Source organism: Streptococcus sp. HMSC071H03 (assembly GCF_001813035.1).
Lineage (GTDB): Bacteria > Bacillota > Bacilli > Lactobacillales > Streptococcaceae > Streptococcus > Streptococcus anginosus.
The window spans coordinates 6114-63784 of sequence record NZ_KV811176.1; the positions used below are offsets into that span (position 1 = coordinate 6114).

Annotated in this window: 49 protein-coding genes, 5 pseudogenes and 1 riboswitch (1 of these 55 only partly in view); of the genes and pseudogenes, 51 read left to right on the forward strand and 3 right to left on the reverse strand. The window is 40.2% G+C overall.

What is annotated here, in order from left to right; all coding sequences use genetic code 11:
• The first annotated feature begins 106 nt into the window (after positions 1–106).
• From dapD to HMPREF2887_RS09645, 4 genes are read left to right on the forward strand one after another with little or no spacing between them, the layout of a single operon-like run.
• Positions 107–805 (forward strand): 2,3,4,5-tetrahydropyridine-2,6-dicarboxylate N-acetyltransferase, encoded by a 699-nt coding sequence (gene dapD / locus HMPREF2887_RS09630; RefSeq protein ID WP_021001222.1) that lies wholly within the window; start codon positions 107–109, stop codon positions 803–805.
• 12 nt (positions 806–817) lie between these two features.
• Positions 818–1948: an N-acetyldiaminopimelate deacetylase gene (locus HMPREF2887_RS09635; protein ID WP_021001223.1), complete on the forward strand. Its 1131-nt coding sequence runs from the start codon at positions 818–820 to the stop codon at positions 1946–1948.
• 44 nt (positions 1949–1992) lie between these two features.
• Positions 1993–2520, forward strand: a complete 528-nt coding sequence (locus HMPREF2887_RS09640) for a 5-formyltetrahydrofolate cyclo-ligase (protein ID WP_003027033.1) — start codon at positions 1993–1995, stop codon at positions 2518–2520.
• Complete coding sequence (locus HMPREF2887_RS09645; protein ID WP_057489557.1) at positions 2513–3193, forward strand: rhomboid family intramembrane serine protease; 681 nt, start codon at positions 2513–2515, stop codon at positions 3191–3193. Before HMPREF2887_RS09640 ends, HMPREF2887_RS09645 begins: the two co-directional genes overlap by 8 nt.
• A gap of 57 nt (positions 3194–3250) precedes the next feature.
• On the opposite strand, the gene HMPREF2887_RS09650 is transcribed toward HMPREF2887_RS09645, so the two are convergent.
• Positions 3251–4087, reverse strand: coding sequence for a putative RNA methyltransferase (locus HMPREF2887_RS09650; protein WP_021001225.1), 837 nt, complete (start codon positions 4085–4087; stop codon positions 3251–3253).
• A 244-nt stretch (positions 4088–4331) separates the two neighbouring features.
• Positions 4332–5588: a tyrosine--tRNA ligase gene (gene tyrS / locus HMPREF2887_RS09655; protein WP_021001226.1), complete on the reverse strand. Its 1257-nt coding sequence runs from the start codon at positions 5586–5588 to the stop codon at positions 4332–4334.
• A 181-nt stretch (positions 5589–5769) separates the two neighbouring features.
• Here tyrS and pbp1b point away from each other — a divergent pair, with 181 nt between their 5' ends.
• The 30 genes and pseudogenes from pbp1b to HMPREF2887_RS09805 all read left to right on the forward strand — a co-directional run bounded on the left by pbp1b (position 5770) and on the right by HMPREF2887_RS09805 (position 43223).
• Complete coding sequence (gene pbp1b / locus HMPREF2887_RS09660; RefSeq protein ID WP_057489558.1) at positions 5770–8109, forward strand: penicillin-binding protein PBP1B; 2340 nt, start codon at positions 5770–5772, stop codon at positions 8107–8109.
• Positions 8110–8397: 288 nt separating this feature from the next.
• Positions 8398–11963 (forward strand): annotated as a pseudogene (gene rpoB, locus HMPREF2887_RS09665) (DNA-directed RNA polymerase subunit beta).
• A 38-nt stretch (positions 11964–12001) separates the two neighbouring features.
• Positions 12002–15640, forward strand: a complete 3639-nt coding sequence (gene rpoC / locus HMPREF2887_RS09670; RefSeq protein ID WP_021001229.1) for a DNA-directed RNA polymerase subunit beta' — start codon at positions 12002–12004, stop codon at positions 15638–15640.
• 147 nt (positions 15641–15787) lie between these two features.
• Positions 15788–16987 carry a phosphoglycerate kinase gene (locus tag HMPREF2887_RS09675; protein WP_057489559.1) on the forward strand — a complete coding sequence of 400 codons (1200 nt, stop codon included), beginning with the start codon at positions 15788–15790 and terminating at the stop codon, positions 16985–16987.
• Positions 16988–17501: 514 nt separating this feature from the next.
• On the forward strand, positions 17502–18032 hold the full coding sequence (locus tag HMPREF2887_RS09680) for an FUSC family protein (RefSeq protein ID WP_003032280.1): 531 nt from the start codon (positions 17502–17504) through the stop codon (positions 18030–18032).
• Positions 18033–18108: 76 nt separating this feature from the next.
• Positions 18109–18468: a MerR family transcriptional regulator gene (locus HMPREF2887_RS09685; protein ID WP_003028467.1), complete on the forward strand. Its 360-nt coding sequence runs from the start codon at positions 18109–18111 to the stop codon at positions 18466–18468.
• Between the two features lie 38 nt (positions 18469–18506).
• On the forward strand, positions 18507–19853 hold the full coding sequence (glnA, locus tag HMPREF2887_RS09690) for a type I glutamate--ammonia ligase (RefSeq protein ID WP_003027006.1): 1347 nt from the start codon (positions 18507–18509) through the stop codon (positions 19851–19853).
• 188 nt (positions 19854–20041) lie between these two features.
• Positions 20042–20407, forward strand: coding sequence for a DUF1033 family protein (locus tag HMPREF2887_RS09695; protein ID WP_003027003.1), 366 nt, complete (start codon positions 20042–20044; stop codon positions 20405–20407).
• Between the two features lie 69 nt (positions 20408–20476).
• Positions 20477–21418, forward strand: coding sequence for a competence type IV pilus ATPase ComGA (gene comGA / locus HMPREF2887_RS09700; RefSeq protein ID WP_003027001.1), 942 nt, complete (start codon positions 20477–20479; stop codon positions 21416–21418).
• Positions 21360–22381, forward strand: a pseudogene (gene comGB / locus HMPREF2887_RS09705) (competence type IV pilus assembly protein ComGB). Before comGA ends, comGB begins: the two are co-directional and overlap by 59 nt.
• Positions 22378–22695, forward strand: a complete 318-nt coding sequence (gene comGC, locus HMPREF2887_RS09710) for a competence type IV pilus major pilin ComGC (protein ID WP_003028473.1) — start codon at positions 22378–22380, stop codon at positions 22693–22695. The pseudogene comGB and the gene comGC overlap by 4 nt, the downstream one beginning before the upstream one ends.
• Entirely contained in the window at positions 22655–23083 is a 429-nt protein-coding gene (gene comGD, locus HMPREF2887_RS09715) for a competence type IV pilus minor pilin ComGD (protein WP_021001232.1), read from the forward strand. The genes comGC and comGD overlap by 41 nt, the downstream gene beginning before the upstream one ends.
• The gene (comGE, locus tag HMPREF2887_RS09720; RefSeq protein ID WP_021001233.1) at positions 23055–23348 is read left to right on the forward strand and encodes a competence type IV pilus minor pilin ComGE; all 294 of its coding nucleotides are present in this window, start codon (positions 23055–23057) and stop codon (positions 23346–23348) included. Before comGD ends, comGE begins: the two co-directional genes overlap by 29 nt.
• Positions 23332–23769, forward strand: coding sequence for a competence type IV pilus minor pilin ComGF (gene comGF / locus HMPREF2887_RS09725; RefSeq protein ID WP_041783987.1), 438 nt, complete (start codon positions 23332–23334; stop codon positions 23767–23769). Before comGE ends, comGF begins: the two co-directional genes overlap by 17 nt.
• Positions 23750–24076, forward strand: coding sequence for a competence type IV pilus minor pilin ComGG (gene comGG, locus HMPREF2887_RS09730; protein ID WP_021001234.1), 327 nt, complete (start codon positions 23750–23752; stop codon positions 24074–24076). Before comGF ends, comGG begins: the two co-directional genes overlap by 20 nt.
• Before the next feature lie 71 nt (positions 24077–24147).
• A complete protein-coding gene (locus tag HMPREF2887_RS09735; protein ID WP_021001235.1) occupies positions 24148–25101 on the forward strand; it encodes a class I SAM-dependent methyltransferase in 954 nt (317 codons plus the stop codon).
• A gap of 46 nt (positions 25102–25147) precedes the next feature.
• Positions 25148–26347 (forward strand): acetate kinase, encoded by a 1200-nt coding sequence (locus tag HMPREF2887_RS09740; protein WP_021001236.1) that lies wholly within the window; start codon positions 25148–25150, stop codon positions 26345–26347.
• Positions 26348–26698: 351 nt separating this feature from the next.
• Positions 26699–28513: a glutamine--fructose-6-phosphate transaminase (isomerizing) gene (gene glmS, locus HMPREF2887_RS09745; RefSeq protein WP_003026983.1), complete on the forward strand. Its 1815-nt coding sequence runs from the start codon at positions 26699–26701 to the stop codon at positions 28511–28513.
• A gap of 343 nt (positions 28514–28856) precedes the next feature.
• A pseudogene (locus tag HMPREF2887_RS09750) lies at positions 28857–30990 on the forward strand (ATP-dependent Clp protease ATP-binding subunit).
• 40 nt (positions 30991–31030) lie between these two features.
• Positions 31031–31585 (forward strand): annotated as a pseudogene (gene ulaG / locus HMPREF2887_RS09755) (L-ascorbate 6-phosphate lactonase); the annotation flags it as partial.
• A 110-nt stretch (positions 31586–31695) separates the two neighbouring features.
• Entirely contained in the window at positions 31696–33672 is a 1977-nt protein-coding gene (gene tkt / locus HMPREF2887_RS09760; RefSeq protein ID WP_021001237.1) for a transketolase, read from the forward strand.
• A 95-nt stretch (positions 33673–33767) separates the two neighbouring features.
• Complete coding sequence (locus tag HMPREF2887_RS09765) at positions 33768–34256, forward strand: prolyl-tRNA synthetase associated domain-containing protein (RefSeq protein ID WP_003026974.1); 489 nt, start codon at positions 33768–33770, stop codon at positions 34254–34256.
• Between the two features lie 102 nt (positions 34257–34358).
• Positions 34359–34697 (forward strand): preprotein translocase subunit YajC, encoded by a 339-nt coding sequence (gene yajC, locus HMPREF2887_RS09770; protein WP_003026971.1) that lies wholly within the window; start codon positions 34359–34361, stop codon positions 34695–34697.
• A gap of 343 nt (positions 34698–35040) precedes the next feature.
• Positions 35041–35790, forward strand: a complete 750-nt coding sequence (locus HMPREF2887_RS09775) for an isoprenyl transferase (protein WP_021001238.1) — start codon at positions 35041–35043, stop codon at positions 35788–35790.
• A gap of 8 nt (positions 35791–35798) precedes the next feature.
• Positions 35799–36602, forward strand: a complete 804-nt coding sequence (locus tag HMPREF2887_RS09780) for a phosphatidate cytidylyltransferase (protein ID WP_003026966.1) — start codon at positions 35799–35801, stop codon at positions 36600–36602.
• A 439-nt stretch (positions 36603–37041) separates the two neighbouring features.
• The gene (locus HMPREF2887_RS09785) at positions 37042–38313 is read left to right on the forward strand and encodes a M50 family metallopeptidase (RefSeq protein WP_021001239.1); all 1272 of its coding nucleotides are present in this window, start codon (positions 37042–37044) and stop codon (positions 38311–38313) included.
• Between the two features lie 37 nt (positions 38314–38350).
• Positions 38351–40210 carry a proline--tRNA ligase gene (locus tag HMPREF2887_RS09790; protein WP_021001240.1) on the forward strand — a complete coding sequence of 620 codons (1860 nt, stop codon included), beginning with the start codon at positions 38351–38353 and terminating at the stop codon, positions 40208–40210.
• Between the two features lie 265 nt (positions 40211–40475).
• Positions 40476–41114, forward strand: a complete 639-nt coding sequence (locus HMPREF2887_RS09795; RefSeq protein ID WP_003026958.1) for a hypothetical protein — start codon at positions 40476–40478, stop codon at positions 41112–41114.
• 66 nt (positions 41115–41180) lie between these two features.
• Complete coding sequence (locus HMPREF2887_RS09800) at positions 41181–42485, forward strand: bifunctional folylpolyglutamate synthase/dihydrofolate synthase (RefSeq protein WP_003026955.1); 1305 nt, start codon at positions 41181–41183, stop codon at positions 42483–42485.
• Between the two features lie 54 nt (positions 42486–42539).
• Positions 42540–42629, forward strand: a riboswitch (THF riboswitch).
• 33 nt (positions 42630–42662) lie between these two features.
• Positions 42663–43223, forward strand: coding sequence for a folate family ECF transporter S component (locus HMPREF2887_RS09805; RefSeq protein WP_021001242.1), 561 nt, complete (start codon positions 42663–42665; stop codon positions 43221–43223).
• Between the two features lie 62 nt (positions 43224–43285).
• On the opposite strand, the gene pepA is transcribed toward HMPREF2887_RS09805, so the two are convergent.
• Positions 43286–44350, reverse strand: a complete 1065-nt coding sequence (gene pepA, locus HMPREF2887_RS09810) for a glutamyl aminopeptidase (protein WP_021001243.1) — start codon at positions 44348–44350, stop codon at positions 43286–43288.
• 119 nt (positions 44351–44469) lie between these two features.
• On the opposite strand from pepA, the gene HMPREF2887_RS09815 reads away from it, so the two are divergent.
• The 17 genes and pseudogenes from HMPREF2887_RS09815 to HMPREF2887_RS09900 form a co-directional block, all read left to right on the forward strand.
• Entirely contained in the window at positions 44470–44757 is a 288-nt protein-coding gene (locus HMPREF2887_RS09815) for a DUF4651 domain-containing protein (RefSeq protein WP_003026945.1), read from the forward strand.
• The gene (locus tag HMPREF2887_RS09820; RefSeq protein ID WP_003026942.1) at positions 44754–45071 is read left to right on the forward strand and encodes a thioredoxin family protein; all 318 of its coding nucleotides are present in this window, start codon (positions 44754–44756) and stop codon (positions 45069–45071) included. Before HMPREF2887_RS09815 ends, HMPREF2887_RS09820 begins: the two co-directional genes overlap by 4 nt.
• A 16-nt stretch (positions 45072–45087) precedes the next feature.
• Complete coding sequence (gene ytpR, locus HMPREF2887_RS09825) at positions 45088–45714, forward strand: YtpR family tRNA-binding protein (protein ID WP_003026939.1); 627 nt, start codon at positions 45088–45090, stop codon at positions 45712–45714.
• A 79-nt stretch (positions 45715–45793) separates the two neighbouring features.
• Positions 45794–46189, forward strand: a complete 396-nt coding sequence (locus HMPREF2887_RS09830) for a single-stranded DNA-binding protein (protein WP_003026935.1) — start codon at positions 45794–45796, stop codon at positions 46187–46189.
• A gap of 297 nt (positions 46190–46486) precedes the next feature.
• Positions 46487–47473 (forward strand): sugar ABC transporter substrate-binding protein, encoded by a 987-nt coding sequence (locus HMPREF2887_RS09835; protein WP_003026932.1) that lies wholly within the window; start codon positions 46487–46489, stop codon positions 47471–47473.
• Positions 47473–48786: a sensor histidine kinase gene (locus HMPREF2887_RS09840; protein WP_084741158.1), complete on the forward strand. Its 1314-nt coding sequence runs from the start codon at positions 47473–47475 to the stop codon at positions 48784–48786. Before HMPREF2887_RS09835 ends, HMPREF2887_RS09840 begins: the two co-directional genes overlap by 1 nt.
• Positions 48779–49462, forward strand: coding sequence for a response regulator transcription factor (locus tag HMPREF2887_RS09845; RefSeq protein ID WP_003030916.1), 684 nt, complete (start codon positions 48779–48781; stop codon positions 49460–49462). The genes HMPREF2887_RS09840 and HMPREF2887_RS09845 overlap by 8 nt, the downstream gene beginning before the upstream one ends.
• Positions 49459–50744, forward strand: a pseudogene (locus HMPREF2887_RS09850) (ABC transporter substrate-binding protein). Before HMPREF2887_RS09845 ends, HMPREF2887_RS09850 begins: the two are co-directional and overlap by 4 nt.
• Positions 50745–50940: 196 nt before the next feature.
• Complete coding sequence (locus HMPREF2887_RS09855; RefSeq protein ID WP_021001246.1) at positions 50941–51375, forward strand: PTS sugar transporter subunit IIA; 435 nt, start codon at positions 50941–50943, stop codon at positions 51373–51375.
• Between the two features lie 24 nt (positions 51376–51399).
• Positions 51400–51894 (forward strand): PTS sugar transporter subunit IIB, encoded by a 495-nt coding sequence (locus HMPREF2887_RS09860; RefSeq protein ID WP_021001247.1) that lies wholly within the window; start codon positions 51400–51402, stop codon positions 51892–51894.
• A 32-nt stretch (positions 51895–51926) separates the two neighbouring features.
• On the forward strand, positions 51927–52778 hold the full coding sequence (locus HMPREF2887_RS09865; RefSeq protein ID WP_021001248.1) for a PTS mannose/fructose/sorbose/N-acetylgalactosamine transporter subunit IIC: 852 nt from the start codon (positions 51927–51929) through the stop codon (positions 52776–52778).
• 1 nt (position 52779) lies between these two features.
• Positions 52780–53610 (forward strand): PTS system mannose/fructose/sorbose family transporter subunit IID, encoded by an 831-nt coding sequence (locus HMPREF2887_RS09870; RefSeq protein ID WP_021001249.1) that lies wholly within the window; start codon positions 52780–52782, stop codon positions 53608–53610.
• 15 nt (positions 53611–53625) lie between these two features.
• The gene (locus HMPREF2887_RS09875) at positions 53626–53916 is read left to right on the forward strand and encodes a PTS fructose transporter subunit IA (protein ID WP_003026912.1); all 291 of its coding nucleotides are present in this window, start codon (positions 53626–53628) and stop codon (positions 53914–53916) included.
• Between the two features lie 144 nt (positions 53917–54060).
• Positions 54061–54342, forward strand: coding sequence for a co-chaperone GroES (groES, locus tag HMPREF2887_RS09880; protein ID WP_003026909.1), 282 nt, complete (start codon positions 54061–54063; stop codon positions 54340–54342).
• Positions 54343–54373: 31 nt separating this feature from the next.
• Positions 54374–55996 carry a chaperonin GroEL gene (gene groL / locus HMPREF2887_RS09885; protein ID WP_021001250.1) on the forward strand — a complete coding sequence of 541 codons (1623 nt, stop codon included), beginning with the start codon at positions 54374–54376 and terminating at the stop codon, positions 55994–55996.
• Between the two features lie 380 nt (positions 55997–56376).
• The gene (locus HMPREF2887_RS09895) at positions 56377–57144 is read left to right on the forward strand and encodes an epoxyqueuosine reductase QueH (RefSeq protein ID WP_021001251.1); all 768 of its coding nucleotides are present in this window, start codon (positions 56377–56379) and stop codon (positions 57142–57144) included.
• A 186-nt stretch (positions 57145–57330) separates the two neighbouring features.
• Positions 57331–57671, forward strand: the 5' portion of a protein-coding gene (locus tag HMPREF2887_RS09900) for a deoxynucleoside kinase (protein WP_021001252.1). It continues 298 nt past the right edge of the window; the window shows 341 of its 639 coding nt (coding positions 1–341); its start codon is at positions 57331–57333; the stop codon falls past the right edge of the window.

Below are 57671 nucleotides of genomic sequence, written 5' to 3' on the forward strand. Positions count from 1 at the left end.
TACGAAACTACTGATTTCTGTCCCACTCTCTTTTGCTTTCATATGATGAAATGCTTGATTTTATGTTATAATAACCCTTAATACTAAATCAAAGCGAGGGATGTCTATGACAGCGACTAAAATGACTGCTCAGGAAATTATTCAGTTTATAGCGGATGCTAAGAAAAAGACAAATGTAAAAGTGACTTTTGAAGGAAAACTAGCGGGCGAAGTGCCGAATTCAGTTGTCAAATTGGGCAATGTTCTCTTTGGTGACTGGGAGGAAATTAAACCTCTTTTGGTTAACCTAGAAGAGAATAAAACCTATGTGGTGGAGCAGGATGCTCGAAATTCTGCCGTACCGCTGTTAGACAAGCGTGAGGTCAATGCTCGGATTGAGCCAGGAGCTATTATCCGCGACCAGGTGGAAATCGGTGATAATGCTGTGATTATGATGGGAGCTGTTATCAATATCGGAGCTGAAATTGGTGCTGGAACGATGATTGATATGGGAGCCGTTTTGGGTGGTCGAGCTATTGTTGGAAAAAACAGCCACGTGGGTGCTGGGACTGTTCTTGCCGGTGTCATTGAGCCTGCCAGCGCAGATCCTGTCCGAGTGGGGGACAATGTCTTGATAGGGGCCAATGCTGTCGTTATTGAAGGAGTGCAGATTGGCAATGGTTCTGTCGTCGCTGCAGGGGCTATTGTGACGAAAGATGTGCCAGAAAATGTTGTTGTAGCCGGTGTGCCTGCGCGTGTGATTAAGAAAATTGATGAACAAACCCAGCAGAAAACAGCATTGGAAGACGCTCTTCGGACACTTTAAAGAGGGAAATGTATGATTGATTATCAAAAAATTCGCCGAGACTTGCATCAAATTCCGGAAATTGGACTGGAAGAGTATAAGACTCATGCCTATCTGATGAGAATAATTGATGAGTTGACTGCTGGCTTGGATTTCGTTGAGATTCGGACCTGGCGTACGGGAATTTTAGTCTTTATCAAAGGCAGTACACCTACTAAGACGATTGGCTGGCGGACAGATATTGACGGTTTGCCGATTGTTGAGGAGACAGGGCTTGCCTTTGCTAGTCAACATGAGGGACGTATGCATGCCTGTGGGCATGATATGCACATGACAATCGCTCTGGGTTTGTTGGAGAAATTAACTACTGAGCAGCCTAAGAATAATCTACTTTTTCTTTTCCAACCAGCTGAGGAAAATGAAGCTGGGGGCATGCTGATGTATGAAGATGGAGCCTTTGGCGATTGGTTGCCAGATGAATTTTATGGGCTTCATGTGCGACCTGACCTCAAGGTAGGAGATATTGCTACGAATACTAGTACACTTTTTGCAGGGACTTGTGAAGTTAAATTAACTTTTAAGGGCAAGGGTGGTCATGCTGCATTTCCGCATAATGCTAATGACGCTTTGGTAGCAGCTAGCTATTTTATCACTCAGGTTCAGACCATTGTGAGTCGCAATGTAGATCCGATTGAAGGAGCTGTCGTCACCTTTGGTGAATTCCATGCTGGAACAACGAATAACGTGATTGCTGAAACTGCTTTTTTGCATGGAACCATTCGAACGTTGACGCAGGAGATGAATTTGCTCACTCAAAAACGCCTGCGGGAAATCGCTGAAGGAGTAGCGCAGTCTTTTGGTGTAGAGCTTGAGTTGGAGCTGAAACAAGGCGGTTATCTTCCTGTGGAAAATCATCCAGAATTAGCTGCTCAATGCATGAATTTTTTCCAAAAAGAGAACGGTGTGCACATGATTGATATTTTACCTGCAATGACCGGTGAGGACTTTGGCTATCTGCTCAGTAAAGTCAAGGGTGTGATGTTCTGGCTGGGAATTGATAGTCCTTACGCACTTCATCATCCTAAAATGGCGCCAGATGAAGCAGCGCTGCCTTTTGCTATTGAAAAATTTGGGAAGTTTTTAAGTGCAAAAGTTAATGAATAATGGGCTGGGAATGTTGATAATATTTCTGATCGAGGAGAAGATAAATGAAGGCAGATTTGCGCAAAACTATAGTCAGGAAAATGAAAGAGCAGGAATTGATAGTAAAACAGCAGAGAGATGCTTTGCTCACTCAGTACTTGCTGGAATCTTCTGCTTATCAACAAGCTAGAACAGTTGCTACTTATTTATCTTTGCCACACGAGTTTGATACAAGGATTTTCATCAGGCAGGCTCAAGCAGATGGCAAGCGGGTTTTGGTCCCTAAGACTTATCCCGAAGGGCGCATGACTTTTGTAGATTATAATCCAAATGACTTGGAATTGACTGTTTTTGGTATCTGGGAACCAAGAAGTGAACGAACGGTGGAAAAATCTCATATTGATTTGATTCATGTTCCAGGTGTTGCTTTTAACAAAAAAGGCTATCGTATTGGCTATGGAGGTGGCTATTATGACCGCTATTTGGCTGATTTTAAAGGGATGACAGTAAGTACAATTTATCCTTACCAGTTAGTTGATTTTCAACCAGATGATTGTGATATTCCCGTTCAGGAGGTATTGATTTGTGAATAAAATTTATGATAAACGTTATCCAGTAACGAGCTTATTGTTGCTTATCACGACAGGAGTTTTCCTAGCAATGTTTCTGTTGCGTGGCTTTAATTATGCTAGTACCCAAACGATTTATGAATTTGGGGCAATGAATGGTCGAACGATTCAATATTTTCCAAGTCAGATTTGGCGCTTGGTATCGGCGATTTTTGTTCATATCGGCTTGGAGCATTTTGTGATGAATATGATTACGCTGTATTTTATCGGACGACAAGCTGAGCATATTTTTGGCTCGTGGAATTTTCTGTTTCTTTATCTGATGTCTGGTATTTTAGGAAATGTCTTTGTCTTCTTTTTCACTCCAAGTGCTGTGGCTGCAGGTGCCTCTACATCTTTGTTTGGGATTTTTGGTGCTATTATTACTTTGCGCTACGCGGTGCGAAATCCTTACATTCAGCAACTCGGCCAGTCATACTTAGTTCTTCTAGTTATGAATTTGGTATTGAGTTTGACACCGGGAATTAGTCTGGCAGGTCACTTAGGTGGTGCAGTCGGAGGCGCTCTCTGTGCTGTTATTTTCCCAGTCCGCGGGGAAAGAAGAGCTTATCAAGTGGGACAACGGTTATTGGCGTTGATTGCTTATATTGTTTTAGCTTTGGGAATGATTTGGTTAGCTTTTAATCGAGGCGTATAAAAAGAGGTTGAATAGACTGCTGTATCTCGCAGCAATCTGTTTTCACCTCTTTTTGCTTTATATTTGTTGACCAACTAAAATCTTTGCAGCAATCGTGATGTCAGTTAATGGTGACCAATCTATTTTATCAATGTCAATATTAAAAAGAAGCGGTGTCATATGAAGAAGTGCCGCTTTTTCGTTTTCTCTCAAGTTGAAAGTAGCTGCAACGTCATAAGAATTTGTAATGGTAAAGGCTTCTTCAAAATGCTCAATGATTTTGTGATTGGAATAATTTGTGTTTGTTAATTGCTCGGCAACGATACTACGAATTTCTTGCAAGTGTTGGCTGCTAGGAATAACCTTAATGAGCAAGCCGTTTTTCTGCAAGACGCGCTGAAATTCTTGGTAATTGGCAGGAGAGAAGATGTCTAAAATCATATCCATGCTAGCATCTTGAATAGGGATGTGCGCCAGATCTCCAACAAACCAATTTACCGTCAGGCTGTGGTCACTTTTGGTTGCTAGTTGAATAGACTCTTTTGACAAATCGAATGCATAGATATGTTTATCTGGTAATTGTGCTTGCAAATTTCGAGCATAATAGCCTTCTCCGCAACCAATGTCCAGCAGATTACCATGTTGTGGTAAAGATGATAAAATTTCTAGTAATTTCTTCAAAATTGGCTGGTAAAATCCTGCTTCGAGAATCAATTGTCGATTTTGAAAGTTGGATTTATCGTAGTCTTTTGATTGCTTCACCTGTGGAGCCAAGTTGACATAGCCAAACTTTGCCAAGTCGAAGGAATGCTTATTTTTGCATTTGAGACTATTTTCTGATAAAAACAAGGCTTGCTGACAAAAAGGGCAAGAAAAAAGCTTAGCCGTTTCAAAGCGTTTAAGTTTGGGTTTCATGCGTTTTCTCTTTCATAAATTTCTCTGACTAGTGTAACATGTGAGAAATGCTTTGACAAGTAGATAAAGAAAGGGAATTTTAAAATGAACCACACTTTTAAAGCGGTTGGAGCTAAAACAAGCACTATGACAATATGCTTTTTGCTAAGTGAGAATGAAAAGAAGCTGGAGCGAAAAGTCTCCAGCTTCAAAGTATATAGCGCAATAAACCAACGATGTAGTAGTTGATTGCTCTTTTTCCTATTTAGTAAGTCAAAACAAAATATTTTTTCTTACCACGACGGATAACGGTGAGTTCGTTTTCCAATTTGTCAGCGTCCGTTAATGTATAGTCAAGGTCTTGAATGCGATCGCCATTGACATAAATAGCACCGTTTTGGACATCTTCACGCGCTTGGCGTTTAGAATTGACAACGCTAGCCGTTACCAAAAGTTCTACGATATTGAGATTGTCATCTGCTTTCACTTGATAATTTGGGACGCCGCGAAGCCCTTGTTTCAGCTCTTTGACAGAAAGATTTTTGATATTTCCGGCAAAAAGCTGCTCGGTGATATTGAGTGCTTCTTTGTAGGCTTTTTCGCCATGCACGAGTGTAACGACTTCTCGCGCCAAGATTTTTTGTGCCAAACGTTCATGTGGAGCTGCTTCAAATTGTTTCCCGATTTCTTCGATTTCATCAAGCGGAAGAAGAGTGAAAATTTTAAGGAAACGAACGGCATCAGCGTCCATGACATTCATCCAGAATTGGTACATTTCGTAAGGACTGGTCTTATCAGCATTGAGCCATACAGCGTTGCCTTCTGACTTACCAAATTTCTTACCGGTTGCGTCTGTGATAAGGGGCACTGTAATAACGTGAGCTGTTTTGTCTGCCTTCCGACGAAGCAATTCAGTACCAGCAGTCATATTGCCCCATTGGTCAGAACCACCGATTTGTAAAGTGACACCGTATTGGCGATTTAGCTCAAAAAAGTCATAGCCTTGCATGATTTGGTAAGCAAACTCGGTATAAGAAATCCCTGTTTCAATTCGTTTTTTTACGGATTCTTTACTCATCATGTAGTTGACGGTGAAATATTTTCCGACATCGCGCAGAAAGTCAATAAAACTAATATCAGAGAACCAGTCGTAGTTGTTGACCATTTCAGCCTTGTTGTCACCATTTTCAAAGTCAAGAAAACGAGATACTTGCGCTTGAATGCTCCGTACCCAGCCCTCAACTGTGTCTTTTGTTTGTAAACTCCGCTCGGTATCTTTAAATGATGGATCGCCAATTAAGCCAGTTGCACCGCCGACGAGAGCGTAGGGTTTGTGACCTGCCAACTGTAAATGTTTCATGACAAGGATTGGTACAAGATGACCGAGGTGCAGGCTGTCAGCTGTTGGATCATAGCCAGAATAAAAACTAACATTTCCTTCCGCTAAGGCTTTGCGCAACGCTTCTTCGTCAGTTGTTTGAAAAACCAGACCACGTTCTTTTAGCTCATCAAAAATGTGCATATCTGTCTCTCCTTTATAAAATTTCTAGTTATTGTAACATTGTATCACAAACAAGCACTAGAATATAGTAAAATCGCAAAAATAATGAAAAAAACAATGATTTCAGCCAAGGCTTGCCTTTCTTGTTGTCAGAAGTTTCATAAATTTGCTATAATAGGCACAGAAAGCCCAAGGAGAAAGAATGTTTAAACAAGTTTTAGAAAAAATACAACAATTGTTTGAGAAACTTTTTCAAACAGATCGTCCTAGCAAAAATAAAAAGGAAAACTGGACAATTTTGAGTATTGGTGGAACTGTCCTTCGTACTCTGAAATTATTATCAAATGTCTTTTTTGTGCTTGTTTTTTTAGGGTGCTTGTTTGGTGGAGGTATTGCATTGGGTTATGGTGCAAGAATCTTCGATAAGGTTGAAACTCCTAAAAAAGAAGAGCTCATCAAAAAAATCCAAGACATCTCGGCTATTTCTGAATTAAAATATGCTGATGGTAGTTCAATTTCAGCAATTGATAGTGATTTACTAAGAATATCAGTAGCTAGCAAATCTATTTCTGCTAATGTAAAAAAAGCAGTCATTGCTACGGAAGACGAAAATTTCCACAAGCATCATGGGGTTGTTACGAAAGCTGTTTTGCGGGCAACACTAGGCTCTGTTGTAGGGATTGGTTCCTCAAGTGGTGGTTCTACCTTAACACAACAGTTAATCAAGCAACAAGTTGTCGGCGATGCTCCAACCTTTAGTCGTAAAGCATCAGAAATCATTGATGCGCTGGCTTTAGAACGCTACATGAGCAAAGACGATATTTTAACGACTTATTTGAATGTGGCACCGTTTGGGAGAAATAACAAAGGGCAAAATATTGCTGGTGTGGAAGAAGCTGCACAAGGAATTTTTGGAGTTCCTGCCAGCAAATTGACAATTCCTCAAGCAGCTTTTATTGCCGGTTTACCACAAAGTCCGATTGTTTACTCTCCTTATGCAGCTGACGGTAGCCTGAAAAGTGCTAAAGATATGACTTTTGGTCTCAATCGTGCGAAAAATGTTATTTACAATATGTACCGGACAGGTGCGATTAGTAAAGACGAGTACCAATTGTATAAAGATTATGATTTAAAACGAGACTTTTTACCAAGTGATACGACTTCAGCAAGAACACATGACTATCTATATTACGTTGCGATGAAAGAAGCTCAAAAAGCAATGTATGATTACTTAATCAAACGTGACAATGTTTCACAGCAAGAGTTGAAAAATGATGCAACAGTGAAAGCTTACAGAGAACTAGCTGCGAAAGAGTTGAGTGAAGGCGGCTACACTGTCACCACAACTATTAATAAGAATGTGCATAATGCAATGCAAAATGCAGTAGCTAATTTTGGTAGTGTCTTAGATGATGGAACAGGTGTAGTCGAAGCTGGAAATGTCCTCATGGATAATCGTACAGGAGCTATTTTGGGGTTTGTTGGAGGACGTGATTATGCTTCTAACCAGAACAACCATGCATTTGATACAGAGCGCTCACCAGGCTCAACCATTAAGCCGATTTTAGCCTATGGTATTGCCATAGACCAAGGGCTTATGGGAAGTGCCAGCATGCTGTCTAACTACCCTGCAAATTTCTCTAGCGGTGAGCCAATTATGCACGTAGATAGCCGTGGTACAGCCATGATGGATTTGCAGGAAGCTTTGAATACTTCTTGGAACATTCCAGCTTATTGGACCTATAAATTGCTTCGTGACAAAGGAGTTAATGTTCAAGGGTACATGGAGAAAATGGGCTATCAAATTGAAAATTATGATATTGAAAGTCTGCCAATGGGAGGAGGTATTGAAGTATCTGTCGCCCAACACACCAATGGTTTCCAAACTTTAGCCAATAATGGGGCATACCAAGAGCGCTATATGATTGAAAAGATTACGACAAAAAACGGGAAAGTTGTCTATGAACATAAAGCAAAACCTGTTCAGGTTTACTCTAAGGCAACGGCGACGATTATGCAAAGTCTTATGCGTGGGGTATTGAGTTCGGGTGCTACGACGACCTTCAAATCTCGTTTAACGCAGATTAATAGCGGTTTAGCTAGTGCTGATTGGATTGGAAAAACGGGTACGACCAACAGCAATGGTGACATGTGGCTCATGGTATCCACTCCTAAATTAACGTTAGGTGGTTGGATCGGTCATGACAATAATGCTTCAATGGCAGCTTTGACGGGTTACAATAATAATGCGCAGTATATGGCTCAACTAGTAAATGCAATTTATCAAGCCGACCCAAATATTTGGGGAGTTGGTGATAAGTTCAACCTAGACTCTAGTGTCATTAAGTCTAATGTTCTTAAAGCGACGGGTGAACGAGCTGGCACAGTAACAGTCAATGGTCGCAGTATGAACCTGACCGGACAGACAGTTACTAGTTACTGGGCGAAAAACGGTGCTCCGATGACCACCTATAAATTTGGAATCGGTGGTACAGATAGTGATTATCAAAAAGCTTGGGCAGCACTTTTAGGTGGACGCTAAATAAAAACACTTTCAGTAAGTAAAAAACTTGAAAAGCAGAGTTAAATAAGGTATAATATTACTAATAATTTGTCGTCTGCTTTATTTGAAATATTGTCCATATAAAGCTTACAGCAGTTAAATCATACTTTTAAAGTCAGATTTAGCTGCTCTTTTTGTGTCTGTTTTTGGGATTTTTGTCGTTTGTCATCAAAACTTAAAGATTCTGAAAATTACTCAAAAAGGACAAATGAAAATTGCTACTCTATCATGTAATAGAGAATGTAGAAAGAAGAAGGAGTAAAAAACTTGGCAGGACATGAAGTTCAATACGGGAAACACCGTACTCGTCGTAGTTTTTCAAGAATCAAGGAAGTTCTTGATTTACCAAATTTGATTGAAATCCAGACAGATTCGTTCAAAGATTTTCTTGACCATGGTTTGAAAGAAGTATTTGAAGATGTACTTCCTATCTCAAACTTTACAGATACAATGGAGCTAGAGTTTGTTGGTTATGAAATTAAAGAATCTAAATACACTTTAGAAGAAGCACGTATCCATGATGCCAGCTATTCTGCACCTATTTTTGTGACTTTCCGTTTAATCAATAAAGAAACCGGCGAAATCAAGACGCAAGAGGTCTTCTTTGGCGATTTCCAATCATGACAGAAATGGGAACATTTATCATCAACGGTGGTGAGCGGATTATCGTATCACAGCTCGTTCGTTCTCCAGGTGTTTACTTCAATGATAAAGTAGACAAAAATGGGAAGGTTGGGTATGGTTCCACCGTCATTCCAAACCGTGGAGCTTGGTTAGAGTTGGAAACGGACTCAAAAGATATTGCCTACACTCGGATTGACCGTACCCGTAAGATTCCGTTTACGACACTTGTTCGTGCACTTGGTTTCTCTGGTGATGATGAAATCTTTGATATTTTCGGTGATAGCGATCTCGTTCGCAACACGATTGAAAAAGATATCCACAAAAATCCAATGGATTCACGTACAGATGAAGCGCTGAAAGAAATCTATGAACGTCTTCGTCCAGGTGAGCCTAAAACAGCTGATAGCTCACGTAGTCTATTGGTCGCTCGTTTCTTTGATCCACATCGTTATGACTTGGCGGCAGTTGGTCGTTATAAAATCAATAAAAAATTAAACATTAAAACACGTTTGTTAAATCAAACGATTGCAGAGCCTTTGGTAGATCCAGAAACAGGTGAAATCTTGGTTGAAGCTGGAACGGTTATGACGCGTAATGTCATTGATAGTATTGCAGAATACTTGGACGGTGATTTGAATAAAATCACTTATATTCCAAATGATGCAGCCGTGTTGACAGATCCAGTCGTTCTTCAAAAATTCAAAGTAGTGGCGCCAACTGATCCAGATCGCGTGGTGACTATTATTGGTAATGCTAACCCAGGTGATCGAGTTCATACGATTACGCCAGCAGATATTTTGGCTGAGATGAATTACTTCTTGAACCTCGCTGAAGGGCTGGGTCGTGTGGATGATATTGACCACTTGGGAAATCGTCGGATTCGTGCCGTTGGTGAATTGCTTGCTAACCAAGTACGTCTTGGATTGTCTCGTATGGAGCGTAATGTTCGCGAGCGCATGAGTGTGCAAGATAATGAAGTGTTGACACCGCAACAAATCATTAACATCCGCCCAGTCACAGCGGCGATTAAAGAATTCTTTGGTTCCTCTCAATTGTCTCAATTTATGGATCAACATAACCCACTGTCTGAATTGTCTCACAAACGTCGTTTGTCAGCCTTGGGACCTGGTGGTTTGACTCGTGACCGTGCTGGATATGAAGTGCGTGACGTGCACTACACCCACTATGGACGTATGTGTCCGATTGAAACACCTGAAGGACCAAACATTGGTTTGATCAATAACTTGTCTTCTTATGGTCATTTGAATAAATATGGTTTTATCCAAACGCCTTACCGTAAAGTGAATCGTGAAACAGGTCTGGTCACTAATGAAATCGTTTGGTTGACAGCGGATGAAGAAGATGAATTTATCGTAGCGCAAGCAAATTCTAAATTAACAGAAGATGGTCGTTTTGCAGAAGCGATTGTCATGGGACGTCACCAAGGGAACAACCAAGAATTTCCTTCAGATCAAGTAGACTTCATGGATGTATCGCCTAAGCAGGTAGTTGCGGTTGCGACGGCTTGTATTCCTTTCCTTGAAAATGACGACTCAAACCGTGCTCTCATGGGTGCCAACATGCAACGTCAAGCAGTACCGTTGATTGATCCGCATGCACCATATGTTGGTACTGGTATGGAATACCAAGCAGCTCACGACTCTGGTGCGGCGATTATTGCCCAACACGACGGTAAAGTTGTATATTCTGATGCAGCCAAAGTTGAAGTTCGTCGTGAAGATGGCTCACTTGATGTCTATCATATTACGAAATTCCGCCGTTCAAACTCTGGTACTTCTTACAACCAACGTACGCTGGTAAAAGTTGGCGATACAGTTGAAAAAGGTGACTTTATCGCAGACGGACCTTCTATGGAAAAAGGTGAAATGGCACTTGGACAAAATCCAATCGTTGCTTATATGACATGGGAAGGTTACAACTTTGAAGATGCCGTTATCATGAGTGAGCGTTTAGTGAAAGACGATGTTTACACATCTGTTCACTTGGAGGAATTTGAATCAGAAACACGTGATACAAAGCTTGGACCTGAAGAAATTACGCGCGAAATTCCAAACGTCGGTGAAGATGCTTTGAGAGACCTTGACGAAATGGGAATTATCCGCATTGGTGCTGAGGTAAAAGAAGGCGACATTCTTGTCGGTAAAGTAACGCCGAAAGGTGAAAAAGACTTATCTGCTGAAGAACGCCTGCTTCATGCAATTTTCGGTGATAAATCTCGTGAAGTACGTGACACATCTCTTCGTGTACCACATGGTGGTGCAGGGGTTGTCCGTGATGTGAAAATCTTTACTCGTGCGAACGGTGATGAATTGCAATCTGGTGTCAACATGTTGGTGCGTGTTTACATTGCTCAAAAACGAAAGATCCGCGTTGGGGATAAGATGGCCGGACGCCACGGAAATAAAGGGGTTGTTTCCCGTATCGTTCCAGTTGAGGATATGCCGTATCTTCCAGACGGAACACCAGTAGACATCATGTTGAACCCACTTGGGGTGCCATCACGTATGAATATCGGACAGGTTATGGAGCTTCACCTCGGTATGGCTGCTCGCAACCTTGGCATTCACATTGCAACACCAGTATTTGACGGGGCTAGCTCAGATGATCTTTGGGAAACCGTTCGTGAAGCTGGCATGGATAGTGACGCCAAGACGATTCTTTATGATGGACGTACTGGTGAGCCATTTGATAATCGTGTGTCCGTTGGTGTCATGTACATGATCAAACTTCACCACATGGTCGATGACAAGCTCCATGCCCGTTCAGTTGGTCCTTATTCAACCGTTACGCAACAACCTCTTGGTGGTAAAGCGCAGTTCGGTGGACAACGTTTTGGAGAAATGGAAGTTTGGGCTCTTGAAGCCTACGGTGCTTCTAACGTCCTTCAAGAAATCTTGACTTACAAGTCAGATGATATCAATGGTCGTTTGAGAGCTTATGAAGCCATTACCAAAGGTAAGCCAATTCCAAAACCAGGTGTTCCAGAATCCTTCCGTGTCCTTGTGAAAGAATTGCAATCACTTGGTCTTGACATGCGTGTCCTTGATGAAGACGACAATGAAGTCGAACTTCGTGACTTGGATGAAGGTATGGATGATGATGTGATTCATGTAGACGATCTTGAAAAAGCACGTGAAAAAGCAGCGCAAGAAGCAAAAGCCGCTTTTGATGCTGAAGGGAAAGAATAAGAACTGATTCAATAGATAATAAAGAAAGGTAAGAAATAGTGGTTGATGTAAATCGTTTTCAAAGTATGCAAATCACCCTAGCTTCTCCTAGTAAAGTCCGCTCTTGGTCTTATGGGGAAGTGAAGAAACCTGAAACAATTAACTACCGCACACTAAAACCAGAACGCGAAGGGCTTTTTGATGAAGTCATCTTTGGTCCTACGAAAGACTGGGAATGTGCGTGTGGAAAATATAAACGGATTCGTTATAAAGGAATCATTTGTGATCGTTGTGGTGTTGAAGTAACTCGTACCAAAGTTCGTCGTGAACGCATGGGACATATTGAGTTAAAGGCACCTGTCTCTCATATTTGGTATTTTAAAGGAATCCCAAGCCGTATGGGTCTGACCTTGGACATGAGCCCTCGTGCCCTTGAAGAAGTCATCTATTTTGCAGCTTATGTGGTGATTGATCCAAAAGATACGCCACTTGAGCATAAATCCATTATGACAGAGCGGGAATATCGTGAACGCTTACGAGAATATGGTCAAGGTTCCTTTGTTGCAAAAATGGGTGCTGAAGCAATTCAAGATCTCTTGAAACAAGTAGATTTGGAAAAAGAAATTGCAGAGCTCAAAGATGAATTAAAAACGGCAACTGGTCAAAAACGTGTCAAGGCTATTCGTCGTTTGGATGTTTTAGATGCCTTCCAAAAATCTGGTAACAAGCCAGAATGGATGGTCTTAAACATCTTGCCAGTTATTCCGCCAGACTTACGTCCAATGCTTCAGTTGGACGGTGGACGTTTTGCCTCTTCTGACCTCAATGATCTCTACCGTCGTGTTATCAATCGGAATAATCGTTTGGCACGTCTTTTGGAACTAAATGCTCCTGGAATCATCGTGCAAAATGAAAAGCGGATGTTGCAAGAAGCGGTTGATGCTTTGATTGACAATGGTCGTCGTGGTCGTCCTATTACTGGACCAGGAAGCCGTCCGCTCAAATCATTGAGCCACATGCTCAAAGGGAAACAAGGACGTTTTCGTCAAAACTTGCTCGGAAAACGGGTTGACTTCTCAGGACGTTCGGTTATTGCGGTAGGTCCGACACTCAAGATGTACCAATGTGGTGTGCCACGTGAAATGGCTATTGAACTCTTCAAACCATTTGTCATGCGTGAAATTGTCGCGCGTGATATTGTGCAAAATGTCAAAGCTGCTAAACGCTTGGTGGAACGGAATGATGAACGCATCTGGGATATTTTAGAAGATGTGATTAAAGAACACCCAGTGCTCCTTAACCGCGCACCGACACTTCACAGATTAGGGATTCAGGCTTTTGAGCCAGTCTTGATTGACGGGAAGGCTCTTCGTTTGCACCCACTTGTGTGTGAGGCTTATAATGCCGACTTTGACGGAGACCAAATGGCTATCCATGTGCCCTTGTCAGAAGAAGCTCAAGCAGAAGCACGGATTCTCATGCTGGCAGCCGAACACATCCTCAATCCAAAAGACGGTAAGCCAGTAGTAACCCCTTCACAAGATATGGTCTTGGGGAACTACTACCTGACTATGGAAGAAGCTGGTCGTGAAGGAGAAGGAATGGTCTTTAAAGACCGTGATGAAGCTGTAATGGCTCTCCGTAATGGCTATGTTCACTTACATACGCGTGTTGGGATTGCAACGGATAGTTTAAACAAACCATGGACAGAAAATCAAAAACACAAGATCCTCTTGACAACAGTGGGTAAGATTCTTTTTAATGATATCATGCCAGATGAATTGCCATATTTGCAAGAGCCAAATGCTTCAAACATGGCAGAAGGTGTGCCAGCTAAGTATTTCTTAGAATCTGGTCAAGATGTCAAAGAAGCTATCAGTAAGCTAGAATTAAATGTACCATTCAAGAAGAAAAATCTTGGAAATATCATTGCTGAAATCTTCAAACGTTTCCGTACAACTGAAACATCTGCTTTCCTTGACCGTCTGAAGGATCTCGGCTATCATCATTCAACGTTAGCAGGCTTGACAGTAGGGATTGCTGATATTCCGGTCGTTGAAGATAAGGCAGAAATTATCGAAGAGTCTCACAAACGTGTGGAACAAATCACCAAACAATTCCGCCGTGGTATGATTACAGACGATGAACGCTACAATGCAGTTACTGCTGAATGGCGTGCAGCTCGTGAAAAATTGGAAAAACGTTTGGTTGCCAACCAAGATTCTAAGAACCCAATCGTTATGATGATGGACTCTGGAGCCCGTGGTAACATTTCTAACTTCTCACAACTTGCTGGTATGCGTGGTTTGATGGCCGCTCCTAATGGCCGCATCATGGAATTGCCTATTCTATCTAACTTCCGTGAAGGTTTGTCTGTTTTGGAAATGTTCTTCTCTACTCACGGTGCTCGTAAAGGGATGACTGATACAGCCCTTAAAACAGCTGACTCAGGTTATCTGACTCGCCGTTTGGTTGATGTGGCGCAAGATGTGATTATCCGTGAAGATGACTGTGGAACCGATCGTGGTCTTGTTATCCGCTCAATTACTGATGGTAAAGAAATGATTGAGCCATTAGAAGAACGCTTGATTGGTCGTTATACGAAGAAATCTGTTAAACATCCTGAAACAGGCGAAGTCATCGTTGGTCCAGACGTATTGATTACAGAAGATATGGCGCATGAGATTGTTAGCGCTGGTGTCGAAGAAGTCACTATTCGCTCTGTCTTTACATGTAATACACGTCATGGAGTTTGCCGTCGTTGTTACGGTATCAACTTGGCAACGGGTGATGCGGTTGAAGTCGGTGAGGCAGTCGGAACGATTGCTGCCCAATCTATCGGTGAACCTGGTACACAGCTTACAATGCGTACTTTCCACACGGGTGGTGTTGCCTCTAATACCGATATCACACAAGGTCTTCCTCGTGTCCAAGAAATCTTTGAAGCCCGCAATCCGAAAGGGGAAGCAGTTATTACTGAAGTTAAAGGCGAAGTGACTGCAATTGAAGAAGATGCTTCTACTCGGACTAAGAAAGTCTTTGTCAAGGGTGCAACCGGTGAAGGAGAATACGTTGTACCATTTACAGCTCGTATGAAAGTGGCTGTAGGTGACCAAGTTTCTCGCGGGGCAGCATTAACAGAAGGTTCTATCCAACCGAAACATTTATTGGCTGTTCGTGATGTCTTGTCTGTTGAGACTTACCTGCTAGCTGAAGTGCAAAAAGTTTACCGCAGTCAAGGGGTAGAAATCGGTGACAAGCATATTGAAGTAATGGTTCGCCAAATGATTCGTAAGGTGCGCATCATGGATCCGGGAGATACTGATCTTCTTATGGGCACACTCATGGATATTACAGACTTTACCGATGCTAACCGAGATGTAGTTATCTCAGGCGGTGTTCCTGCGACTGCTCGCCCAGTCCTCATGGGAATTACTAAAGCATCTCTTGAAACAAATAGTTTCTTGTCAGCTGCTTCCTTCCAAGAAACCACTCGTGTCCTCACAGACGCGGCTATCCGTGGTAAGAAAGACCACTTGCTTGGTCTCAAGGAAAATGTTATCATTGGTAAAATCATCCCAGCTGGTACAGGTATGGCTCGTTACCGTAACCTTGAACCGCAAGCTGTCAATGAAGTCGAAATTATCGAAGATACAACCGTAACAGAACCTGTGGAAGAAACTACTCCAGTAGAATAATAAAGAGTCGAGCCTTCTCGGCTCTTTCGTATTTAGATTTCATATTTTAGTCAAATTATTTTGTGAAAACTTTCTTTATATCAAGAAAACTTTTAGAAAATATGATATAATAGTTTCGTATAAAATAGAAAAAGGAGTTTTTGTAACATGGCAAAACTTACTGTTAAAGACGTTGAATTGAAAGGCAAAAAAGTCCTTGTTCGCGTTGATTTCAATGTGCCGCTTAAAGACGGAGTTATCACAAACGACAACCGTATCTCAGCTGCTCTTCCAACAATCAAGTATATCCTTGAACATGGTGGACGTGCTATTCTTTTCTCTCACCTTGGACGTGTGAAAGAAGAAGCTGATAAAGAAGGAAAATCTCTTGCACCAGTTGCGGCTGATTTAGCTAAAAAATTAGGTCAAGATGTTGCTTTCCTTCCAGGAGTAACTCGTGGAGCAGAGCTTGAAGCAGCTATCAATGCCCTTAAAGACGGTGAAGTTCTTCTTGTTGAAAACACTCGTTTTGAAGATGTTGACGGCAAGAAAGAATCTAAAAACGATCCAGAACTTGGTAAATATTGGGCAAGCCTTGGAGACGGTATCTTTGTAAATGATGCATTTGGTACAGCTCACCGTGCTCACGCATCTAACGTAGGTATCTCAGCAAACGTTGAGAAAGCAGTTGCAGGTTTCCTTCTTGAAAACGAAATTGCTTATATCAAAGAAGCTGTTGAAAGTCCAGTTCGTCCATTCGTAGCAATCCTTGGTGGTTCTAAAGTATCAGACAAGATTGGTGTTATCGAAAATCTTCTTGAAAAAGCTGATAAAGTGCTTATCGGTGGTGGTATGACGTATACTTTCTACAAAGCACAAGGTATCGAAATCGGTAACTCACTTGTAGAAGAAGATAAGTTGGAGGTTGCAAAAGCTCTGCTTGAAAAAGCAAACGGTAAATTGATTTTGCCAGTTGACTCGAAAGAAGCAAATGCTTTTGCGGACTACACTGAAGTGAAAGATACTGACGGTGAAGCAGTAGATCCTGGCTTCCTTGGTTTGGATATCGGTCCTAAATCAATCGCTAAATTTGACCAAGAATTAACTGGTGCGAAAACAGTTGTTTGGAATGGTCCAATGGGTGTCTTTGAAAATCCTGACTTCCAAGCTGGTACAATCGGTGTCATGGATGCTATCGTGAAACAACCAGGCGTGAAATCTATTATCGGTGGTGGTGACTCAGCAGCGGCAGCTATCAACCTTGGTCGTGCAGACAAATTCTCATGGATTTCTACAGGCGGAGGCGCAAGCATGGAGCTTCTTGAAGGTAAAGTATTGCCAGGATTGGCTGCTCTTACAGAAAAATAAGGCGGTCAGTCAGAGATCTATGATTTCGTTGAGTCTCATTTCTGATTTTTAGGGGACAACTTCAACTCATCCACTGGAAGAGTTGAACCCTGCAAGGTTGAATAGGTTGGTCACGAGCTTAGCGAAGTGAACTGCCATTCAGCTATTGCGCTATAAGTAGATGAAAAGAGCTGGATGTCAGCTCTTTTCTAGTGCACACGCTAGATTTTCTGCGAAACGAAGTGAGCTAAGAAAATCAGTGGAGGTAAAGATAAAGTACTGCCAGCTCTTGCAGCACTTACGGAACAATAATTCTAAAGGAGACTGGAACAAAAAATTTCCAGTCTCAAATTTATGTAATCATAAATGATGACTGCAGTAGCTGATTGCTCACAGCAGTACTTGAAGGTTGCAGTTAGGATTTGTGGCACAAGCTTCAACCTTTTAGAATGAAAAGAAATTGTTTTCATTTCTTGTAATCATTATTATCTTTTCTCTAAAATATGTTAGAATAAAGGTAAAAGGAAATGCGTGAATGGGTTATTTTAAAAAGTATAAGTTTGATAAGTCGAAATTTAAATTAGGAATGCGAACCTTTAAAACGGGGGTCGCGGTTTTTATTGTTCTTCTTATCTTTGGGCTTTTTGGTTGGAAAGGATTGCAGATTGGTGCTCTGACAGCTGTTTTCAGTTTGCGTGAAGATTTTGATAAGAGCGTCCATTTTGGAACCTCTCGTATTTTAGGAAATAGTATTGGTGGTTTGTATGCCTTGCTCTTCTTTCTCATCAATAACCTGTTTCATGAGCAGTTTTGGGTGACCTTACTGGTCGTTCCTATTTGTACGATGTTAACGATTATGACAAATGTTGCTATGAACAACAAAGCGGGAGTGATTGGTGGTGTTTCTGCCATGCTGATTATTACTTTATCTATTCCAACAGGAGAGACGGTTTTATATGTATTTGCACGTGTCTTTGAGACTTTCATGGGGGTTTTCGTTGCCATGCTGGTCAATTCTGATGTGGATCGCTTGCGGAAAGTATTGAAATTAAAAAACGAAGAATAATGTCAGAAAATATAACATGGGTTCTTGACATAGAAATTTTTTCAGATTATAATAGAGCATAAGAAAGGAATTTGCAATGAAGGAAAAAGAATTTCGTCGCAATATGGCTGTTTTTCCCATTGGTAGCGTTATGAAATTGACGGATTTGACAGCACGTCAGATTCGTTATTATGAAGATCAAGAATTGATCAAGCCTGATCGAAATGAAGGAAATCGCCGCATGTATTCATTAAATGATATGGATCGCTTGTTGGAGATTAAAGATTACATTTCAGAAGGTTACAATATTGCTGCGATTAAGCGAAAATATGCCGAGCGCGAAGCGAAATACAAGAAGCCGGTGAGTGAGAAAGACGTTCGTCGAGCCCTTCATAAAGACATTTTACAACAAGGTCGCTTTGCTTCTTCCCTTCCACCATTTGGTCGTATGCATTGACCAATATCAATTTTTTTAAATTTCATAAGGAGATACTCATGCCAATTACAGTAGCTGACATTCGTCGCGAAGTGAAAGAAAAAAATGTTACCTTTATCCGTTTGATGTTTTCAGACGTTCTGGGAACGATGAAAAACGTTGAAATTCCAGCGACAGATGAACAGCTGAATAAAGTTTTATCCAACAAAGTGATGTTCGATGGTTCTTCTATCGAAGGTTTTGTGCGTATCAATGAGTCAGATATGTACCTGTATCCCGACTTGGATACATGGACTGTTTTCCCTTGGGGAGACGAAAATGGAAGTGTCGCAGGATTGATTTGTGATGTCTATACGACGGAAGGAACGCCTTTTAAAGGGGATCCGCGTGGAAATTTGAAACGCGCTTTACGTCACATGGAAGAATTAGGATTCAAATCCTTTAATTTAGGTCCTGAGCCAGAATTTTTCTTATTTAAACTTGATGAGAATGGTGATCCAACTCTTGAGGTAAATGATAAGGGTGGCTATTTTGACCTTGCTCCGACTGACCTGGCTGACAATACTCGCCGTGAAATCGTTAATGTCCTTACAACAATGGGATTTGAAGTAGAAGCCAGTCACCATGAGGTAGCTATCGGTCAGCACGAAATTGACTTTAAATACGATGAAGTTCTCCGTGCCTGTGATAAGATTCAGTTGTTTAAGCTGGTTGTTAAGACAATTGCCCGCAAGCATGGTTTGTACGCTACTTTTATGGCAAAACCAAAATTTGGTATTGCTGGTTCAGGTATGCACTGTAACATGTCGCTCTTTAATCAAGACGGTCAGAATGCTTTCTTTGATCCAGAAGATCCAAATGGCATGCAATTATCAAAAACTGCTTATTATTTCCTTGGTGGTCTGATTAAGCATGCTTACAATTATACAGCTATCATGAACCCGACTGTCAACTCTTATAAACGTTTGGTTCCGGGTTATGAAGCTCCTGTGTATATTGCTTGGGCAGGACGGAATCGTTCTCCACTTGTTCGCGTGCCAGCTTCACGCGGTATGGGAACACGTTTGGAATTGCGTTCTGTTGACCCAATGGCTAATCCTTATATTGCTATGGCTGTTCTTCTTGAAGTTGGACTTCATGGGATTGAAAATAAAATTGAAGCACCTGCTCCGATTGAAGAAAATATCTATGTCATGACAGCAGAAGAGCGCAAAGAAGCGGGTATTACAGACCTTCCTTCTACTCTACATAATGCGGTGAAAGCACTGACAGAAGATGAAGTTGTAAAAGCTGCACTTGGGAACCATATTTATACAAGTTTTGTAGAAGCAAAACGCATCGAATGGGCAAGCTATGCCACTTTTGTTTCCCAATGGGAAGTAGATAACTATCTTGATTTGTATTAATAAATTGGGAGCGAGGCTTAGAAAAAGTCTCGTTTTCTTATCTGATGAATGAAAAACGACTAATCAGAATAATGACACTTTTTTCTACAGTTTTGAGCAAATGGCGAAAAAACTTGTATAATGGAGCATATTTATTGAAAATTATGACATTTTCGGTATAATAAACAGAACAAAGGGAGGTGAAGCAGGTGTATCGTGTTATTGAAATGTATGGCAAAGATGAACCGTGGTGGTTTTTCGATGGCTGGGAAGCTAATATCGTATCAGTACAGCATTTTGATAACTATTATGCTGCTTTAAAATATTATAAACTCCAATGGCTGAAGTTGGCAGATGCTTTTCCTTTCTACAAAAGTCGAAGTGATTTGATGTCTATTTTTTGGGATGCAGGAGATTTGCGTTGGTGCGAGGAATGTGGCGACTCTGTTCAGCAGTATCATTCTCTCGCTCTGTTAGAAAATGATACTGTTATTCCCAAAGAAAAAATGCAGCCGGGTTACAATAAACAAAATAGTGAAGAGGAACATCGTGCCTGCTCTCTAACATTTAAATAATTTGCAAAATGGTGATTTTTTCACCATTTTTTATTTTCTTCTGCGAATAGTATAAAGTGAGGAGGAGATATGGTTCAAAACATTGCACAGGCTATTATTTGCCAAGCTAAAAAAGAGCAGGCTCAGGACATTTATTTTGTTCCAAGGGAAAATATGTATGAGCTATACATGCGAATTGGAGATGAACGGCGCTTTATCCAACAGTATGCATTTGAAGAGATGGCAGCAGTAATTAGTCATTTTAAGTTTACCGCTGGGATGAATGTCGGCGAAAAACGTAGAAGCCAGTTAGGATCTTGTGATTATCAATATGGTGATAAGAAAACGTCATTACGACTGTCAACAGTAGGGGATTATCGTGGATACGAAAGTCTGGTGATTCGTTTATTGCATGATGAAGAGGCAGAGTTGAAGTTTTGGTTTGCTCAAATCCCAGAGTTAAAAGAACGCTTCAAACAACGAGGGCTTTATCTTTTTTCGGGACCGGTAGGAAGTGGTAAAACTACTCTCATGCACCAGTTGGCTCAAGAGCGTTTTGCCGATCAGCAAATCATGTCAATTGAAGATCCGGTTGAAATCAAACAAGCAGGGATGTTACAGCTGCAGCTGAACGAAGCGATTGGTTTAACTTATGAAAGTTTGATTAAACTTTCTCTTCGGCATCGACCAGATTTATTGATTATCGGAGAGATTCGTGATGCGGAGACAGCAAGGGCAGTTGTTCGAGCTAGCTTAACGGGAGTGACTGTTTTTTCAACTATTCATGCTAAAAGCGTACGAGGTGTCTATGAACGGTTGCTGGAGTTGGGAGTGACAGAAGCAGAGCTGAAAATTGTTTTGCAAGGAATTTGCTACCAACGGTTAATTGCGAAAGGAGGAATAGTGGATTTTGTCAGTGAAAGGTATCAAGAGCATGAGCCAAGTGACTGGAATAAGCAGATTGATCAGCTTTATGCAGCAGGACATGTCACTTTTGAGCAGGCAGAAACGGAAAAAATTATCCATAGTTAGGCAGAAAAAAGTCGTAGAGTTGCTGAATAATCTTTTTTCTAGCGGCTTTCATTTAGCAGAAATGATTGATTTTTTGAAGCGGAGTGCCCTCCTAGAAAAAACCTATGTGGAAAAGATGAAAGAGGGTTTAGCAACAGGAAAACCTTTTCAGAAATTATGGCTAGTTTAGGATTTTCAGATAGTGTTGTCACTCAGCTTTCACTGGCAGAGCTACATGGGAATCTCTCACTCAGCCTGACTAAGATTGAGGAATACTTGGAAAATGTCTCAAAAGTCAAGAAAAAGTTAATTGAGGTAGCCACTTATCCATTCATTTTACTTATTTTTTTAGTATTCATTATGTTAGGGCTGCGCAATTATTTACTTCCGCAGTTAGAACGCCAAAATAGTGCAACGCAGCTGATTAGTCAGTTGCCGCAAATTTTTCTGGGTTCACTAGTAGTAGTCCTTGTTTTGTTAGCGATAGGTTTTTATTGGTTTAGAAAAAGCTCAAAAATAGTAGTGTTTAGCTTCTTGGCTCGACTTCCTTTTTGTGGAACTTTTATTCAAACCTATTTGACAGCTTATTATGCGAGAGAATGGGGGAATATGATTGGTCAAGGTTTAGAACTTAGTCAGATTTTTCAAATGATGCAAGGGCAACGCTCTGCTATGTTTCAAGAAATTGGAAAAGATTTAGAAATTGCGTTGCAAAATGGTCAGGAATTTTCACAAGTAGTGAAATATTATCCGTTTTTTAAAAAGGAATTGGGCTTGATAATTGAATACGGTGAAGTGAAATCCAAATTGGGGTGTGAATTAGAAGTTTATGCCCAAAAAACATGGGAGACATTTTTTAAACGTGTTCATCAAGCGATGAATGTCATTCAACCACTAGTGTTTGTCTTTGTGGCTCTAATGATTGTATTGTTGTATGCAGCCATGTTGCTGCCAATTTATCAAAATATGGAGGTTCAATTATGAAAAAATTAAAAAGTTTGAAGGTTAAAGGTTTTACTTTAGTAGAAATGTTAGTCGTACTTCTTATCATCAGTGTTTTGATGCTCTTATTTGTACCGAATTTGACCAAGCAAAAAGAAGCTGTAACGGAAAAAGGAAATGCAGCGGTGGTAAAAGTTGTGGAAAGCCAAGCGGAGCTGTTTGAGGTCAATCACACCAATGAAAAAGCGACACTCTCAAAATTAGTCAACGAAGGCACGATTACAGACAAGCAGGCAGCATCTTATAAGGCTTACTATGCGAAACATACAAAAGAAGCTCGTTCTGTTGCAGATTAAGGGATTTACGCTTTTGGAAAGTTTGCTGACATTATTTATAACGAGTTTCTTATTGCTTGCGGTGTCGGGCTCTGTTCGTTCTTCTTTTGAACAGGTGGAAGAGAAGATTTTCTTTCTGGAGTTTGAGCATTTTTATCGGGAAAGTCAGAAGTTGAGTAGTTCAGCTCAAATTCAGTTGGACATGAATTTTTCTCGCGAGAGGATTTCCAATGGTTACAACCATTTGGCGGTTCCTCGCTCGATTCAAGCGCCAGAAGATTTGACGCTTCATTTTGATAAGGCTGGAGGCAATTCATCGCTCGGAAAGATTGTCTTTCAGACAAAAAAGCAGACAATTACGTATCAATTATATCTAGGAAATGGGAAATTTAAGAAAACAACACGTTAAAGGAACGATTTTATTAGAGGCGCTGCTGGCTTTGGCTGTTTTTGCGACAATTGTGACCCTGTTGTTGGGACAAATTCACCAGTCTCGAAAAGCAGAAAATGACTTGCTTAGAGAAGAAGAAGTTTTAAGGGTAGCTAAAATGGCTTTGCAAACAAAGCAAAGTCATCTGACAATGAACGGTATTGAAGTGCGTGTTGAAACAAGTCAACAAGGTATTCAGATTTATCATGGGAAGGAGCTGATTCTCGGTGTTCAAGGCAAATAAAGTGAAAGCTTTTACCCTTTTAGAGGCTCTGATTGCCCTCTTTGTCATTAGTGGAAGTGTGTTGCTGTTTCAATCTATGACGCGCCTTCTAGCTTCTGAAGTCCAAGCTCGTCAACACAGTGAACAACGAGAATGGCTTTTGTTTGCAGATCAACTAGAAGCAGAGTTGGCTCGTTCTTCATTTGAAAAGGTGGAGAATAATCGTTTATATATGAAACAGGACGGCAAGGTGATTGCATTTGGAAAGTCAAGTGGACAGGATTTCAGAAAAACCAATGCGAATGGGAAAGGTTACCAGCCGATGGTTTATGATGTAAAAAAAGCAGAAATCTCACAGAAAAATGAGCTGATTCATGTTAGACTGACGTTTAGGCGAGGATTGGAAAGGGAGTTTGTCTATCGTGTGGAAACAGAAAGTTAAAGCGGGCATTATGCTCTATGCACTCTTTATGGCGGCAGTTTTTAGCTTGCTTTTGCAATTTTACCTTCATCGGCAAACTGCTAATCATAGGAATTTCACCCTAAACCGAGAACGAATACAGGCTTATGCAATGGCTCTTCTAGCTAACGAAAATTCTAAGCAAAGGGAATTTGATAAAGGGTATGTCCGAGACCAAAAGAGTGAGAAAGAGCTCATCCTGACAGTAACAATGAAGACTGGTCGCCGTTATCAATTTTCTTTTCCAGCTGAAAAAGAAAAGCAGATGGATAAAAGATTGAATAAATAAATGGTGTGCATGTAACAGAGTACACTCGCAAAAAAAACTAAATTTTGGTATGATAGGGAGCGGAGGATACTATGAATTTTGAAAAAATTGAACAGGCTTATACGCTCTTGTTAGAAAATGTCCAAGAAATCCAAAATGATCTTTTAACGAGCTTTTATGATGCTTTGATAGAGCAAAATGGCAGCTATTTGGACGGGGATATCGAACTAGATAGTGTTCGGCAGAACAATGAAAAACTGAAAGCGTTGAAATTAAGTAAAGAAGAATGGCGTCGAGCCTACCAATTTTTGCTGATGAAAGCAGCTCAAACAGAGCCTTTGCAAGCCAATCATCAATTTACTCCAGATTCTATCGGGTTTATCTTAACTTTTCTCATTGACCAATTGAGTAAAAAAGAACACATTGATATTTTGGAAATTGGTAGCGGAATGGGGAATTTAGCAGAGACCATTCTCAATAATACAAAGAAAAATGTGGATTATCTAGGACTGGAATTGGACGATCTGCTAATTGATATATCAGCCAGTATCGCAGATGTGATGGATGCAAAAGTTAGTTTTGTGCAAGGTGATGCAGTGCGTCCGCAAGTATTGAAAGAAAGCGATGTGATTATCAGTGATTTACCAGTTGGCTTTTATCCTGATGATAACATTGCGATGCGCTATGAAGTGGCTAGTAGACAGGAGCATACTTATGCTCATCATTTGTTAATGGAACAATCGCTCAAGTATCTCAAATCGGATGGTTATGCTATTTTCCTTGCACCGAATGATTTATTGACTAGTTCGCAAAGTGATTTATTGAAGAAATGGCTACAAAAGCATGCACAAATAGTTGCAATGATTGCGTTACCAGAGTCTCTTTTTGGAAATGCAGCATACGCTAAAACAATTTTTGTACTGAAAAAGCAAGATGAACAAGCTATCCAACCATTTGTTTATGCTTTATCTGATTTGCAGAATCAAGCGGATTTATTGACATTTAGCGAAAAGTTTCAAAATTGGAGCCAAGAAAGTGAAATTTAAACAAGTTTTTGATATAATAAATGAAAACGCTTAAAAGAGGTAATTTATGTCAAAAACAATTTCAATCAATGCTGGAAGTTCAAGTCTAAAATGGCAATTATACGAAATGCCAGCTGAAAAGGTTATTGCCAAAGGGCTGATTGAACGGATTGGTCTCAAGGACTCCATTTCAACAGTAAAATTTGATAGTCGTGCAGAAAAGCAAATTTTAGATATTGATGATCATACGCAAGCTGTAAAAATTTTGTTAGATGACTTGATGCGCTTTGGTATTATCAAATCCTATGAAGAAATCACAGGTGTTGGACATCGTGTCGTTGCAGGTGGTGAATACTTTAAAGAATCTGCACTTGTTGATAGCGAAGAAGTGATTCAAAAAGTAGAAGAATTAGCGCTTCTTGCACCACTTCATAACAAAGCAAATGCAGCAGGAATTCGTGCCTTTAAAGAATTGTTGCCAGACATTACAAGTGTCGTTGTGTTTGATACGTCTTTCCATACAACAATGCCAGAAAAAGCCTATCGTTATCCATTACCGACTAAGTACTATACGGAGAACAAGGTTCGCAAATATGGCGCTCATGGTACAAGTCATCAGTATGTTGCCAAGGAAGCCGCCAAAACGCTTGGTAAGCCACTTGAAGAGTTGAAGCTAATTACTTGTCATATTGGGAATGGCGCTTCTATTACAGCGGTTGATAAAGGAATTTCTGTAGATACTTCAATGGGCTTTACTCCGCTAGGTGGCGTGATGATGGGAACTCGCACAGGGGATATTGACCCGGCTATCATTCCTTATTTGATAGAGCATACAGAAGATTTTAATACACCAGAAGACATCAATTATATTTTAAACAAACAGTCTGGGCTTCTAGGAGTATCTGAAACATCAAGTGATATGCGCGACATTATTGCAGGAATGCATGAAGGCAATCATAATTGTAAACTGGCTTTTGACATTTTTGTTGATCGCATTCAAAAACATATCGGTCAATATTTTGCTGTTTTAAATGGTGCGGATGCGATTATTTTTACAGCTGGCATCGGAGAAAATTCTGATGAGGTGCGCGAAGCTGTTATTTCAGGTCTATCTTGGTTTGGTTGTGATATTTTACCGGGAAAAAATGTACGTGGAGCTGAAGGTATCATCTCAAGTGATGCTGCTAAGGTGAAAGTACTTGTTATTCCTACAGATGAAGAATTAGTCATTGCACGTGATGTTGAGCGATTCAAAAACCAAAAATAAAACTTGGAATTTACAAGTCATAATATTTTAGAAGAGGCTGGGGTAATCCAGTCTTTTTCATTTCTAGTTAGCAAAAATATTGATGAAGTGATTGCCTAATGTTCCTGAAATATAATATGTGAATAAAGATGTCTGAATCAACCGTACAGGTAGGAGAATGAGCTGTTTAAAAGTCTTTTGATTTCCTCTATACTTTCTTTTTGAACTATACCAATTTTCTTGTTGACAAATTCATAATAAAATTATATACTGACTTCGCTTGTTTTGGATAGTTATGATTAGACTATACCAATTTATAAAACGAAGGAGGAGATAGTAGACTTCTGAAAGTTGTTTGCTATAAATAATAGTATGTGTGGAATCGTTGGAGTTGTTGGAAATCGAAATGCAACAGATATTTTAATGCAAGGTCTAGAAAAATTAGAATACCGGGGTTATGATTCGGCTGGGATTTTTGTGACTAATGGGAAAACATCTAGTTTGGTGAAATCAGTTGGTCGCATAGCTGATCTTCGTGCAAAAATCGGGATTGACGTGGCTGGAACTGCTGGTATTGGACATACACGCTGGGCAACGCATGGAAAACCAAGCGAAAGCAATGCGCATCCGCATACTTCTCAAACGGGACGCTTTGTTTTGGTGCATAATGGTGTGATTGAAAATTATCTAGACATCAAGAACACTTATCTTGCTGGACATGACTTGAAAGGTCAAACGGATACAGAAATTGCGGTTCACTTGATTGGAAAATTTGTTGAGGAAGAGAATTTATCAGTTCTTGAAGCATTCAAAAAGGCTCTTCATATTATCGAAGGCTCTTATGCCTTTGCTTTGATGGATGCAGAAGATGCAGATACAGTTTATGTTGCCAAAAATAAATCCCCTCTTTTGGTTGGCTTAGGAGAAGGCTACAATATGGTCTGCTCGGATGCTATGGCAATGATCCGTGAAACAAGTGAATTTATGGAAATTCACGACAAAGAATTGGTTATTGTGACAAAAGACGGTGTCCAAGTGCAAGATTATGATGGCAATCCTGTTGAGCGTGAAAGTTATACAGCAGAGCTTGATTTGTCTGACATTGGTAAAGGCACTTATCCTTACTACATGTTGAAGGAAATTGATGAGCAACCAACCGTGATGCGTAAACTCATCCAAGCCTATACGGATGAGAATGAGCAAATTTCAGTAGATCCAGCTATTATCAAAGCTGTTCAAGAAGCCGATCGCTTGTATATTTTGGCGGCTGGAACTTCTTATCATGCTGGTTTTGCGACCAAGCGCATGCTGGAAGAATTGACAGACACACCGGTTGAATTGGGGATTTCTTCTGAATGGGGCTACAGATGGCCATTGCTTAGCAAGAAACCAATGTTTATCTTGATCAGCCAATCTGGCGAAACAGCCGACAGCCGTCAGGTTTTGGTCAAAGCTAATGCTATGGGAATTCCAAGTTTGACGGTGACCAATGTACCGGGTTCAACTTTGTCTCGTGAAGCGACTCACACGATGTTACTTCATGCAGGGCCAGAGATTGCAGTTGCTTCTACAAAAGCCTACACAGCACAAATTGCGACTCTAGCATTCCTTGCGAAAGCAGTTGGCGATGCCAATGGCAATGAAAAAGCAAAGCAGTTTGATTTAGTGCATGAATTATCCATTGTGGCGCAAGCCATTGAGGCTACGCTATCTGAAAAAGACAGTATTGACGAAAAAGTGCGTGATCTGCTCGCTACAACACGCAATGCTTTCTATATTGGTCGAGGGCAAGACTATTATGTTGCCATGGAAGCCAGCTTGAAATTAAAAGAAATTTCCTATATCCAGTGTGAAGGATTTGCTGCGGGAGAGTTAAAACATGGAACGATTTCCTTGATTGAAGACGGTACGCCAGTAATCGCCTTAATTTCGTCCGATGAGCAATTGGCCAGTCATACTCGTGGGAATGTATCAGAAGTGGTGGCGCGTGGTGCAAATGTCTTGACCGTTGTAGAAGAAAATGTAGCAAAAGAAGGAGACGATATTGTTTTAATGTCTGTTCATCCATATTTATCACCAATTTCTATGGTCGTGCCAACACAGTTGATTGCTTATTTTGCAACTTTGCATCGTGGACTTGACGTAGATAAACCACGGAATTTAGCTAAGTCTGTGACAGTTGAATAATACCTATGAAGAATCATCAAGTGTTGACTTGGTGATTTTTTGTTCCATTGAGATAAAGTAGAAGTCTGATTTTAAAAAATTATGTAAAATATAAAATTTTAAACTAGAAAGACTAATATTAAAGCAATTTTAAAAAATAAAAACGCAAAAATTATGTAAATTTTTTCTAAAAATCTATTGACTTTTTTGTTGTTGTAGTATATAATTACATTTGTAAACGGGAAGAAAGTCCGTTACACTCGCTCAAACAAGATGAAATTATTAGCTGTGTTCAGTTAAAAGGATTTCATCTCTATTTTGGGAGAGGATTAAAATTATGTAAAATAACAAATGAGGTACAGATATGAATAACAACTACAACAACTTTGATAATATGGATAATCTTTTCAATCAATTGATGGGAAGAATGGGCGGTTTTAATAGTGAAAATCGGCGTTATCTCATCAATGGACGTGAAGTAACACCAGAAGAATTTGCACAATACCGAGCAACGGGGAAACTGCCGAAACAAGCAGTAGAAAATCAAAATCCGCAAATGCAGGGACAAACAGGTGCTCCAAAACAAGATGGCATTTTAGCAAAATTGGGTCGCAATTTGACAGAAGAAGCGCGGCAAGATATGTTAGATCCCGTTATTGGGCGCAATAAGGAAATTCAAGAAACAGCTGAAATTCTGTCTCGTCGGACGAAGAATAATCCAGTGCTAGTCGGAGATGCTGGGGTTGGTAAGACCGCAGTTGTCGAAGGTTTGGCACAAGCGATTGTCAACGGCGATGTCCCTGCTGCTATTAAAAATAAGGAAATTATTTCTGTAGATATTTCTGGATTAGAAGCAGGTACGCAATATCGCGGTAGCTTTGAAGAAAATATTCAAAATTTGGTGTCTGAAGTGAAAGAAGCCGGCAATGTCATTCTCTTCTTTGATGAAATTCATCAAATCCTTGGTGCTGGAAGCACAGGTGGAGACAGCGGCTCTAAAGGTTTGGCAGACATTTTGAAACCAGCTCTTTCTCGCGGGGATTTAACTGTGATTGGTGCGACGACGCAAGATGAATACCGCAATACCATTTTGAAAAATGCGGCTTTGGCTCGCCGTTTCAATGAAGTAAAAGTAAATGCTCCGTCTGCAGAGGATACTTATAAGATTTTGCAAGGAATTCGTGATTTGTACGAAAAACACCACAATGTTATCTTGCCAGATGAAGTGTTAAAAGCGGCTGTGGATTATTCGATTCAATATATTCCGCAACGCAGTTTGCCAGATAAAGCAATTGACCTAGTGGATGTGACAGCGGCTCACTTAGCAGCTCAACACCCCGTTACAGATGTGCATGCAGTAGAACGTGAAATCGCAGAGCAAAAGGCCAAACAAGAAGCTGCTGTTGAAAAAGAAGATTTTGAAACGGCTTTGAATGCCAAGATGCGCATTGAAGAGCTGGAAAAGAAAATTGAAAATCATACGGAAGATATGAAAGTGACAGCGACTGTCAATGATGTGGCAGAGTCTGTAGAACGCATGACGGGTATTCCTGTTTCTCAAATGGGCAGCAGCGATATTGAGCGCTTGAAAGAGATGAATGCGCGCTTAAAGACCAAAGTCATTGGACAAAATGAAGCGGTTGAAGCGGTGGCACGTGCTATTCGGAGAAATCGTGCAGGTTTTGATGAAGGCAATCGTCCAATTGGTAGCTTCCTCTTTGTCGGACCAACTGGGGTCGGAAAAACAGAACTAGCAAAACAATTAGCGCTTGATATGTTCGGTACAAAAGACGCGATTATTCGTTTGGATATGTCTGAATACTCTGACCGCACGGCTGTGTCGAAGTTGATTGGTACAACAGCTGGCTATGTGGGCTACGACGACAATAGCAATACATTGACAGAACGTGTTCGTCGCAATCCATACTCGATCATTTTGCTGGACGAAATCGAAAAAGCTGATCCGCAAGTCATCACGCTGTTATTGCAAGTCTTGGACGATGGACGTTTGACAGACGGTCAAGGAAATACTGTCAACTTTTAAGAATACAGTTATTATTGCTACTTCTAACGCAGGATTTGGCTATGAAAGCTTTACTGGTGATGAGGAAAAGGATATGAAAATTATGGATCGGTTGAAACCATACTTCCGTCCAGAATTCTTGAACCGGTTCAATGCGGTTATTGAATTCTCACACCTTGGTAAGGAAGACTTGGCTGAAATTGTAGAATTGATGCTGGATGAAGTCAACCAAACGCTTGCTAAGAAAGACATCACTCTGACGGTAACAGATGCCGCAAAAGCTTATCTAGCAGAAGAAGGTTACGATGAAGTCATGGGTGTTCGTCCGCTTCGCCGTGTGATTGAACAACAAATCCGTGACAAAGTAACAGATTATCATCTGGATCATTTGGATGTGAAACATCTCTTAGCTGACCTGAAAGATGGTGAATTAGTCATTGAGGAAGCAACAGATGATTCAGCTACAAAAGCATAATTTTCCAGAGAAGTGGGCAGTTTCCTATGATTGTAGAACAGCTGTGGAATCCTTTGACCGGACCTGCTTAGTGACACTTCCAGTTGACGGTGCGGATGCTCGAGACGGTGAGCTGAAAGGGCTTGCTGTAACTGACGAAGAAATGGCGCGTAAGGCAGTTAACTACGTCTTTGAAACACCGGGCGGTACGATTTATCATGGTGCAGATTCGCACTTCTCAAATTATTTTGCCAAACACGGAAAAGATTTCAAGATTGATGTGGCTATTAATAACTATGGTGATAACCCAATCGGTATTCAAGATAAGATGACTTCGATTGATTTGCTTCGTATGGCTGAAAATCTGCGTGCCAAAGTTATTATTCCAGTTCATTATGATATTTGGTCTAACTTCATGGCTTCGACAGATGAGATTCTTGCCCTCTGGAAAATGCGCAAAGAGCGCTTGCAATACCAATTCCATCCATTCATTTGGGAAGTCGGTGGTAAATATACCTATCCGCAAGACAAAGACAGGATTGAATATCATCACCCACGTGGCTTTGATGATTGCTTTGAGCATGATTCAAACATTCAATTCAAGGCTTTACTATAAAAAATTAAGTGGGAATTATCCGTATACATTGCGATATGCGGATAATTTTCATATAATGATAGTGTAGAATAATTGCTACTGAAAGGGTAGTATTATAAAAGGAGAATTCAATGTCAAATTTATCTGTCAATGCCATTCGTTTTTTGGGAATTGATGCTATTGAAAAATCAAAATCTGGGCATCCAGGTGTTGTCATGGGTGCAGCACCGATGGCTTATGACTTGTTTACCAAGCAAATGCGTGTGAATCCAGAAGTACCAAATTGGTTCAATCGTGACCGTTTTATCTTGTCAGCAGGTCATGGGTCTATGTTGCTCTATGCACTTCTTCACTTGTCTGGTTTTCAAGATGTCACAATGGACGAAATCAAGAACTTCCGTCAATGGGGTTCTAAGACGCCTGGACATCCAGAATTTGGACACACGGCTGGTGTAGATGCGACCACTGGTCCACTTGGTCAAGGAATTTCTATGGCAACTGGTTTTGCGCAAGCAGAACGTTTCCTAGCTGCTAAGTATAACCGTGAAGGCTATACGATCTTTGACCACTATACGTATGTCATCTGTGGTGACGGGGACTTAATGGAAGGTGTGTCTGCTGAAGCAGCTTCTTATGCTGGACTGCAAAAGCTAGATAAGCTCATCGTTCTCTATGATTCAAACGACATCAATTTGGACGGAGAAACGAAAGATTCCTTTACAGAAAGTGTTCGTGACCGTTACAATGCTTACGGTTGGCACACAGCTTTGGTTAAAGACGGAACAGACTTGGAAGCGATCAATGCAGCGATTGAAGCCGCAAAAGTTTCTGGCAAACCTTCCTTGATTGAAGTCAAAACGGTCATTGGCTATGGCTCGCCAAATAAACAGGGAACCAATGCTGTTCATGGAGCTCCTCTTGGTGCAGAAGAAGCAGCCGCTACTCGCAAAGCTCTTGCTTGGGATTACGCACCATTTGAAATTCCAGAAGAAGTCTACGAAGATTATCGGGTTAATGTTGCAGAACGCGGCAAAGCTGCCTATGATGTTTGGGAAAAACTCGTTGAAGAATACAAACAAGCCTATCCTGACTTAGCTGATGAAGTTGCTGCCATTATTGCTGGAAAAGATCCAGTTGAGATCAAACCAGAAGATTTCCCAGTAAAAGAAACAGGTCTTTCACAAGCTACTCGTAATTCTAGCCAAGATGCTTTGAATGCTGCCGCAAAAGTTCTCCCAACTTTCCTTGGTGGCTCTGCTGACCTCGCTCATTCTAATATGACTTACATCAAAGAAGATGGCTTGCAAGATGATGCCCACCGTCTTAACCGCAATATTCAATTCGGTGTGCGTGAATTTGCTATGGGTACTATTTTGAATGGTATGGCACTTCACGGAGGACTTCGTGTTTATGGCGGTACGTTCTTTGTCTTCTCAGACTATGTTAAAGCGGCTGTTCGCTTATCAGCCCTTCAAGGCTTACCTGTGACTTATGTCTTTACGCATGACTCAATTGCAGTTGGTGAGGATGGTCCAACTCATGAACCAATTGAGCACTTAGCAGGTCTTCGTGCAATTCCAAACCTTAATGTCTTGCGCCCAGCAGATGCACGTGAAACACAGGCTGCTTGGTACTTGGCACTCAAGAGTCAAACAACTCCAACAGCTTTGGTTCTCACACGTCAAAACTTGACAGTTGAAGCTGGAACTGACTTTGACAAGGTGGCGAAAGGAGCTTATGTTGTATATGAAACAGCAAATGGTTTTGATACAATTCTTCTGGCATCTGGTTCTGAAGTTAACTTAGCTGTTGCAACTGCTAAAGAGTTGGAAGTACAAGGAGAAAAGGTTCGTGTTGTCAGCGTACCGTCAACAGACATCTTTGATGCACAAGACGCTGCTTACAAAGAAGAAATTTTACCAAATGCAGTTCGTCGCCGTGTTGCTATCGAAATGGCTGCAACCCAGTCTTGGTACAAATATGTCGGACTTGACGGAGCTGTTATCGGTATTGACAAATTCGGTGCTTCTGCCCCAGCTGCTAAGGTAATGGAAGAATATGGCTTCACCGTTGCTCATGTTGTAGAAGTTGTGAAAAATTTGAAATAGTAACTATCAAGAAGAACCGAGGCTTGCTTTGCTTCGGTTTTTCTAACTAGAAATGCTATAATGAAAATAGGAAATTTTATCTCGGAGGTGTGAAGATGACAAAGGAAAGTATGATTTATCAGCTGTTGGATGAATTGAAAATTTCTTATAATCGTCTGGATCATGAACCAATTTCTTCCGTTATTGAGGCAGCTGAAAAAGGAATTGTCTTACCGGGGCAACAGGTCAAAAATCTCTTTTTGAAAAATAAAAAGGGACGTCAATTTTATTTGGTCATTTTGCGGGACGAAAAAACGGCAGATATCAAGCATTTGGCAGAAATCCTTGATGAAAAACGATTATCATTTGCCAATGATAAGGAGCTGGAGGAGCTTTTACAGGTAGAGCCAGGTGCGGTTACACCCTTTGGGCTGCTTTTTGATAAGGAAAAGAAAGTCCAGCTGATTGTGGACGAGGAGGTTGATCCGAACTTGACCGTGGGTTTTCATCCTTTTGTCAATACAACAACGCTCAATATCGCTTATGCTGACTTTTTACGCTTTTTGGAAAAAGCAGAGCATACTGTCAAAAGAATTCGCTGCTAGTCAGGTTTAAGGAGGAATCCTTTTAGAAATTTCAGCCCTTCCTTGTAAATTCTTTAGGAATCTGCTATAGTAGATAATATATGAAATCTAAAGGAGACTAAAATGGGTAACGGTTTTTCAATTTTAATCATGTTGGTTGTGATGATGGGCTTGATGTTCTTCATGCAACGTTCTCAAAAGAAACAAGCAGACAAACGGATGGAAAGCTTGAACAAACTACAAAAAGGATATGAAGTCATTACGATTGGTGGCTTGTATGGTACGGTTGATGAAGTCGATACTGAAAAGAAAACAGTTGTCCTTGATGTAGACGGTGTTTACTTGACATTTGAATTAACAGCTATCAAGACCGTATTACCTCTCACAGAGGGAATCACAGCAGTTGCTGGTGCAGACGGAAGTGTTGATATGTCAGAAGATACAGCTATTGAAGAAGAATAGTAGTGTTTTAAGCTAGAAAAAGGGATTGGAGTTTCTCCAGTTCTTTTTATTTTTGTTTGAAAGGTTTCTTTTACAACTTTTAAGAATAATTCTTTTACTACTTTGACGTTGTCAATTAGCTATTTTGACGCCCAAGCTAACCAAGTAATAAATATTCCCTTAGCAGAATAGGAATTTAAAAAAGATAAAGCATTTAATTTTTATCGTAAAATAATGTGAAAAAGAAGTTGGAGCTAAAATTTTTATGTTTCGGCTTCTTTTTTATCTGAAATTTAGCATAAATCCCATTTTTAGAGGATTTATGATATAATGAAATGTAAAACTTTATTAGGAAAACAAGCAGATGTTTAGTTTTAAGAAAAAAGAAAAAATTGAAGTTCCGTTACAAATACCAAAACATATCGGTATTATTATGGACGGGAATGGTCGTTGGGCTAAAAAGAGAATGCAGCCGCGCGTTTTCGGACACAAGTCTGGAATGGAAGCTTTGCAAAACGTTACCATTGCAGCTAAAGAGTTGGGTGTCCAAGTATTGACGGTTTACGCTTTCTCCACAGAAAATTGGTCGCGTCCTGAAAAAGAAGTCAGCTTTATCATGAACTTGCCGGTTGAATTTTACGACCGTTATGTGCCTGAGTTGCATAGAAATAACGTAAAAATTCAAATGATTGGGGATACGGAGCGGCTGCCTAAGGCAACGTATGATGCGCTTTGCAAAGCAGAAGAATTAACGCGGCTCAACACAGGCTTGATTCTGAATTTTGCCTTGAATTATGGTGGTCGTGCTGAGATTGTTCAGGCGGTTAAAATGATTGCTCAAGATGTGTTAGACGCCAAGTTCAGTCCGGGCGAGATTGATGAAGAGATAATTGCCAATTATCTACAAACCAGCAGTCTACCTCGATTATTGCGCGATCCGGATTTGGTCATTCGAACGAGCGGAGAATTGCGTTTGAGTAATTTCTTACCTTGGCAAAGTGCATATAGTGAGCTGTATTTTACAGACATTTTATGGCCGGATTTTGATGAGAAAGCTTTGAAAGCAGCTATTGAAGAATATAGTAAACGAAATCGTCGATTTGGCGGTGTGTAGGAGAATTTATGGATAAGGATTTACAAAGACGTGTTATTTTTGGCGGAGTGGCACTTGCTATCTTCATTCCAGTTTTGATGATAGGAGGCGCTCTTCTGCAAATTGGAATGGGGCTTCTAGCCATGTTGGGTGTTCATGAATTGCTGCAAATGAAAGGGCTGAGAAGTACCACACTAGAAGGTGTCTTAGCCATGTTAGCAGGTTTTGTGCTGACGATTCCACTCGAAAACTATTTGAAATTTTTGCCGGTAGATGGAAATGTTGTGGCCTATAGTTTAGTTGTTTTTCTTCTATTAGGCTCAACTGTTCTAGGGAAAAATTACAGTTTTGAAGATGCGGCTTATCCAATCGCTGCGAGTTTTTACGTGGGAATTGGCTTCAATGCTTTGCTAGATGCACGGGTAGCTGGTTTTGACAAAGTGCTCTTAGCCTTGTTTATCGTCTGGGCAACGGATAGCGGAGCTTACTTGGTCGGACGGAGATATGGCGTACGTCGCTTAGCTCCTCATGTTTCACCAAATAAAACTGTTGAGGGCAGCCTAGGAGGCATTGCTTCAGCAGTCCTTGTAACATTTATTTTTATGTTGTTTGATAGAAACGTTGCCGCACCTCATCATATGTTTGTCATGCTTCTTTCCACAGTATTCTTTAGTATTGCAGGACAGTTTGGGGATTTGGTAGAAAGTGCGATTAAGCGCCATTTTGGAGTCAAAGATTCTGGTAAATTTATACCCGGACATGGTGGTGTGTTAGATCGTTTTGACAGCATGCTGTTTGTCTTTCCCTTGATGCATTTCTTTGGATTGTTCTAATGAGAATGGTAAAATGAAGTGGGACAGACTAACGTGATTGTTTTGTAATCACTCACAGAAAAATGAAATCTGAGAAGATGAGATAAAAAATCAATATTTCGCAAGAAGTTTATTTTGTTACTCCCCTCTGCACAGTTGACTAGGATAGTTGTTGTTCTTTCCCTAGTAAGGGATTAGAACTGCCACTCGACAGTGATTGATTGGCACTAAAGTACCTAATCAATTGTGCATAGGAACTCTAAATTGACTAAAGTTAACAGAGTTTCTCACCACTGCGTTTTGTTGTAAAAATAATATATTGTAAGAGTCTGGGGAGCGTTCATCCCAGTCTCTTTGTGAATGAACTTTATAAGGAAATCTTAAGCCGAGTGAAGTAATCTTGATTTGCTGGGTGCAATTCAGTAAGATGATCATGTCAGAAAGTAGAAAGGTTGGTGTAATGCAGTCTGGTATTATAGGAATTATCACCTTTATCATTGTTTTTGGAATTATTGTAGTTGTTCATGAGTTTGGACATTTCTATTTTGCGAAAAAATCGGGCATTTTGGTGCGGGAGTTTGCTATTGGAATGGGCCCGAAAATTTTTGCTCATATCGGAAAAGACGGTACGGCGTATACCATTCGGATGTTACCGCTGGGTGGCTATGTTCGTATGGCTGGTTGGGGCGAAGATTCGACCGAGATTAAAACCGGAACACCTGCTAGTTTGACTTTAAATGAAGCAGGTAAGGTCGTCCGAATCAACCTTTCGGGCAAGAAAATTGATCAAACCGCTTTGCCCATGAATGTGACAGGCTTTGATTTGGAAGATAAGCTTGAAATCACTGGTTTGGTACTAGATGAACAAAAGACCTATGCGGTTGACCATGACGCAACAATCGTAGAAGAAGACGGTACAGAGGTTCGGATTGCTCCGCTTGATGTGCAGTATCAAAATGCTAGTTTAGGTGGGCGCCTCATTACCAACTTTGCAGGACCGATGAACAATTTCATTTTGGGGATTGTAGCTTTTCTGTTGTTGATTTTCATGCAGGGTGGCGTTGCCAATCCCAATACAAATCACATTCGTGTCTTACAGGACGGTGCCTTGGCACAAGCTGGTGTAAAAAATAACGACCAGATTTTAAAAGTTGGTCAAGCAGAAATCAAGAATTGGTCGGATTTGACTCAAGCTGTTCAGTCTGAGACGAAAAACAGTAAAGGGCAGTCAGAACTAAATGTGACGGTTAAAAGCGGAAATATAGTTCGAGAGCTGACAGTTAAGCCTAAAAAAGAGCAAGGAAGATATCTATTAGGAGTGATGCCGGGCTTGAAATCAGATTTTCCGTCTATGATCGCGGGTGGGTTTAGCATGGCTTGGAACGCTAGTTTCCGCATCTTTGACGCTTTAAAAAATTTAATTTTCCACCCAGACATCAATAAACTAGGCGGTCCTGTGGCGATTTACAAAGCCAGTAGTGACGCTGCTAAAGGCGGAATTGAAAGTGTTATCGCTTTATTAGCTATGCTATCTCTAAATATTGGTATTTTTAATCTCATTCCTATCCCAGCGCTTGACGGTGGAAAGATTGTGCTCAATCTTCTTGAAGCCATTCGTCGCAAGCCATTGAAACAGGAAACAGAAACCTATGTCACGTTGGCAGGTGTCGCTGTTATGGTACTCCTAATGATTGCGGTGACCTGGAATGATATTATGAGAACCTTCTTTTAAAAGGTGAATTCTAAATAATAAATAAAAGGAAGAATTTATGAAACAAAGTAAAATGTTAATCCCAACACTACGTGAAATGCCTAGTGATGCACAAGTCATCAGTCATGCACTTATGCTGCGTGCGGGCTATGTCCGCCAAATTTCAGCAGGTGTTTACTCTTACTTACCATTGGCTAATCGCGTGATTGAAAAAGTAAAAAAAATCATGCGAGAAGAATTCGAAAAAATCGGTGCGGTCGAAATGTTAGCTCCAGCCCTCCTTAGTGCCGACCTTTGGCGTGAATCAGGTCGTTATGATACCTACGGTGAAGATCTTTATAAATTAAAAAATCGCGAAGGTTCAGATTTTATCTTGGGACCCACTCATGAAGAAACATTCACCGCAATTGTACGGGATTCTGTAAAATCTTATAAGCAATTACCGCTTAATCTTTATCAGATTCAGGCTAAATACCGTGATGAAAAGCGTCCTCGAAATGGCTTATTGCGGACACGTGAGTTTATCATGAAAGACGGTTATAGCTTCCATGCTAATTATGATAGCCTAGATGTGACTTACGATGAGTATAAGACGGCCTACGAGAATATTTTTACACGAAGTGAGGTTGATTTCAAAGGGATTATCGGTGACGGTGGTGCTATGGGTGGAAAGGATAGCCAAGAATTTATGGCCATTACACCTGACCGTATCGACCTTACGCGCTGGGTTGTTCTAGACAAGTCAGTCACTAGCTTTGATGAAATTCCGACAGACGTACAAGAAGCGATAAAAGAAGAATTGACGAGCTGGTTGGTGTCTGGTGAAGATACTGTTGTTTATTCGAGTGAGTCAGGATATGCTGCAAACCTTGAAATGGCAACAAATGAATACAAACCAAGCAATCGTGTTGTAGCAGAAGAGGAATTAACGCGTGTAGAAACCCCAGATTGCAAGTCAATTGATGAAGTCGCTGCTTTTCTTCATGTTGATGAAAGTCAAACAATCAAAACCTTGGTTTACATTGCTGACGAAAAGCCTATCGTGGCTCTGCTTGTCGGAAATGATCAACTGAATGAAGTGAAGTTGAAAAATTATTTGGGTGCTGATTTCTTTGAACCGGCAAGCGAAGAAGAAGTTCGTGAACTGTTTGGTGCAAACTTTGGTTCTCTTGGACCCGTTCATCTTCCAGAAAATGTTCAAATCATCGCAGATCGCAAGGTGGAGGACGTTCGCAATGCAGTTGTTGGTGCGAATGAAGACGGTTATCATTTGACAGGTGTCAATCCAGGGCGAGACTTCACAGCAGAATATGTAGATATTCGCGAGGTGCGTGAAGGAGAAGTTTCACCAGACGGACAAGGCGTTTTGAAATTTGCACGCGGCATTGAAATTGGACATATCTTTAAATTAGGAACTCGTTATTCAGAAAGCATGAATGCGACTGTTTTAGATGAAAATGGTCGTGCAGTTCCTGTCGTAATGGGCTGCTATGGTATTGGTGTCAGTCGCCTCTTATCAGCTGTTATGGAGCAACACGCTCGTCTCTTTGTCAATAAGACACCAAAAGGAGATTATCGCTATGTCTGGGGAATCAATTTTCCGAAAGAATTAGCACCATTTGATGTGCATCTAATCCCTGTAAATGTCAAAGATGAAGAAGCTCTTGCTTTGACAGAACAACTAGAAGCGGAGCTGCTCAAAGCTGGCTACGAGGTCTTGACAGATGATCGTAATGAACGCGCTGGTGTGAAATTCAGCGATAGTGACTTGATTGGCCTACCAATCCGTGTGACGATCGGGAAAAAAGCTGCTGACCGCATCGTTGAAGTCAAAATTAAAGCGACAGGTGATACCATTGAAGTGCATGTTGACAATCTTCTTGAAACACTTGCAATTTTAACGAAGGAAGATAAATAAATAGATCTAAAACAAGAGCTAAATTATCATTCAAAAAACAGGAAAAATCTTAATTGGAGACAATCCAAAAGAGATTTTGCCTGTTTTTTTGAGTTGGTACTTTGCATTGACTTGTTGGTGTGGGACAAAGAAGGACTGTTGAGGGAAATGTATTTTATTTTGCTTTCATTTTTTACTATTTGAAGATAAAAAATAACTTTTTAGGGCATCTTCTGAGGAAACCTTTGAAATATTTTATACTAAAAAGGTAGAAAAAGGAGTTGAAATGAGAAAGATAAAAAATATTCTTCAAATGAGTTTGCTAATCGTTCTGACACAGATTGCCTTGGTATTGCTGACGACGCCGTTGTCCAAAACATTGACCTTTCAGCAGTCAAGTTTTGTATTTTTGTTCATTCTATTTTCTTGTGGCTTGCTTTATTTTCGCTATTTTTCCAGAGAGTTAACAGATTTTAAATCAGAAATCTTAACGGCTCGTTATTGGCCTCTACTGCGATTATCTTATCTCATGATGGTGTTTATCAATGCGATAGGAGTTTATCTGATGATTTTAGAAGGGGCGGCAACTGTTTCAGAAAGTCAACAATTATTTATGAGCCTATTCATCCACTCCTCTCTTTTTTTGTTGGGTGTTGATGTGATAGCTCTGGTGCCTGAAGTATGGTCATTTATTATTCATTTTTTAGTTTCAAAAGACCAAGCACGAACGAGTTTTGTGATAGGGAGTTTGTTATTTATCCTTTTACGAAATCCAGCTGACTTGGCTTGTTTTATCGTTTATACGGGCTTAGGGTTTCTGTTTTCGCTCTTTATTCCCAAGCCGCTTCCTCGTTTGGAATTCTCTGTTTTCAGTCATTTGGTGCGCAATAGCTTTTCTCTTCTTTTCTTGATCATTTTTTGGTAAATTCCTTTTGTAGAAATCCCACTTCTATGATAAAATGAGAGCATTATAGATTGGATGAGAAGGACAATGATACAAAAGGAAGAACAGTTAGGATGGTTGCACCAATACCAAACAAAAGAGCCGCATTTAGGCTTAGAACGAGTAAGACGACTATTAGCATTGCGAGGTAATCCTCATTTACAAATCTCGGTCATTCACATTGCAGGTACCAATGGAAAAGGCTCAACGATTGCGCATTTACGTCAGCTATTGCAAGTAAAGAAGTTGTGTGTTGGAACATTTACATCGCCTTATCTTACTCATTATAATGAGCAAATTGCAGTCAATGGCTTGCCTATTTCAGACGAAGACTTTTATTCTTTATTGCAATCTTATCAAGAGTTATTAAAAAAGCAGGCAGATGATACGATATTGCAGGAAATAACAGAGTTTGAGATTATCACAGCATTGGCTTATGATTATTTCTGCCAGCAAGAGGTAGATGTGGTCATAATGGAAGTAGGTCTGGGTGGTTTATTGGATAGTACTAATGTGTGTCAACCGGATTTGACAGCTATTACGACAATCGGACTAGATCACATGGCTATTTTAGGTACCACACTGGCAGACATTGCAGTGCAAAAGGCAGGTATTATCAAAGAGAGGGTACCAGTGGTGACAGGCAAGATTTCTTCAGAAGCACTGGCAGTTATTCACACTATTGCTCAGCAACATCAGGCTTCTCATGTCCGCTATGGGAAAGATTATCAGGTGGAGTCTGTGCAAGTTTTAGAAGAGGGAGAAAACTTCCTCTTTTCCAATGCCTTTCGGCAGAAAGAAGACTATCAAACTGTTCTTTTGGGCATTCATCAGGTTGAAAATGCGGGACTGGCGATTGAACTGTGTGATCAATATTGCAGCGTGAAAGGTTTATCATTGTTGAGTGAAAATGAGGTGCGACGGGCATTGAAACGAACGTATTGGCCTGCTCGCTTGGAGAAAATTACAAATGCACCGTTGATTTTGCTAGATGGTGCGCACAATCCTCATGCAATGAAAGCTCTGATAGCTTCCCTAGAAAGCTATTTCCCAGATTATCAAAAGCACATTTTATTTTCTTGTATTCAGACCAAGGTCTTGGATGAAATGGTTGCTTTGTTAAAAACTGTTTCCAAATCTCAATTATTTCTCACTACATTTGAGGATTCACGGAGTTTTTCAACAGAAGAAATGCAAGGTTTGGCAAAGCGAGAAAAGTTAGCATATGTAGAGTGGTTGCCTTATTTGGAGCAATACAAAAAAGTCAAGCATGGAGAGAGAGAGCTGCTGCTCATCACAGGCTCTCTCTATTTCCTTGCAAATGTGAGAAAATATCTAATAAGCGATAGGTAAAAGGAGGTTTTCTAAATAGTTAAAATGTGATAGAATGAAAGAGCAATTCATTTGCACAGAGTAAGTGGTCTGCGTTAAGTGTGTATGGATGGGATGTTGCCATACAACGAAACATTTGTGCGGTAGACCATTGCATCCGCTGTCATTTTGACGGCTCCCGAAAGAAAAGGAGCGAATATGAGAAAAAACTCGCCTAAGTTGTCGGTGCAACTTTTGGTTGCCCTTGCTATGATTGTAGCTCTCTGCTTTGTCTTAGAGAAGTTTTCAATCTTTGTCATCCCTCGTTTGTTGAAGCTGAGCCCAGCTTTCATTGGTTATACCCTTATGGGAAGTGTCGCTGGTCCGATTTTATCTGGTCTGGTTTCTGCCGTATATGATATGCTTTCCTTTTTCTTTTTGAGTCAGGGGCAACCATTCATTATCTGGTTTACATTGATTGAAGCCTTGCAAGGTATTCTCTATGGTTATTTCTTTTATGGCAAAGAATTACGATTTGAACGGAAGAAAGACTGGCTTTGGGTGACACTAGCAACTGTCGCTGTTATGGGAGTAGGGACCTTTACCTTAACGCCCTTAGCTCTCCATTTACAATATGGAGTACCCTTTGTTGCACTATACGCTACTCGGGCATGGTCTGTTTTTGAAATTCCTTTACGAGTAGTTGTGACAATGCTCATTGTCCCACAGTTGCAACGAATCCCCGAATTACGTAAGTTAATGGGATTAAACAATAAGTGAAAAAACGAGAGCAGAAAAAGGCTGAGACATCACTGTCTACAGCCTTTTCAAATATGCATTTTTTAATAGTTTTTTATCAAATCAACGGTTGAACGATCCAATTTCTTAACAAGAGCTTGTAAGAAAGCTTGAGCTTGTAGAAAGTCGTCCATTGCGTAGAGTGTTTGATGAGAGTGGATGTAACGTGCGCAGACACCGATTGTTGTAGAAGGCACACCACCGTTTTTGAGATGAGCGGCGCCGGCATCAGTTCCACCTTTGCCACAGTAGTATTGATACTTGATGCCTGCTTCTTCTGCCGTTGTTAGAAGGAAATCTTTCATATTTGGCAACATGAGGTGACCTGGGTCAAAGAAACGAATCAGAGTCCCTTCTCCAATAGCTCCTTGATCTCCGTAAATGTCGCCAGCAGGCGAACAGTCCACCGCAAGGAAAACTTCTGGGTCAAATTTAGTCGTTGAAACATGAGCACCACGCAAGCCAACTTCTTCTTGGACGTTTGCCCCAACATAGAGTTCGTTGTCAAGTTTTTGTCCAGAAAGTGCCTGAACCAGTTCACTTACCATGAGGACGCCGTAACGATTATCCCAAGCTTTAGAAATGACATTTTTGCCGTTGACTGTGAGGATAGCGGAACTGTCTGGCACAATCGTGTCACCGGGACGAATCCCGTAGCTTTCAGCTTCCGCTTTATCAGCAAACCCACCGTCAAAAACGATGTCTTCAATCCTTGGTAGACTTGGTCCACCTGTTCCACGTGTCAAATGCGGTGGAATGGAGCCTGAAATAACAGGAATTTCGTCTCCTGTATGAGTAAATAATTTAAAGCGTTGGCTGCTGACAACCAGTGGATTCCAACCTCCGATTTGAACGACTCGGAAAGTTCCGTCGGGTTTGATTTCACTCACCATGAAGCCAACTTCATCCATGTGGGCAGCTACTAAGACACGCGGTGCATCAACAGTTTCTGAATGTTTCACTCCAAAAATGCCTCCTAAGCCGTCAGTTATGACTTCGTCTACATGAGGAGTGATTTTTTTACGCAAATAATTGCGAACAGGCGCTTCATGCCCTGAAACGGCAGCAATTTCTGTTACTTCTTTGATTTTTGAAAATAATTCTGACATCATTAACCTTCTTTCTGTTCTTATTTTATCATTTTCTATCATAGTTGGGTAGCATTCAAAGATAAAAAACAGTAGTGTTTCGATTTGTCCCAATTTATCTTTTGTGTTAAAATATTGTCATGAAAGCTAAAAAGATTCTATTAACAACGGCTGCACTTGCGGGAGTAGGGATTGCAGCTTATGCGACTAAAAAAACGTTGGACGAACGAAAAGAAGCTGAGTGGCGTGAGCAATTAGTTGCTGAAATTCGGAAAAGTTTGTCTGAGCTAGGCGATATTGCCACACTATATGTGCAATTATACAAGTCAGATGAGCATCGATTGGTTGGTGGTGTGGTGTATGAAGATAATCGACACCTCACATTTGTGTATGAAAACGGTGAATTGACCTATGAGGAAGAACAATGATGATTCCAGCAAATATAGAAGAATTGGCATCATTTGTGAAACGCGAAGGAAAGATTGTGTTCTTTTTCACAGCCGAGTGGTGTGGAGATTGTCGTTTTATTAAACCTTTTTTGCCTGAGATTGAAGCAGAAAATCCTGATTTTACCTTTGTTGAGGTCAATCGTGACGATTATATGGAAGTTGCCAAAAAGTGGGATGTGTATGGGATTCCTAGCCTAGTAGTCCTAGAAAATGGACAAGAATTTGGTCGTTTTGTTAATCGCGAGCGAAAAACGAAGACGCAAATCAATGAATTTTTAGCCCAGTTAAACTGAACATATAGGAGAAATAATGATTTTTACATATAATAAAGAGCACGTTGGAGACGTGCTGATGGTGATTGTTGCAGACGGTCAAGGAGTTAAGTTAGCTGCTGAACGCAAGGGAAACGTAGCGCGTATTTATCGTTTGGACAATGGAGAAACAGTTGCTTGGAATATTTTTCAGGTTTCTAATCTTTTTAATATTACCGAACGTGGGCAAGTTTTTCTGACAGATGAAGAAATTTCAATTCTGAATCAAGAATTGAGCCAAGCAGGTTTTGAACCAGAATTAGTCAATGATCTTTCCCCAAAATTTGTAGTAGGTGAAATTGTGGAAATGGTAGCTCATCCAGATAGTGATCACCTTAATATTTGTCAAGTAAAAGTAGCAGCAGATAAAGTGGTTCAAATCGTAGCAGGTGCGCCTAATGCTAAAGTAGGTCTCAAGACGATTGTGGCGCTTCCGGGTGCTATGATGCCAAAAGGAAACTTGATTTTTCCTGGTGAGTTGCGTGGAGAAAAGAGTTTTGGTATGATGTGCAGCCCTCGTGAATTACAATTGCCCAATGCTCCGCAAAAACGTGGGATTATTGAATTAGCAAGTTCAGAAGTAGTAGGAACAGCCTTTGATCCAGCTAAGCATTGGCAAGGGTAAGCAATAAATTAGTTTTTAATCGTGAATTTTCACGATTTTTTCTTTTCTCTTACGAATAAATAGTTAGGAGGAAAGCAAAATGTATAATAAAGTAATTTTAATCGGTCGCTTGGTGAATACACCAGAGTTAAACAAAACAGCTAATGATAAATCTGTGGCGCGTGCAACCCTTGCTGTCAATCGTCGCTACAAAGGGCAAAATGGCGAACGAGAAGCAGACTTCGTCAATGTCGTTGTTTGGGGCAAGTTAGCTGAAACCTTAGCAAGTTATGCAAGTAAAGGTAGCTTGATTTCGCTAGATGGTGAACTTCGCACTCGCCGCTATGAGAAGGACAATGTTACCCACTATGTTACAGAAGTACTTTGCAATGGCTTTCAGCTATTAGAAAGCCGTGCACAGCGAGCTCTTCGTGAGAATAATGCTGGTGCAGATTTGGCAGACTTGGTTCTGGAAGAAGAGGAATTGCCATTTTAATAAAGACAAGCTAGGCTGGACAACATCCAGTCTAGCTTGTCTCTAGTCAGCGAAAAAGTCAACATTTTATGCTTTCAACAAAGTACGAATAACATGCGCAAGATAGAAGTTAACAGTCTGAGAAGGTATTGTTTTTGATTTCAATTTGAGCTTAAAAACAAGAAAGTGAGGGGAATTTTTCAAGTTTCTTACACTGCTTTTTCTTGACGAGGTTTTGCTTTTTTGTATAAATATAATATAATAAATCTAGATAAAACAGAGTTTTCTGTTTGAGACTGGTGTTAATAAGGAGAAAAAATGGGAGTAGGTAAGGGAAAAAAGCAATGTCGCTATTATCGTAAATATCTATTATTTTCTCTGTTTGTCCTTGTATTGGCTGGCTTAGTTTTCCTCTATGTAAAAGGGAATTCATCAGATAGCAAGCAAGTCAAGATAGGAGCGACCTATATGACGATGAACAATGATTTTTATAAAACCTTAAATGCTGAAATTGAGAAAAAAACCAATCAACAAGGAAGTCGACTTTATGTGCGGGACCCAGAATTAGACGAAGACAAGCAAAGTCAGCAGATTGATTATTTTGTTCAAGAAAGAGTAAATGTGATTGTTATAAACCCAGTTAAGAGTGACAGTCCAAAGATTCTGACTTCTTTAAATAAAGCCAGAAAAGCGGGAATCAAGATTATTGTTGTGGATGCACCTGTTAGCAAAGATGCTAAAGTTGATACTACTATTGTATCAGACAATTATCAAGCCGGTGTGTTGATAGCAAACGATATGATGAAACGATTGTCAAGTGCGAAGATTTTACTATTGGAACATCATAACGCTGTGTCTGCGATGGACCGAATTCAAGGATTTTTAGACACGATTAAAGGGCATCCTGCTTATCAGGTGGTCTCTGAGCGAGAGACATTGGGGCAAACAGAAGAAAGTATGCCTCAAGTAAAAAAAGCCCTGAATGAAGGGATGCAATTTAATGTGGTCATGTCTTTAAATGATCGTGCAGCTATCGGAGCTCTTGCGGCTATAAAAGATCAAGGTGTGACAGACAAGATTGCAATCTATGGCGTAGATGGCTCACCTGATATTAAAAATTTCTTGGCAAATACCAATGATATTCAAGGGACGGTTGCTCAGTCTCCGATTCAAATGGGCAGAAAGGTGACAGAAGTGATTGAGCGCATGATGAAACATCAAGCTTACAAAGAGGAATATCTCATTCCTGTTCATTTAGTAAATAAAGAGAATATCGCTCAATATACAATTACAGGGTGGCAATAATGAGACAAAATAAAAGTATTTTTTATAGCAAGATTGCTTTAATGGTCATCAATTTTATTGCCATTGTTTATAATGCCTCTATTTATCTTTTTGCAACGAATTATGTAGTGGCAAAAGGATATGCTCATTCACTGTTAGGACGTTTAGATGCTATACCAGGATCGCCGAGTTTTAGCTTTTGGATGTCTATTGCTTTTTATGCTTGCTTATTGTTGGTTTTTTATTACCGTGAGAAGCATCCAAATCAGCTATCCGTTTATGATAAAGTAACTATTATTGAGATTTTGCTGATGTTAGTTATCTTTTCTGTCTTGCATTCTTCTTATAATGGTCTGATTCTCTTAGTTTTTGCAGATATTTTTTATGGTTCCAAAGAATTTAACACCTCAAAAGATCGGAAATACTGGTTTTCCTTTATCATTTTGAGTTTTACCATGTTGCTCTTATCCAACTATGATTTAATGTCGCTTTTTGTCAAATTGCCTTCGTTAGATACCTGCATTCGCTTTTGTCCAGAATCGATTCGCATGGCTCTCCTTTTTGGAAAGAATTTTCTCTTTTCACTGAATCTAGTTGTCTTTATGATTTCTCTACTATTCTATATTTTATCTGCGATGACCGAAAAACATCATATTGAAGAAGAATTGCGGATGGCGGCACAAGCCAATCGCGAGTTGAATAGTTATTTAGCCTTATCTGAAAAAATTGCGGAAGACCGTGAAAGAAAGCGGATTGCCAGAGAAATCCATGATACATTAGGGCATGCTTTGACAGGAATTTCAGCTGGGATTGATGCGGTTAAAGTATTGGTGGATATTGACAAAAATCGTGCTAAGGAGCAGTTGGAAAATGTTTCTGTGGTTGTGCGAGACGGTATCCGCGATGTGCGAGGCTCGCTCAATAAAATGCGTCCTGGCGCTCTAGAAAACAATAGTTTAAAAGAAGCACTGCTTAAAATTATTCGAGAGTACGAAGCCATTTCTAATTTAGAAATCCATTTTCTCTATGAATGGGACACGATTGATTTGGATGTTGCAAAAGAAGATATTGTCTTTCGGGTGATTCAAGAATCCATTACAAATTCGGTGCGGCATGGACACGCCAAGACGATTTGGATTGAATTATTGGAAAAAGAAAATTATATCATGACCATTCAAGATGACGGGGTCGGCTTTGACGAGCTTCACTATGGTTATGGTCTCAAACAAATGCAGGAGCGTTTGGCGATTATTGGTGGGAGTGTTCATTTTGAAAATCGCAACGGTTTCTATACTCATATTGAAATTCCGAAAATAGGAGGAAAGAATGATTAAAGTTTTAATTGCAGATGATCAAGCCTTGATTCGTGAGTCTTTACAAATTATTTTATCGGCTCATTCAGATATTGAAGTGGTGGGAACAGTCGGTGACGGTAAGGAAGTGCTCGAAAAACTTCACCATATACATCCAGATGTGATTTTGATGGACATTCGAATGCCTGTTATGGATGGCGTTCTCTGTACAAAAGCGGTCAAGGAGCACTATCCAGATATCAAAATTATCATTTTAACAACTTTTGATGACGATGATTTCATTTTTTCAGCATTGAAATACGGAGCTTCTGGTTACATTTTAAAAGGAGTTTCTACTGAAGAATTGTATCAAGCTATTCAAACGGTTCACAAAGGCGGAGCTATGATTAATCCGAACATTGCTAGCAAAGTGTTTAAAATCTTTTCACAAATGGCGCAGTCGAATTTTGCAATTTCTGTTGCGGAAGAAAATGTAGAAGACATGAGTCAGACTGAGTGGAAGATTATTCAGCAGATTGGCTTTGGAGTATCAAACAAGGAAATTGCAGCGAAGTTGTTCTTGTCTGAAGGGACAGTGCGGAATTACTTGTCAGGCATTCTGACGAAATTAAATTTGCGAGATCGCACGCAATTAGCTATTTGGGCTGTGCAGACAGGTGTTACCCAACGTGATTTTAGTAAGGACAATGACAAATGAAGTGGCGGATGAGGTATTTGACGATGTTCATCTCGGCTCTCCTTTTAGTGCCCCTTAGCTTTGTTTTATGGACATCTACTCAGAAGAAAATGTTGCGAATTGGAGTGTATGCAGGCAGCAGCTGGGATGTCCCAAATAGCCGTGAAAATAGAATATTAGACAATATTATTCGACAATTTGAAAAGTCACATTCACAAGTTAGAGTGGTCTATGAGAGTGGTATTCCTAAGAAAGATTACGACGGCTGGCTAGCTGAAAAAATTTTAAAAGGTGAACAGCCAGATGTGTTTATGGTTCCTGAAAATGATTTTTCGATGTTAGCGGCTTCTGGTGCCTTCAAATCCTTAGATTCTTTGCTCAGTAAAAAGACGTTGCAGCTTACTATCCGGTTTCTTACCAAGCAGGACTATATCAAGGGCATAGCTATGCTTTACCGATTGAAAGCAATCCTGTCATGATGTGTGTCAATAAGGATTTACTGGAAAAGGAAGGAGTTTCGATTCCTGACTCTAATTGGACTTTAGAAGACTTGTATGCGATTTGTCAAAAAGTCACAAAGGACACAAACGGGGACGGTCTGATTGACCAGTATGGTATTACGGATTATACCTGGAAGCAGGCCTTAGTAGCTTATAATGGTCATCTGAGAAATCAAAGTGGTGTCAATGTTGATAGCGCAGAAATGCATCAGGCACTCTCCTTTATCAGTAAATTGGATTCATTAAATCAACGGTACAAGGTAACGTCAAATGATTTTGATGAAGGTAAGGTCGCCTTTTATCCAATGAGTTTGGCTCAATATCGAACCTACAAACCCTATCCCTACCATGTGGCAAAATATTCTAGATTTTCTTGGACCTGCATTCCTATGCCGGCCGCTAAAGCGGGCATTCCTGCGACCCAAGTGAAAACATCTCTTTTTGCTATGTCTTCAAAGACAAAACAGGATAAATTAGCTTGGGAATTTATGAAATTATTGTGTCAAAATCAAAAAAATCAGCAAGAACTATTTGAAAAGTCGCAGGGGACATCAGTCTTGTTATCAGTTGTTAAAAGCAGTCAGACGAAAAAGATTTTACAGGCAGATGACTTTGGACTGGATTCGCTGACATCGCAACGACTGGATCATATGATGAAGCATTCGGTGTTAGATATTAGCAGAGACTTAGATTATCATTCTTTGGAACGCCTAGATTATTTACTAGGAAATGCTCTCAAAAACAATGAAATAGACAGTATCTTACCAAGCATTCAAAGGGAAATAGAAGAAACAGGCAAATAGAGATTTAACGAAGAATAAATATCAAAATAGTCAGATGAGAGATTGAGCTCAAAGCTGCCTATTTTTCTTTTGAAAAACTATATGACATTTGTCATATTTTAACTAACAAATGTCATCTTTACAAAGTGACATTTGACAATGTGAAACCGGTTCCAGATTTAGTAAAATAAGGCTAGGAAATGAAGGAGGAAAGAACATGAAATATCTAGTACTAGTCAGTCATGGTGGACTAGCAGAAGGTGTGCAAAGCTCTTTGAGGATGTTCGCTGGGGATAAGACCGACCAAGTCATTGCAGTAGGTCTGAAAGAGGGCAAATCCGTTGATGATTTCGCTCTTGACTTTCGTCAAGCGTTAGCAAATCTGGGAACAGAAGATACGGTTTTGGTATTAGCAGATATTGTCGGAGGAAGCCCTTTGACAACAGCTTGCAATGTTTTATCAGAACTTGGCAAGTTAAACACTGCAGTCGTACTTGGTGGTCTCAATTTGACAATGGCACTCACAGGCTTAGTGATGAAAGATATGTTGGAAGGAAAAGAATTGGCACAAGCCATTCTCTCAGAAGCATCCGCAGCGCTGCAAAAATTTGATGTAGTTGCTAGTGACGAAGAGGATGAAGACGATATTTAAAAAAGATTAAAAAGGAGATTTATCATGACAATTTCATTTATACGTATTGATGACCGTATGATTCACGGTCAAACAGTAACTCGTTGGGCAAAAGAATATCCTTGTGACGGCTTAGTTGCTGTCAATAATGCTGCAGCAGGAAATACAGTTTTGAAACAAGCCTACAAAGCAGCTTCTGATAAAAAAACATTCGTTTGGACAAAAGAAGCATGGAAAGAAAAATCACAAAAGGTATTGGATTCCGATAGTCGCTATTTCTTGATTACTAAAAATCCAATTGACATGAAAGAAATACTAGTTGATCAGGGTTTTGTTCCTGGTGATGTCAAAGAAATCATTGTTGGTCCAGCTAATGATCGTCCAGGCGCTACTAAATTAGGAAACAACCAATCCATTACACAGGAAGAAGCTGAAGCGCTTGAAGCAATTCAAAAAGCTGGCTATAAAGTAAAATTCCAACTCTTACCAGATGTGTCTATTGGCTATTGGGACGATTTCAAGTCTAAATTTGGTTTTTAACAAAATATAATAAGCATTAAGGAGGCTTTATTATGACAATTTCGTGGTTTCAAGCCGCTTTACTAGGGTTATTTGCCTGTCTATCATCCATGCCTGGCCTAGGTGGTACTTCTATTGGTAACTATACTCTTGGACGCCCACTTGTAGGTGGCTTAGTTTCAGGACTGATCCTAGGAGATGTGAAATTAGGTATCATCTGTGGGGTTGCTATGCAGCTCGTTTATATCGCTTTGGTAACACCTGGTGGTACGGTTTCAGCTGACGTGCGTGCGGTTTCTTATATTGGGATTCCTCTGGCAATGGTTGCCATTCAATCGCAAGGACTATCACTTGACTCTGCAGACGCTGCTAACTTGGCTAAATCAATGGGAACACTCGTTGGTACAGTCGGTACAGTTCTTTTCTATGGTACCGCTACTATGAACTTGCTTTGGCAACATATTGGTTGGAAAGCTGTTGAAAAAGGTGAATTTAAACGCCTGTACATGGTAGACTGGGGCTTCCCATGGATTTCCCATTTAGTATTCTCATTCTTTCCAACGCTTATTATGTGTAAATTAGGTGCCGATGCGGTTACTGCTTTAAAAACAGCTCTTCCATTGGATGGTATTCCAATGAAAACCCTCTTTACAGTCGGCTCTCTCCTTCCATGTGTCGGAATTGCCATCCTCTTAAAACAAATCGTTGAAAAAGCTGTTGATTTCATTCCATTCTTTGTTGGATTTACTTTAGCAGCTTCACTAGGACTTAACCTTGTATCTTGTGCAGTAATTTCATTGATTTTCGCAGTATTATTCTATGAAATTCAAATGGCTAAAAATGTAAGAGCACAAGCAGCTTCAAGTGCAAGTTTTGATGATGACGACGATGAGGAGGATATTTAAAATGGTTAAATTAACGAAAAAAACATTAGGAAAATCTTTCCATCATTGGTATTATGGGAACTTAACTTGCTTCTCACAAGAACACATGCAAACATTTGGCTACCTAGCTTCAATGCTGCCAATCGTGGAAGAATTATATTCTAAAAAAGAAGATCAAGCAAAAGCAATGCACACCTACACCGCATTCTTTAACACGGAGCCGCAATTAGGTGCATTGATTGTAGGGATTACAGCAGGTTTAGAAGAAGCGCGTGCGAATGGGGCTGATGGAGTAGATGATGAAACAATCAACGGTCTTCGTGCTGGTCTGATGGGACCTGTTGCAGGGATTGGTGATTCACTGATTGTTGGTACCTTGATTCCGATTATACTAGGTATTGCTCTCGGTTTGTCAAATGGTGGCTCACCACTTGGTGCAATTTTCTATATCGTTGTTTGGAACTTGCTCGCTTACTTCGGTATGAAATTTGCCTACTTTAAAGGCTATGAACTTGGTGACAAAGCAGTTGAATTTCTTGTCGGACCTCAAGGACAAGCTATCCGTAAGTCTGTTTCTATCATTGGTGGTATGGTTATCGGTGCTGTTGCAGCGACATGGGTACCTGTTAAGACAGCTTTCAAATTGAAAGACTCTTCAGGAAAAGCTTTCTTGGTACTACAAGATCAATTAGACGGTGTCTATCCAGGTCTATTGACAGCTTTGTTTATCGTCTTTTGCTGGTGGTTGATGGCGAAGAAAAACCTTTCACCAATTAAAGTAATGTTACTTCTCGTTGTAGTAGCCTTCCTTGGTGTATTGGTTGGATTCTTCAACCCAGGATTGAAATACTAAAAATAGGAGAAAATTATGACAGAACAAGAATTGATTCAAGGATATGAAACGGAAATTCAATATCAAAAACACATGATTGAAAATCTCGGACGTTGGTTTAGTCTCTTCTTTACTATTGCTAGTATCGGTCTTGTTCTGATCTATTTCTTCTGTCAAACCAATCTCATTGCCTTTGTTCTTGGAATAATCCTAGCAGTGTTGGGAATATTAGCCATGCTTGTCTTTGGTTATGGTATTTACAAAGGACGACTGAATCTTCAAAGAGTCATTGATGATTTTGAAGAAAAATTAAGATTGGTTCGATAAAAATTTATTTGCTTTCCCCCTAAAAACTTTGTCGTTTGACAGAGTTTTTTTCTTGACTATTTCTGACCAAGTGATACAATAGAAAATGTAAATATTAGCACTCGCACTTGTAGAGTGCTAAAACAAGATATTGGAGGTAAACAAATGCTTAAACCATTAGGCGACCGTGTGGTCTTAAAAGTAGAAGAAAAAGAACAAAAAGTTGGTGGTTTTGTCATTGCAGGTGCAGGACAAGACGCAACAAAGACAGCAAAAGTTGTAGCTGTCGGGGATGGAATTCGTACACTCAACGGTGAACTCGTTGCTCCAAGCGTAAAAGCTGGTGATACCGTTCTCGTTGAAAGCCATGCGGGAATTGAAGTCAAAGACGGCGAAGAAAAGTACCTCGTTGTCAATGAAGCAAATATTTTAGCGATTGTTGAATAAATAAAAATTTATAGAAAGAGGAATTGTAAAAATGGCAAAAGATATTAAATTTTCAGCAGATGCAAGAAGCGCCATGGTGCGTGGTGTAGATATTTTGGCAGATACCGTTAAAGTAACCTTAGGCCCTAAAGGACGCAATGTCGTTCTTGAAAAATCATTTGGCTCACCACTCATCACAAACGACGGTGTAACCATTGCAAAAGAAATCGAACTCGAAGATCATTTTGAAAATATGGGAGCTAAGTTGGTGTCAGAAGTTGCATCAAAAACCAATGATATCGCTGGTGACGGAACAACTACTGCGACTGTGTTGACGCAAGCAATTGTCCGTGAAGGAATCAAAAATGTAACGGCTGGTGCAAACCCAATCGGCATTCGTCGTGGTATTGAAACAGCTGTTGCAACAGCTGTTGAAGCCTTAAAAGCAAATTCTGTTCCGGTTTCTAATAAAGAAGCCATTGCGCAAGTTGCAGCCGTATCATCACGCAGTGAAAAAGTCGGAGAATACATCTCTGAAGCTATGGAAAAAGTTGGCAACGACGGTGTCATCACTATTGAAGAATCAAAAGGAATGGAAACAGAGCTTGATGTTGTGGAAGGTATGCAGTTTGACCGTGGCTATCTTTCTCAATACATGGTAACAGATAATGAAAAAATGGTTGCTGATTTAGATAATCCATATATCTTGATTACAGATAAGAAGATTTCTAATATCCAAGAAATTCTTCCTTTGCTGGAAAGTATTTTGAAAACAAGCCGTCCGCTTTTGATTATCGCAGATGATGTAGACGGTGAAGCTCTTCCAACTCTTGTGTTGAATAAAATCCGCGGTACTTTCAATGTAGTCGCTGTGAAGGCACCAGGATTTGGGGATCGTCGTAAAGCAATGTTAGAAGATATTGCTATCTTGACTGGTGGTACAGTAATTACAGAAGATCTTGGTCTGGAATTGAAAGATGCAACGATTGAAGCGCTTGGACAAGCCTCAAAAGTGACTGTGGACAAAGATAGCACTGTTATCGTTGAAGGCTCTGGTGATGCCGAAGCGATTGCAAACCGTGTGGGTGTTATCAAATCCCAAATCGAAAGTTCTACGTCTGACTTTGACCGTGAAAAGCTCCAAGAACGCTTAGCGAAATTGTCAGGCGGTGTGGCTGTCATCAAAGTTGGTGCTGCAACAGAAACAGAGCTCAAAGAAATGAAACTCCGCATTGAAGATGCCCTCAATGCAACTCGCGCCGCTGTTGAAGAAGGAATTGTCTCAGGTGGTGGAACAGCCTTTGTCAATGTTTTAAGTGCCGTTGAAGCGCTAGAGTTGTCAGGTGACGAAGCAACTGGTCGCAACATCGTTCTTCGTGCGTTAGAAGAACCTGTTCGCCAAATCGCTTTGAATGCAGGATTTGAAGGTTCTATCGTCATTGACCGCTTGAAAAATTCGGAAGCTGGAACTGGTTTTAATGCTGCTACAGGTGAATGGGTGAACATGATTGATGCTGGGATTATTGACCCAGTCAAGGTTACTCGTTCTGCCCTTCAAAATGCAGCTTCAGTAGCGAGCCTCATCTTAACAACTGAAGCAGTTGTTGCTAACCAACCAGAACCAGCCAGTCCAACTCCAGCAATGGATCCAAGTATGATGGGCGGGATGATGTAATTTAAGATATAGAGAGTTTAAAGAGTAAAACAAGCTAGAAAATCAACGAATTATTTGATGAATAAGAGAAGATTTGTTTTTCTCATACAGCTCTTAACGATGTTTAATGTTGCACGAGATTGCTTTTATGTTGAAGCGCAAACGTGCTTTTGAAGGATATAAAAAGCGAAGTGAGTTTGGATTTGATAAATCCAAACTCACTTTTTTTAAAGTTTTTAGCTGGGTACATGTACAATCAATACAAAGAGAGCCAAAAGAACCAGAACTTTATTTTTCTTGCTTGATAAATTAATGCTGTTTGAAAAAGCCATTCTCTTTTGTCCATTTGTCTCCACTCTCTTTCTGTGGTAAAATAGTGATACATTTCTAAGGAGAGAACGATGATTGATGTTGAAGACGTTTTGAGCAAGATGAATCCCAATCAAAAGATCAATTACGACCGCGTGATGCAAAAAATGGTCAAAGTTTGGGAAGCAGACCAGAAGCGTCCTACGATTTTGATGCACACCTGCTGTGCACCTTGCTCAACTTATACGCTGGAGTATTTAACCCAGTATGCGGACGTGACGGTTTATTTTGCCAATTCAAATATTCACCCCAAAGCAGAATACCAACGCCGTGCCTATGTTGCCCAAAAATTTGTTCACGATTTCAATGAAAATACTGGTAATCATGTTCAATATTTAGAAGCCCCCTATGAGCCACAAGAATTTTTCCGAACAGTACACGGTTTGGAAGAAGAGCCGGAAGGTGGCGATCGTTGTAAAGTTTGCTATGATTATCGCTTGGATAAAACGGCACAAGTGGCGGTTGATTTGGGATTTGACTATTTTGGAAGTGCCTTGACAATCAGCCCTCATAAAAATTCGCAGACAATCAATAGCGTTGGAATTGAAGTACAGAAAGTTTATGCAACGCAGTATCTTCCTAGTGATTTCAAGAAAAATCAAGGCTATAAGCGCTCAGTCGAAATGTGCGAGGAGTACGACATTTACCGCCAATGTTATTGTGGTTGTGTATTTGCAGCACAAGCGCAAGGAATTGACCTCATTCAGATTAAAAAAGATGCGACGGCTTTTTTGAAAGGAAAAGATTTAGAAAAAGATTATTCGCATATCAAATTTACTGTCACAAATGGAGAATCCTAAAAATAATGCTTGTATTAGAGCTAATCGTGCTTCTTTGTACAAAGTTATTTTTGTTTGTACATTTAGAAGTTTTATATCTTGACGCCATCAATATATTGTGTTATTATTTTTTTTAGCACAATATATGGTGTTTTTACTGAAGCTGATGACCTGATATTAGATAGATTTTGGAGGTGCAGGAAGATAGTGATTATTTTAGCGGGCATGATTGGGGTAGGTAAGACGACTTACACTTATCGATTAGCCGAGGAATTAGGAACACAGCCTTTTTTTGAGCCTGTAGAAGAAAATCCTATTTTGGATAAGTATTATGAAGATCCTGATAAGTATGGTTTTGCTTTGCAGATTTATTTTCTAAATAAACGCTTTAAAATGATCAAAGCGGCTTATCATGATGACAACAATATTCTAGATCGTTCTATCTATGAAGATGCTCTGTTTACTTACATCAATACCCTCAAAGGTAGCATTAGTGAGCAAGAGTACAATATCTACTTGGAACTTTTGGACAATATGATGGAAGAAAT

Bases quoted from the DNA above. Each gene is read 5' to 3' on its own strand.
- HMPREF2887_RS09875 (WP_003026912.1), top strand. From the start codon at position 53,626: ATGACAGAACAAGAATTGATTCAAGGATATGAAACGGAAATTCAATAT.
- HMPREF2887_RS09685 (WP_003028467.1), top strand. From the start codon at position 18,109: ATGAAGGAAAAAGAATTTCGTCGCAATATGGCTGTTTTTCCCATTGGT.
- HMPREF2887_RS09835 (WP_003026932.1), top strand. From the start codon at position 46,487: ATGGGAGTAGGTAAGGGAAAAAAGCAATGTCGCTATTATCGTAAATAT.
- HMPREF2887_RS09785 (WP_021001239.1), top strand. From the start codon at position 37,042: ATGCAGTCTGGTATTATAGGAATTATCACCTTTATCATTGTTTTTGGA.
- HMPREF2887_RS09640 (WP_003027033.1), top strand. From the start codon at position 1,993: ATGAAGGCAGATTTGCGCAAAACTATAGTCAGGAAAATGAAAGAGCAG.
- HMPREF2887_RS09870 (WP_021001249.1), top strand. From the start codon at position 52,780: ATGGTTAAATTAACGAAAAAAACATTAGGAAAATCTTTCCATCATTGG.
- HMPREF2887_RS09765 (WP_003026974.1), top strand. From the start codon at position 33,768: ATGACAAAGGAAAGTATGATTTATCAGCTGTTGGATGAATTGAAAATT.
- HMPREF2887_RS09865 (WP_021001248.1), top strand. From the start codon at position 51,927: ATGACAATTTCGTGGTTTCAAGCCGCTTTACTAGGGTTATTTGCCTGT.
- HMPREF2887_RS09650 (WP_021001225.1), bottom strand. From the start codon at position 4,087: ATGAAACCCAAACTTAAACGCTTTGAAACGGCTAAGCTTTTTTCTTGC.
- HMPREF2887_RS09805 (WP_021001242.1), top strand. From the start codon at position 42,663: ATGAGAAAAAACTCGCCTAAGTTGTCGGTGCAACTTTTGGTTGCCCTT.
- pbp1b (WP_057489558.1), top strand. From the start codon at position 5,770: ATGTTTAAACAAGTTTTAGAAAAAATACAACAATTGTTTGAGAAACTT.
- HMPREF2887_RS09790 (WP_021001240.1), top strand. From the start codon at position 38,351: ATGAAACAAAGTAAAATGTTAATCCCAACACTACGTGAAATGCCTAGT.
- tyrS (WP_021001226.1), bottom strand. From the start codon at position 5,588: ATGCACATTTTTGATGAGCTAAAAGAACGTGGTCTGGTTTTTCAAACA.
- HMPREF2887_RS09780 (WP_003026966.1), top strand. From the start codon at position 35,799: ATGGATAAGGATTTACAAAGACGTGTTATTTTTGGCGGAGTGGCACTT.
- pepA (WP_021001243.1), bottom strand. From the start codon at position 44,350: ATGTCAGAATTATTTTCAAAAATCAAAGAAGTAACAGAAATTGCTGCC.
- comGC (WP_003028473.1), top strand. From the start codon at position 22,378: ATGAAAAAATTAAAAAGTTTGAAGGTTAAAGGTTTTACTTTAGTAGAA.
- HMPREF2887_RS09680 (WP_003032280.1), top strand. From the start codon at position 17,502: ATGGGTTATTTTAAAAAGTATAAGTTTGATAAGTCGAAATTTAAATTA.
- HMPREF2887_RS09795 (WP_003026958.1), top strand. From the start codon at position 40,476: ATGAGAAAGATAAAAAATATTCTTCAAATGAGTTTGCTAATCGTTCTG.
- tkt (WP_021001237.1), top strand. From the start codon at position 31,696: ATGTCAAATTTATCTGTCAATGCCATTCGTTTTTTGGGAATTGATGCT.
- HMPREF2887_RS09735 (WP_021001235.1), top strand. From the start codon at position 24,148: ATGAATTTTGAAAAAATTGAACAGGCTTATACGCTCTTGTTAGAAAAT.
- HMPREF2887_RS09815 (WP_003026945.1), top strand. From the start codon at position 44,470: ATGAAAGCTAAAAAGATTCTATTAACAACGGCTGCACTTGCGGGAGTA.
- HMPREF2887_RS09860 (WP_021001247.1), top strand. From the start codon at position 51,400: ATGACAATTTCATTTATACGTATTGATGACCGTATGATTCACGGTCAA.
- comGE (WP_021001233.1), top strand. From the start codon at position 23,055: ATGGGAAATTTAAGAAAACAACACGTTAAAGGAACGATTTTATTAGAG.
- HMPREF2887_RS09740 (WP_021001236.1), top strand. From the start codon at position 25,148: ATGTCAAAAACAATTTCAATCAATGCTGGAAGTTCAAGTCTAAAATGG.
- HMPREF2887_RS09675 (WP_057489559.1), top strand. From the start codon at position 15,788: ATGGCAAAACTTACTGTTAAAGACGTTGAATTGAAAGGCAAAAAAGTC.
- dapD (WP_021001222.1), top strand. From the start codon at position 107: ATGACAGCGACTAAAATGACTGCTCAGGAAATTATTCAGTTTATAGCG.
- HMPREF2887_RS09820 (WP_003026942.1), top strand. From the start codon at position 44,754: ATGATGATTCCAGCAAATATAGAAGAATTGGCATCATTTGTGAAACGC.
- glmS (WP_003026983.1), top strand. From the start codon at position 26,699: ATGTGTGGAATCGTTGGAGTTGTTGGAAATCGAAATGCAACAGATATT.
- groES (WP_003026909.1), top strand. From the start codon at position 54,061: ATGCTTAAACCATTAGGCGACCGTGTGGTCTTAAAAGTAGAAGAAAAA.
- glnA (WP_003027006.1), top strand. From the start codon at position 18,507: ATGCCAATTACAGTAGCTGACATTCGTCGCGAAGTGAAAGAAAAAAAT.
- comGA (WP_003027001.1), top strand. From the start codon at position 20,477: ATGGTTCAAAACATTGCACAGGCTATTATTTGCCAAGCTAAAAAAGAG.
- HMPREF2887_RS09635 (WP_021001223.1), top strand. From the start codon at position 818: ATGATTGATTATCAAAAAATTCGCCGAGACTTGCATCAAATTCCGGAA.
- HMPREF2887_RS09855 (WP_021001246.1), top strand. From the start codon at position 50,941: ATGAAATATCTAGTACTAGTCAGTCATGGTGGACTAGCAGAAGGTGTG.
- HMPREF2887_RS09840 (WP_084741158.1), top strand. From the start codon at position 47,473: ATGAGACAAAATAAAAGTATTTTTTATAGCAAGATTGCTTTAATGGTC.
- HMPREF2887_RS09775 (WP_021001238.1), top strand. From the start codon at position 35,041: ATGTTTAGTTTTAAGAAAAAAGAAAAAATTGAAGTTCCGTTACAAATA.
- HMPREF2887_RS09845 (WP_003030916.1), top strand. From the start codon at position 48,779: ATGATTAAAGTTTTAATTGCAGATGATCAAGCCTTGATTCGTGAGTCT.
- ytpR (WP_003026939.1), top strand. From the start codon at position 45,088: ATGATTTTTACATATAATAAAGAGCACGTTGGAGACGTGCTGATGGTG.
- HMPREF2887_RS09830 (WP_003026935.1), top strand. From the start codon at position 45,794: ATGTATAATAAAGTAATTTTAATCGGTCGCTTGGTGAATACACCAGAG.
- comGD (WP_021001232.1), top strand. From the start codon at position 22,655: ATGCGAAACATACAAAAGAAGCTCGTTCTGTTGCAGATTAAGGGATTT.
- HMPREF2887_RS09895 (WP_021001251.1), top strand. From the start codon at position 56,377: ATGATTGATGTTGAAGACGTTTTGAGCAAGATGAATCCCAATCAAAAG.
- yajC (WP_003026971.1), top strand. From the start codon at position 34,359: ATGGGTAACGGTTTTTCAATTTTAATCATGTTGGTTGTGATGATGGGC.
- groL (WP_021001250.1), top strand. From the start codon at position 54,374: ATGGCAAAAGATATTAAATTTTCAGCAGATGCAAGAAGCGCCATGGTG.
- HMPREF2887_RS09800 (WP_003026955.1), top strand. From the start codon at position 41,181: ATGATACAAAAGGAAGAACAGTTAGGATGGTTGCACCAATACCAAACA.